The sequence below is a fragment of the Pseudomonas sp. NY15354 genome (assembly GCF_048068075.1).
GTDB lineage: Bacteria > Pseudomonadota > Gammaproteobacteria > Pseudomonadales > Pseudomonadaceae > Aquipseudomonas > Aquipseudomonas guariconensis_C.
This window is the reverse complement of the sequence record NZ_JBLUPV010000019.1, coordinates 54,862-96,096: the sequence shown is the minus strand read 5'-3', so window position 1 is coordinate 96,096 and position 41,235 is coordinate 54,862. Positions and strand designations below refer to the sequence as shown.

The 41,235-nt window shown below is 63.0% G+C and carries 37 protein-coding genes and 1 pseudogene (1 of these 38 only partly in view); 18 read left to right on the top strand and 20 right to left on the bottom strand.

The features are described 5' to 3' along the window. A partial coding sequence (locus tag ACNFCH_RS17975) for an acetyl-coenzyme A synthetase N-terminal domain-containing protein (RefSeq protein ID WP_416743232.1) occupies positions 1 to 150 on the bottom strand: 150 nt, incomplete at its 3' end. A gap of 416 nt (positions 151 to 566) precedes the next feature. On the opposite strand from ACNFCH_RS17975, the gene ACNFCH_RS17970 reads away from it, so the two are divergent. Further along, a complete protein-coding gene (locus ACNFCH_RS17970) occupies positions 567 to 824 on the top strand; it encodes a DUF2790 domain-containing protein (protein ID WP_043209383.1) in 258 nt (85 codons plus the stop codon). 96 nt (positions 825 to 920) lie between these two features. On the opposite strand, the gene ACNFCH_RS17965 is transcribed toward ACNFCH_RS17970, so the two are convergent. Then, positions 921 to 2,480, bottom strand: a complete 1,560-nt coding sequence (locus ACNFCH_RS17965) for a sigma-54-dependent transcriptional regulator (RefSeq protein ID WP_070093217.1) — start codon at positions 2,478 to 2,480, stop codon at positions 921 to 923. Between the two features lie 258 nt (positions 2,481 to 2,738). Between ACNFCH_RS17965 and phhA the strand changes: the two genes are divergently transcribed. The 5 genes from phhA to ACNFCH_RS17940 all read left to right on the top strand — a co-directional run bounded on the left by phhA (position 2,739) and on the right by ACNFCH_RS17940 (position 6,783). Further along, positions 2,739 to 3,527, top strand: a complete 789-nt coding sequence (gene phhA, locus ACNFCH_RS17960) for a phenylalanine 4-monooxygenase (protein WP_196164780.1) — start codon at positions 2,739 to 2,741, stop codon at positions 3,525 to 3,527. A 39-nt stretch (positions 3,528 to 3,566) separates the two neighbouring features. After that, the gene (locus ACNFCH_RS17955) at positions 3,567 to 3,923 is read left to right on the top strand and encodes a 4a-hydroxytetrahydrobiopterin dehydratase (protein ID WP_028691075.1); all 357 of its coding nucleotides are present in this window, start codon (positions 3,567 to 3,569) and stop codon (positions 3,921 to 3,923) included. After that, on the top strand, positions 3,920 to 5,116 hold the full coding sequence (locus ACNFCH_RS17950) for an amino acid aminotransferase (protein WP_337159940.1): 1,197 nt from the start codon (positions 3,920 to 3,922) through the stop codon (positions 5,114 to 5,116). Before ACNFCH_RS17955 ends, ACNFCH_RS17950 begins: the two co-directional genes overlap by 4 nt. A gap of 246 nt (positions 5,117 to 5,362) precedes the next feature. Then, entirely contained in the window at positions 5,363 to 5,491 is a 129-nt protein-coding gene (locus tag ACNFCH_RS17945; protein WP_256543836.1) for a hypothetical protein, read from the top strand. 101 nt (positions 5,492 to 5,592) lie between these two features. Next, positions 5,593 to 6,783, top strand: a complete 1,191-nt coding sequence (locus ACNFCH_RS17940; protein ID WP_337159939.1) for an MFS transporter — start codon at positions 5,593 to 5,595, stop codon at positions 6,781 to 6,783. Positions 6,784 to 6,910: 127 nt separating this feature from the next. Here ACNFCH_RS17940 and ACNFCH_RS17935 read toward each other — a convergent pair whose 3' ends face one another. Further along, positions 6,911 to 9,931 (bottom strand): FAD-binding and (Fe-S)-binding domain-containing protein, encoded by a 3,021-nt coding sequence (locus ACNFCH_RS17935; protein WP_416743231.1) that lies wholly within the window; start codon positions 9,929 to 9,931, stop codon positions 6,911 to 6,913. Between the two features lie 151 nt (positions 9,932 to 10,082). Between ACNFCH_RS17935 and ACNFCH_RS17930 the strand changes: the two genes are divergently transcribed. Next, positions 10,083 to 10,967, top strand: a complete 885-nt coding sequence (locus ACNFCH_RS17930; RefSeq protein WP_070093222.1) for a LysR substrate-binding domain-containing protein — start codon at positions 10,083 to 10,085, stop codon at positions 10,965 to 10,967. 7 nt (positions 10,968 to 10,974) lie between these two features. Here the strand turns inward: ACNFCH_RS17930 and ACNFCH_RS17925 are convergent, their stop codons facing one another. From ACNFCH_RS17925 to ACNFCH_RS17910, 4 genes and pseudogenes are all read right to left on the bottom strand, one after another. Beyond that, a complete protein-coding gene (locus ACNFCH_RS17925; protein ID WP_416743230.1) occupies positions 10,975 to 11,568 on the bottom strand; it encodes a tRNA-uridine aminocarboxypropyltransferase in 594 nt (197 codons plus the stop codon). A gap of 75 nt (positions 11,569 to 11,643) precedes the next feature. Further along, positions 11,644 to 12,672, bottom strand: coding sequence for a methyl-accepting chemotaxis protein (locus tag ACNFCH_RS17920; protein ID WP_375731005.1), 1,029 nt, complete (start codon positions 12,670 to 12,672; stop codon positions 11,644 to 11,646). A gap of 255 nt (positions 12,673 to 12,927) precedes the next feature. Beyond that, a pseudogene (locus tag ACNFCH_RS17915) lies at positions 12,928 to 13,203 on the bottom strand (PAS domain-containing protein); the annotation flags it as partial. Between the two features lie 142 nt (positions 13,204 to 13,345). Next, positions 13,346 to 14,239 carry a LysR family transcriptional regulator gene (locus ACNFCH_RS17910; RefSeq protein ID WP_196164775.1) on the bottom strand — a complete coding sequence of 298 codons (894 nt, stop codon included), beginning with the start codon at positions 14,237 to 14,239 and terminating at the stop codon, positions 13,346 to 13,348. Positions 14,240 to 14,464: 225 nt separating this feature from the next. Between ACNFCH_RS17910 and speB the strand changes: the two genes are divergently transcribed. Both speB and ACNFCH_RS17900 read left to right on the top strand, forming a co-directional pair. After that, positions 14,465 to 15,415, top strand: a complete 951-nt coding sequence (gene speB, locus ACNFCH_RS17905) for an agmatinase (RefSeq protein WP_043209365.1) — start codon at positions 14,465 to 14,467, stop codon at positions 15,413 to 15,415. A gap of 247 nt (positions 15,416 to 15,662) precedes the next feature. Further along, positions 15,663 to 17,042, top strand: coding sequence for a sodium:solute symporter (locus ACNFCH_RS17900; protein ID WP_337159935.1), 1,380 nt, complete (start codon positions 15,663 to 15,665; stop codon positions 17,040 to 17,042). Between the two features lie 88 nt (positions 17,043 to 17,130). Here ACNFCH_RS17900 and ACNFCH_RS17895 read toward each other — a convergent pair whose 3' ends face one another. After that, positions 17,131 to 17,259, bottom strand: a complete 129-nt coding sequence (locus ACNFCH_RS17895; RefSeq protein WP_256815133.1) for a PA1414 family protein — start codon at positions 17,257 to 17,259, stop codon at positions 17,131 to 17,133. 124 nt (positions 17,260 to 17,383) lie between these two features. Continuing rightward, the gene (gene ptrR, locus ACNFCH_RS17890; RefSeq protein WP_337159932.1) at positions 17,384 to 18,277 is read right to left on the bottom strand and encodes a putrescine utilization regulator PtrR; all 894 of its coding nucleotides are present in this window, start codon (positions 18,275 to 18,277) and stop codon (positions 17,384 to 17,386) included. A 105-nt stretch (positions 18,278 to 18,382) separates the two neighbouring features. Between ptrR and ACNFCH_RS17885 the strand changes: the two genes are divergently transcribed. Continuing rightward, positions 18,383 to 19,555, top strand: coding sequence for a YbfB/YjiJ family MFS transporter (locus tag ACNFCH_RS17885; protein ID WP_337159930.1), 1,173 nt, complete (start codon positions 18,383 to 18,385; stop codon positions 19,553 to 19,555). Positions 19,556 to 19,582: 27 nt separating this feature from the next. On the opposite strand, the gene ACNFCH_RS17880 is transcribed toward ACNFCH_RS17885, so the two are convergent. From ACNFCH_RS17880 to ACNFCH_RS17865, 4 genes are all read right to left on the bottom strand, one after another. Then, positions 19,583 to 20,509 (bottom strand): DMT family transporter, encoded by a 927-nt coding sequence (locus tag ACNFCH_RS17880; RefSeq protein WP_337159928.1) that lies wholly within the window; start codon positions 20,507 to 20,509, stop codon positions 19,583 to 19,585. Positions 20,510 to 20,615: 106 nt separating this feature from the next. Then, positions 20,616 to 21,008: a transcriptional regulator gene (locus tag ACNFCH_RS17875; protein WP_337159926.1), complete on the bottom strand. Its 393-nt coding sequence runs from the start codon at positions 21,006 to 21,008 to the stop codon at positions 20,616 to 20,618. 75 nt (positions 21,009 to 21,083) lie between these two features. Further along, positions 21,084 to 21,338 carry a BrnA antitoxin family protein gene (locus tag ACNFCH_RS17870; protein WP_337159924.1) on the bottom strand — a complete coding sequence of 85 codons (255 nt, stop codon included), beginning with the start codon at positions 21,336 to 21,338 and terminating at the stop codon, positions 21,084 to 21,086. Beyond that, complete coding sequence (locus ACNFCH_RS17865; RefSeq protein ID WP_337159922.1) at positions 21,316 to 21,594, bottom strand: BrnT family toxin; 279 nt, start codon at positions 21,592 to 21,594, stop codon at positions 21,316 to 21,318. The genes ACNFCH_RS17870 and ACNFCH_RS17865 overlap by 23 nt, the downstream gene beginning before the upstream one ends. A gap of 255 nt (positions 21,595 to 21,849) precedes the next feature. Here ACNFCH_RS17865 and ACNFCH_RS17860 point away from each other — a divergent pair, with 255 nt between their 5' ends. Further along, positions 21,850 to 22,122: a hypothetical protein gene (locus ACNFCH_RS17860; RefSeq protein ID WP_196164769.1), complete on the top strand. Its 273-nt coding sequence runs from the start codon at positions 21,850 to 21,852 to the stop codon at positions 22,120 to 22,122. Positions 22,123 to 22,252: 130 nt separating this feature from the next. On the opposite strand, the gene ACNFCH_RS17855 is transcribed toward ACNFCH_RS17860, so the two are convergent. Continuing rightward, a complete protein-coding gene (locus ACNFCH_RS17855) occupies positions 22,253 to 23,578 on the bottom strand; it encodes a DEAD/DEAH box helicase (RefSeq protein WP_337159918.1) in 1,326 nt (441 codons plus the stop codon). 144 nt (positions 23,579 to 23,722) lie between these two features. On the opposite strand from ACNFCH_RS17855, the gene ACNFCH_RS17850 reads away from it, so the two are divergent. Continuing rightward, a complete protein-coding gene (locus ACNFCH_RS17850) occupies positions 23,723 to 25,015 on the top strand; it encodes a mechanosensitive ion channel family protein (RefSeq protein ID WP_337159916.1) in 1,293 nt (430 codons plus the stop codon). 43 nt (positions 25,016 to 25,058) lie between these two features. On the opposite strand, the gene ACNFCH_RS17845 is transcribed toward ACNFCH_RS17850, so the two are convergent. The 3 genes from ACNFCH_RS17845 to ACNFCH_RS17835 form a co-directional block, all read right to left on the bottom strand. Then, on the bottom strand, positions 25,059 to 25,940 hold the full coding sequence (locus ACNFCH_RS17845; protein WP_337159914.1) for a carboxylate/amino acid/amine transporter: 882 nt from the start codon (positions 25,938 to 25,940) through the stop codon (positions 25,059 to 25,061). Between the two features lie 503 nt (positions 25,941 to 26,443). Continuing rightward, positions 26,444 to 27,043 (bottom strand): FMN-dependent NADH-azoreductase, encoded by a 600-nt coding sequence (locus ACNFCH_RS17840; protein ID WP_416743229.1) that lies wholly within the window; start codon positions 27,041 to 27,043, stop codon positions 26,444 to 26,446. 101 nt (positions 27,044 to 27,144) lie between these two features. Next, positions 27,145 to 27,471, bottom strand: coding sequence for a 3-phosphoglycerate kinase (locus ACNFCH_RS17835; RefSeq protein ID WP_337159907.1), 327 nt, complete (start codon positions 27,469 to 27,471; stop codon positions 27,145 to 27,147). 48 nt (positions 27,472 to 27,519) lie between these two features. On the opposite strand from ACNFCH_RS17835, the gene ACNFCH_RS17830 reads away from it, so the two are divergent. From ACNFCH_RS17830 to ACNFCH_RS17815, 4 genes are all read left to right on the top strand, one after another. Then, on the top strand, positions 27,520 to 28,443 hold the full coding sequence (locus ACNFCH_RS17830) for a LysR family transcriptional regulator (RefSeq protein ID WP_196164764.1): 924 nt from the start codon (positions 27,520 to 27,522) through the stop codon (positions 28,441 to 28,443). Positions 28,444 to 28,456: 13 nt separating this feature from the next. Beyond that, positions 28,457 to 29,269: an alpha/beta fold hydrolase gene (locus tag ACNFCH_RS17825; RefSeq protein ID WP_416743228.1), complete on the top strand. Its 813-nt coding sequence runs from the start codon at positions 28,457 to 28,459 to the stop codon at positions 29,267 to 29,269. Next, positions 29,263 to 29,820, top strand: coding sequence for a peptidylprolyl isomerase (locus ACNFCH_RS17820; RefSeq protein ID WP_196164762.1), 558 nt, complete (start codon positions 29,263 to 29,265; stop codon positions 29,818 to 29,820). The genes ACNFCH_RS17825 and ACNFCH_RS17820 overlap by 7 nt, the downstream gene beginning before the upstream one ends. 62 nt (positions 29,821 to 29,882) lie before the next feature. Continuing rightward, complete coding sequence (locus tag ACNFCH_RS17815) at positions 29,883 to 31,715, top strand: ABC transporter ATP-binding protein (RefSeq protein ID WP_416743227.1); 1,833 nt, start codon at positions 29,883 to 29,885, stop codon at positions 31,713 to 31,715. A gap of 62 nt (positions 31,716 to 31,777) precedes the next feature. On the opposite strand, the gene ACNFCH_RS17810 is transcribed toward ACNFCH_RS17815, so the two are convergent. After that, on the bottom strand, positions 31,778 to 32,905 hold the full coding sequence (locus ACNFCH_RS17810) for a GNAT family N-acetyltransferase (RefSeq protein WP_337159899.1): 1,128 nt from the start codon (positions 32,903 to 32,905) through the stop codon (positions 31,778 to 31,780). 253 nt (positions 32,906 to 33,158) lie between these two features. On the opposite strand from ACNFCH_RS17810, the gene ACNFCH_RS17805 reads away from it, so the two are divergent. Further along, positions 33,159 to 34,403 carry a putative porin gene (locus ACNFCH_RS17805; RefSeq protein WP_043209330.1) on the top strand — a complete coding sequence of 415 codons (1,245 nt, stop codon included), beginning with the start codon at positions 33,159 to 33,161 and terminating at the stop codon, positions 34,401 to 34,403. A gap of 201 nt (positions 34,404 to 34,604) precedes the next feature. Here ACNFCH_RS17805 and ACNFCH_RS17800 read toward each other — a convergent pair whose 3' ends face one another. Then, a complete protein-coding gene (locus ACNFCH_RS17800) occupies positions 34,605 to 35,726 on the bottom strand; it encodes a beta-ketoacyl-ACP synthase III (protein ID WP_416743226.1) in 1,122 nt (373 codons plus the stop codon). 218 nt (positions 35,727 to 35,944) lie between these two features. Further along, positions 35,945 to 39,850, bottom strand: coding sequence for an ATP-dependent RNA helicase HrpA (gene hrpA / locus ACNFCH_RS17795; RefSeq protein WP_416743225.1), 3,906 nt, complete (start codon positions 39,848 to 39,850; stop codon positions 35,945 to 35,947). Between the two features lie 508 nt (positions 39,851 to 40,358). Here hrpA and ACNFCH_RS17790 point away from each other — a divergent pair. Beyond that, positions 40,359 to 41,235, top strand: partial view of a glutamine synthetase family protein gene (locus ACNFCH_RS17790; protein WP_416743224.1) — the 5' portion only. Its footprint extends 488 nt past the window's final position; the window shows 877 of its 1,365 coding nt (coding positions 1-877); its start codon is at positions 40,359 to 40,361; its stop codon lies beyond the right edge, outside the window.

Here is a 41,235-nt window from a genome sequence, read left to right as displayed (position 1 = left end):
CTTGATCCAGTCCAGGCGCTGGGCCTGCTCGCGCCAGAAGCCGTCCGGGTTGATCACCGACTGCTGGTACATGGCCTTGTAGGTGGCCTCGTCGGTCAGGGTAGTGGCCGCAACCTCGGGACGAACGGGATACAGGGGAGCCGCACTCATCTGTTTTACCTCGGTGTAATAGTTGTTTTTGTATGGAATCGTTTGTAACTGTACCAGAGCGCGAAAAGCCATTCGACGTTGGTAGTAGCGAAACGCTGGAATCCCTACAAAAACTTACACAACCGCTCTAACCCCGCACTCACAGGGCTGCGACGAAAAAAACCGAGGCCACGATCCAGGGGATTGTTACAGATTCTGTCAAAAGGCAAAAAAACTTTATCAAAACGCCATCTGTTTCAATGCACTGCCCCGCCATAAAATTCATCTCGCCAACAACGGCAAGGCGATTAACTCAAGTTGCAGCCCCCACGAAGGCAAGTTGATCCCCCTCTAAATACGATAGTTAAAACTTGGCTGTACTCGCGGCGCCAAAAGCGCCGCGTGCCCCCTCACGACCTTAGACAGGTAAATTGAAAATGAAAGCGTTACTGGCATTGGTACTTGGCGGTCTTTGCAGCGCGGCGATGGCCGACGAAGTTGCAAAGGATGTCGAGCAGATTCCGGTTGAGCAGTACAGTTATTCGCAGCATCTGGACATCGCCCGCGTACTCTCCATGAGCGAAGTCCCGAACGTTTGCGAAGTGGTTCCAGCCCGCATGACCTATGAGGATTCCCAAGGTCAGAAGCATATTCTGGAGTACCGCGTGATGGGCAACGGCTGCTCCAACGGCTGATCCAGACCGTAACGCCTGCCGCGCCTCGAACATCCCGAGGCGCGCAGCGCCGAAAGTGACACCCAGCCACTTTCGGAGCACTTCACCTCTTTAACTTCATTCCGCCGATTTGTTGAGCGAATAGTCGCGCAACTTATTGGCTATTGTCGTATGGGAAACGCCCAGACGTTTACCCAACGCTCGACTACTGGAATATTCCGTCATCAAGGATTCCAGTACGGCCTTTTCAAATCGTCCGACAATTTGCGCAAGATCCCCTTCGAGCGAAAATTCACCCAACGGCTGCCGCGCCCCATAGTCCGGCAGGCGAATATGCTCCCCTTTCACGACTCCGCCCTCGCACAACGACACCGCCTGGAACAGCACGTTCTCCAACTGCCGCACGTTGCCGGGCCAGTGGTACTGGCTGAGCTTGTCCATCGCCGCTGGCGCCAGACGCGGCATGGGGCAACCGATCTGCCGGCTGGCCTGGTCGAGAAAATGCTGTACCAGCCCATCCAGGCCATCCATGCATTCGCGCAGCGGCGGGATGTGCAGCGACAGCACATTGAGCCGGTGATACAGGTCCTGGCGGAACTCGCCCCGGGCGCACAATTCGGAGAGATCGACCTGGGTGGCGCAAATGACCCGAACATCGAGATACACCTCCTCGTCACTGCCCACCCGGCGGAAGCAGCCATCCTGCAGGAACCGCAGCAGCTTGACCTGCAGGCGCGGGCTCATCTCTCCCACCCCGTCAAGGAACAACGTACCACCGGCAGTCAGCTCCAAAAGACCTAGCTTGCCCTCGGCTCGCGCCCCCTCGAAAGCACCGGGCCCGTAGCCGAACAACTCGGTCTCAGCCATCGACTCCGGCAGGCCTGCGCAATTGAGCGCCATCAGCGGTGCCTGGCCGCGCGGGCTGGCCAGGTGACAGGCACGCGCCAACAGCTCTTTGCCGGTGCCGGTTTCACCTTCGATCAGCAACGGCGCATCCAGCGGCGCCATGCGCCGTGCCTCGCGCACCACGGCGGCCATCACCCGAGAGCTCTGGAAGATACTGTCGAAGCCGCGCAACTCCTGCTTGCGTACATTGTAGATGCGCTCACCGATACGATCTGCCCGGTGCAGGGTCAGCACCGCGCCGGCCAAGGCCTCGCTGTCGTCGTGCTCTGATTGCAGCGGCGCGATGTCAGCGAGGAACACATCGCCCTTGACCTTGATGCGCAGGCCGTTGATCCGCGATTTGTTGGCCCGTACCAGCTCCGGCAGGTCGAAGTCCTCGACATAGCGCGCCAGCGGGAGCCCCGGCACCTCGTCGACCCGCACCCCCAGCAGTTGGGCGGCGCTGCGGTTGGCCGCGACGATGCTGCCACCCATGTCGATCGACAGCACCGGGAAGTCCAGCGCACCCAACAAGGCGTTGAGCTCCATGTGCCGGCGCTCGCTGGGCATCAGACCAACCCGCTTGACCCCGAATACCCCGGCGATCGATTCGAACTTGGGCCGCAGTGCCTGAAACTGCAGATTGATCAGGTTCGGGCAGTGCAAGTAGATGGCGTTGCCGTGATCGCCACCGACCTCCCCGCGCAACACGTTGATACCGTATTCCACCAGCAGGTTGAGGATGTCCCGCAGGATGCCGATGCGGTTCTGGCAATGCACTTTGATACGCATGAAAAAGCCCCGAGGCGCGCCAGATATTTCAGCGTCGCATGGAAAAGTCGTAAAGATAAGCTGACAAAAACCTAGGACAGGCCAGCTCGATGGCTGTGATTTTCCGGCATCCGGGCAATTTTGTAAAATTATCGTTACAGAAAGAGCGCATTGAATCGGCCCTCCAGCATCGCTCACCCCGTGCAAAGGCTCAGGTAAGGGGATATTCCTTAAGGCATGTCCTGCACATAACAAGAAAGCCCTCACCAGGAGAGCCACATGAAACAGACGCAATACGTGGCACGCGAGCCCGATGCGCATGGTTTTATCGACTACCCGCAACAGGAACATGCGGTGTGGAACACCCTGATCACCCGTCAGCTGAAAGTGATCGAAGGCCGCGCCTGCCAGGAATACCTCGACGGCATCGAGCAGCTCAAGCTGCCCCACGACCGCATCCCGCAGTTGGGCGAAATCAACAAAGTCCTGGGCGCCACCACCGGCTGGCAAGTTGCCCGCGTTCCGGCGTTGATCCCCTTCCAGACCTTCTTCGAACTGCTCGCCAGCAAGCGCTTCCCGGTAGCCACGTTCATCCGCACCCCGGAAGAGTTGGACTACTTGCAGGAGCCGGACATCTTCCATGAAATCTTCGGCCACTGCCCGCTGCTGACCAACCCCTGGTTCGCCGAGTTCACCCACACCTACGGCAAACTGGGCCTGGCGGCCACCAAGGAAGAACGCGTCTACCTGGCTCGCCTGTACTGGATGACCATCGAATTCGGCCTGATGGAGACCCCGCAAGGTCGCAAGATCTACGGCGGCGGCATCCTCTCCTCGCCCAAGGAAACCGTCTACAGCCTGTCCGGCGAGCCGGAGCACCAGGCGTTCGATCCGATCGAGGCCATGCGCACGCCGTATCGCATCGATATCCTGCAGCCTCTGTACTTTGTACTGCCCAACCTCAAGCGTCTATTCGACCTGGCCCACGAAGACATCATGGGCATGGTCCACCAGGCCATGAAGCTGGGCCTGCACGCACCCAAGTTTCCACCCAAGGCGGCTGCCTGAGCCGCCTTGTCGATAACAACTCAAATCGGAAAAACACCCATGAATGCCTTGAACCAAGCCCATTGCGAAGCCTGCCGCGCCGACGCACCGAAAGTCACCGACGAAGAACTGGCCGAGCTGATCCGTGAGATCCCGGACTGGAACATTGAAGTGCGCGACGGCCACATGGAGCTGGAGCGTGTCTTCCTGTTCAAGAACTTCAAGCACGCCCTGGCTTTCACCAACGCCATCGGTGAAATCGCCGAGGCCGAAGGCCACCACCCTGGCCTGCTGACCGAATGGGGCAAGGTCACCGTCACCTGGTGGAGCCACTCGATCAAAGGCCTGCACCGCAACGACTTCATCATGTGCGCGCGCACCGACGAAGTCGCCAAGACCGCCGAAGGGCGCAAGTGATGCATTTCGCGGCCATTGGCCGGGTCCCTGGCGACCCGATCCTCGGGCTGATGGAGGCCTACGCCCGCGACACCAACCCTGCCAAGTTCGACCTGGGCGTGGGCGTGTTCAAGGACGCCCAAGGCCTGACGCCGATTCCCAAGGCAGTCAAGCAGGCCGAGCAGCGCCTGGTGGAGCGGCAAGCCACCAAGAGCTATGTGGGCGGCCATGGCGATGCCGACTTCGGCCGCCTGGTCAGCGAGCTGGTCCTGGGCAGCGCCTCGCCGCTGCTCGCCAGCCAGCGTGCTGGCGCCACCCAGACCCCGGGCGGCACCGGCGCCCTGCGCCTGGCGGCGGAGTTCATCGCTCATTGCCTGCCGGGCCGTGGCATCTGGCTCAGCGATCCCACCTGGCCGATCCATGAGACCATCTTTGCCGGCGCCAGACTGAAGGTATCCCACTACCCTTACGTGGGCGCGGACAACCGCCTGGATGTGGCCGGCATGCTGGCGGCCCTGGAACAGGCCCCGGAAGGCGACGTGGTTCTGCTGCATGCGTGCTGCCACAACCCCACCGGTTTCGACCTGAGCCAGGACGACTGGCGCGCCGTGCTCGAGGTAGTGCGCAAGCGCAACCTGCTGCCGCTGATCGACTTTGCCTACCAAGGTTTCGGTGACGGCCTGGAGGAGGACGCCTGGGCGGTTCGCCTGTTCGCAGCCGAACTGCCGGAGCTGCTGATCACCAGCTCCTGCTCGAAGAACTTCGGCCTGTACCGCGATCGCACCGGCGCCCTGCTGGTCTGCAGCCATGACGCCGAGAAGCTGCTGGATGTGCGCAGTCAACTGGCGCTGTTGGCGCGCAACCTGTGGTCCACCCCTCCGGATCATGGCGCTGCGGTAGTCGCGCAGATCCTCGGCGATCCGGACCTCAAGGCCCTCTGGGTCGAAGAGGTGAACGCCATGCGCCAGCGCATCGCCGAACTGCGCGAGGGGCTGGTCAAGGCCTTGGTGCCCCATGGCCTGGCCGAGCGCTTCGCCCACATCGCCGCGCAACGCGGGATGTTCTCCTACACAGGGCTGAACCCGGAGCAGGTCCGCCTGTTGCGTGAGAAGCACAGCGTGTACATGGTCGGCACAGGCCGGGCAAACATCGCCGGGGCCGATGCCCTGCGACTGGAGCAACTGGCAGCGGCCATCGCCGACGTCTGCCGGTAAGTGCCTGTTCGCAGGTAAACCCGCTCTCACAGATACGACGCCACGCCCTAGGGCAGCAGCACATTTGTGGGGCGGGTTTACCCGCGAAGAAGCCTCCCCGATTGTCCGATAGCCGCCCGCATAACCACGCCGCAGGGCGGAAAAAACTCAAACTGTCATTCGGACTCCTGTATCCTGCCCCAGCTTTTCGAAGCCACACACGCGCCTGGCGCAGTCTTTTCACTCACACTTGCGAGGAACGACGAGATGCATGAAATCCCGAATCTTCCCTTCCCAAGCCTGAACCCCGAAGAGCAAACCGTTGCTGCCCACACCGAACCGACGCCTGCCGTCGAACAGGATGGCGACGATCAATCCAGCGCCGACCAGGAATAAATCGCGCATCCCCCCGACTGTGTGAAAACGGCTGACTCGCGGGAACTTGCCCGTCATCGCGTTTTCACACCGTCCAGAACCCCTACCTGCAAAAGGCCTCCATGCCCGACTCACCGCGCCCCCTTGCGGTCACTCTGCAAGTCGTCTCCATCGTCCTCTTTACCTTCATCGGCTACCTGAACATCGGCATTCCCCTGGCGGTGCTGCCAGGTTATGTGCACAACGACCTGGGCTTCAGCGCCATCGTCGCGGGGCTGGTGATCAGCGTGCAGTACTTGGCCACCCTGCTCAGTCGTCCTCGGGCCGGACGCATCATCGACAATCTCGGCAGCAAGAAGGCCGTGATGTACGGCCTGTTCGGCTGCGGCCTGAGCGGCGTATTGATGCTGGCCAGCAGCTTCTTCACCGACCAACCCTGGCTGAGCCTGGCCTGCTTGCTCATTGGCCGCCTGGTGCTGGGCAGTGCGGAAAGCCTCGTCGGCGCAGGCGCCATCGGCTGGGGCATCGGCCGGGTCGGTGCCGAGCACACGGCCAAGGTGATCTCCTGGAACGGCATCGCCAGCTATGGCGCCCTGGCGGTTGGAGCGCCGCTCGGGGTGCTGATGGTGAAAAGCCTGGGGCTGTGGAGCATGGGCGTGAGCATCATGCTGCTGGGGGGCATCGGCCTGCTACTGGCCTGGCCCAAGCGTGCCGCGCCGATCGTCGCTGGCGTGCGGCTACCGTTCCTGCGGGTTCTGGGCAAGGTATTCCCGCACGGCTCGGGGCTTGCCCTGGGCTCGATCGGATTTGGCACCATCGCCACCTTCATCACCCTCTACTACGCCAGTCGCGACTGGAACAATGCCGCGCTGTGCCTGAGCCTGTTCGGCGCCTGCTTCATCGGTGCCCGCTTGCTGTTCGGCAACCTGATCAATCGTATCGGTGGGTTTCGTGTGGCCATTGCCTGCCTGGCGGTGGAAGCCCTTGGCCTGTTGATGCTGTGGCAGGCGCCCAGCGCCGAGCTGGCCCTGGCCGGCGCGGCGTTGAGCGGGTTCGGATTCTCGCTGGTGTTTCCGGCACTCGGGGTGGAAGCCGTGAACCAGGTGTCGGCAGCCAACCGCGGCGCGGCAGTGGGGGCCTATTCGCTGTTCATCGACTTGTCACTGGGGATCACCGGGCCGCTGGTGGGCGCCGTGGCGGCGGGGTTCGGATTTGCCTCGATGTTCCTGTTCGCGGCGGCGGCAGCGGGGTGCGGGTTGACGCTGAGCCTGTATCTGTATCGCCAGGCACAGCGCTTGCGGCAAAACCTCTGAAAACCTGAAGCTCGCCACAGGCTTCTTCGCGGGTTAACCCGCACACAGGTACAGCACCGCCATCAAAGGCAGCGACGATCCCGTGGGCGGGTTTACCCGCGAAGAGGCCTGCACCGAATGACACACCTCAGCGCTGCGCGTACTGCAACACCACTTCCAACGGATGGCGCATCTGACGCTCGGTCATCCGCTTGACCTGGCTGCGGCACGAATACCCCGTGGCCAATGGCTCCCCTTCTTTGTCCAGCTTGGTCGCCCAGGACTGCTCGAAGATAGTCCGCGAGGTTTGCTGGTTGCGCGCCTCGTGACCATAGGTGCCAGACATGCCGCAGCAACCGGTGGCTTCGGTGACCAGTTTCAGGCCCAGCCGCGCGAACACCTGCTCCCACTGCCGGGTACTGGCTGGCACGTTGGTCTTCTCGGTGCAGTGGGCCATCAGGCGGAAGCTGCCAGCGTCGGCACCAGCCTGCTCAGGCAACACATCCATCAGCCATTCCTGGGGCAGCAGTACGTTCGGGCACCCGTCCAGCCCCTCGACCTTCTGGTACTCCTGGCGATACACCAGGGTCATGGCCGGATCCAGGCCTACCAGCGGCACGCCGCACTCGGCCAGGGCCTTAAGCTGGGTGGCATTGCGGATCGCCGCCTTGGCGAAGGCGCCCAGGAAGCCCTGCACGTGCAGCGGCTTGCCATTGGCGCTGTACGGCGCCAGGAACACCCGATGGCCCAGACGGTGCGCCAGCTCGATGAAGGCTGCCAACAATGGCGTCTCGAAGTAACGGGTGAAGGCATCCTGAACCAGCACAATGGAGCGCTCGCGTTGGGCCGGGGTCAGCTCACGCAGGGCCGGCACGCTCGCCACGCCGACGCGGCAGCGGGTCAGGGTCGACTGGAAGTTGAAGCGGCTGATCAACGGGCTGTCGACCATCCCGACTTTATCAGCCAGCAGCTTGCTCACCCATTTGGACCCCATCACGGCGTTGTACAGCCCAGGGGCATGAGCCAGATACGGAATGGTGAACTCCAGCGAGCCGATCAGGTAATCGCGCAGCGGGCGTTGGTAACGGCCGTGGTACAGCTCGAGGAAGCGCGAGCGGAAGTCCGGCACATTGACCTTGATCGGGCACTGCCCCGCGCAGGACTTGCACGCCAGGCAGCCCGCCATGGCGTCATAGACCTCGTGGGAGAAGTCCTCCTGCCCTTGCTGGCGAGCACGGGCATTGCGCAGGCGCGCCGGCAGGCCCTTGAGCCAGGACACCTTGCCACGGGCGGCGGCGAGCACATCGATATCCGACTCGCCCTGCAAGCGCAGCCACTCACGGATCAGCGACGCACGTCCCTTGGGCGAGTGCTGACGCTCGCGGGTGGCCTTCCACGATGGGCACATCGCGTCGTTGGGATCGTAGTTGTAGCAGGCGCCATTGCCGTTGCAATGCACGGCGCTGCCAAAGCTCTGCCAGACACGCTCGTCGATGGTGCGGTCCAGATCGCCGCGCAGGGTCACGCCATCGACCGGGGTCAGGCCTTCTGGGCTGTCTGGCGGCGTGCAGATCTTACCCGGGTTGAGCTGGTTGTGCGGGTCGAAAGCGCCCTTGAGGCGTTGCAGCGCCGGGTACAGCTCGCCGAAGTACTCCGGCACGTATTCAGAGCGCAGGCCCTTCCCGTGCTCACCCCACAGCAGGCCGCCGTAACGCTGGGTCAAGGCGGCGACGGCATCGGAGATCGGTTTGACCAGCGCGGCCTGGGCCGGATCTTTCATGTCCAGGGCCGGGCGCACGTGCAGCACGCCGGCATCGACGTGACCGAACATGCCGTAGGCCAGGCCATGGCTGTCGAGCAGCGCACGGAAATCGGCGATGTAGTCGGCCAGTTGCTCCGGTGGTACCGCGGTGTCCTCGACGAACGGCTGTGGGCGAACCTCTCCCTCGACGTTGCCCAGCAGGCCCACCGAGCGCTTGCGCATGGTGTAGACCTTGGTCACCGCCTCGGCGCCCTCGGCCAAGGTGTGGCCCAGGCGCTCGACGCTGGTATCGCTCTTGAGGTGAGAGATGAACGCCTCGACCCGAGCATTGACCTCGGCCGGCTCGTCACCGCAGAACTCGACCAGGTTGATGCCAAGGGTCGGACGCTCGGGGTCGGCCGGGAAGTATTCGGCGACGCTGTGCCAGACGATGTCCTGCATCGCCAGCATCAAGACCTTGGAATCGACGGTCTCGATCGACAACGGTTTGTGCGCCATCAGCGCGTTGGCATCGCGCAGGGCGTCCATGAAGCTGGTGTAACGCACGTTGACCAGCACCGCGTACTTCGGAATCGGCAGCACGTTGAGCTTGGCCTCGACCACATAGCCCAGCGAGCCCTCGGCGCCGCACAGCACGCTGTTGAGGTTGAAGCGGCCCTGCTCGTCGCGCAGGTGCGCCAGATCGTAGCCGGTCAGGCAGCGGTTGAGCTTGGGGAAGGTGCTTTCGATGAGCTCGCCCTGGGTCTGCTGGATGTCCCGGGCCATGCGGTACACCTCACCAATGCGGCCAGGCGCGGCACAGGCCTGCTCCAGTGCGGCATCGTCGATCGGCAGGCTGTGCAGGCGCTCCCCGCCGAGCAGGACGCTATGCAGCTCGAGCACGTGGTCGCGGGTCTTGCCGTAGGTGCAGCTGCCCTGCCCGCTGGCGTCGGTGTTGATCATGCCGCCGACGGTGGCGCGGTTGGAGGTGGACAGCTCCGGGGCGAAGAACAGCCCGTGGGGCTTGAGCGCTGCGTTGAGCTGGTCCTTGACCGTGCCGGCCTGGACCCGGACCCAACGCTCCTCGACGTTGATTTCCAGGATCTTGTTCATGTGCCGCGACAGGTCGACCACGATGCCATCGGTGAGCGACTGGCCATTGGTGCCGGTGCCGCCGCCGCGTGGTGTCAGCTTGATCTGGCGAAAGCGCGGGTCGGCCATCAGCGTGGCAACCCGCGCCACATCGTCGGCATCCATGGGGAACACCGCCGCCTGGGGCAGACGCTGGTAGATGGAGTTGTCGGTGGCCAGCACGGTACGGGTGCCGTAGTCGGCGCTGATCTGGCCACGAAAGCCACTGTTGCGCAGGGCTTCGAGGAATTCTGGGTAGTGGGCGGCAGGCGCACGGGTCGACAGCTGGGCGATCATCGAAGGATGGCCTCTTAATAGGGGCTAATTCACGGAAATCCTGTCACACCGGCATGAATGGACCATGCGAGGATGACGAATGTGCCAATGTTCCTGTAGTTTCCAGCCAACGGCAAACGGATATTCCTGCCGCTATCGATGAGTTTTGCGAATGAATTACCGCCACCTGACACCGTCGATGTCGTTGCTGCTGGCCTTCGAGGCCGCCGCGCGGCATGAAAGCTACACCCGCGCCGCCGCCGAACTGTCGCTGACCCAGAGCGCCGTCAGCCGACAGGTGCAGGCGTTGGAGCAACAGCTTGGCCTGACCCTGTTTCGCCGCGAGGGGCGCCAGGTCCAGCTGACCGACGTGGGCCGGCTGTACCAACGCGAGCTCAGCGAGGCCTTGGGACGTATCCGCAGCGCCACCTTGCAGGCCCTGGCCTACCAGTCGGGCGTCGGCACCTTGCGCTTGGCCACCTTGCCGACCTTCGGCTCCAAATGGCTGCTGCCGCGCCTGCATGCGTTCTACACCGCGCACCCAGGGATGCTGGTGCACATCCATTCACGGATCGAAGCGATCAACTTCGACACCAGCGAGATCGACGCGGCCATCGGTGTCGCCACCCATGACCTGCCTGGCCTGATCTGCCATCGACTGCACGCCGAGGAACTGGTGGTCATCCTGCCGCCTCCCGCTGCAGCCGATGCCCGCGGCTGGGACCCTGCACGCATCAGCGAACAAGTGCTGCTCAATGTCGCCAACAACCCCCACGCCTGGGGTGAATGGTTTTCCCACCACGGCTTGGCGCATCGCAGCATGCGCCTTGGGCCCAGCTTCGAGCTGACGTCGCATTTGATCCAGGCGGTGAGGGCCGGGATCGGGATCGGCCTGGTGCCCAGGATTCTGGTGGAAGACGAACTGGCCAGCGGCGAGCTGTTCAGTCCTGGTGACGCCTTTGCCAGCCAACGCAGCTATTACCTGATCTATCCCCCACGCAACGAGGCACTGCCTTCGTTGCGGGCGTTTCGGGGGTGGTTGCTGGAGCAGATCTGATCGCCGTCTAGCCGTGATTGCGCTCGAACGTCTCGCGCCCCATGGCCTTGATCTGCCCTTCGATCAAGGCATCGAAGGGCCTGCACAGCGCATCGAAGCGCCCTGCCCCCTCCAGCGCATTCAAGGCTTCGACCACCGCCTCGATGGTCGACAGGGCACCCGGCTGCGGCGCCTTGCGCAAGCGGTAGCGTGAAGGCAGCACCTGGCCCAAGGTCACCCGCGGCAACGCTTCGAGCAACGGGTTGAGGTAGAGCAGCTTGCGCGCCTTGCGCCAGGTGCCATCGGGGACGATCAACAGCAACGGCGTGTCGTCCCCGGTCGGATAAGCCGACAGCACCTGCGCCTGCTCCCCCGGAAACAACAGCACAGGCCGATACCCGGGCGTGGCGAGCAGCGCCTGCAGGTCATCGAACACCTCTGCGACCCGCAGCTCGGCGTTCACCAGGCCCAGGGCCGCCAGGCGCGCGGTGTTCAAGGCATGGGACACTTCACTGGGGTGCTGCAGCAGAACCACGCGGGTCCGACTGTCGAGGCTGGGAATCAACGGGCAAAGGCAGTGATCGAGCGGACGCTGGCAGCGTTCGCAGCGGGGTCTGGACATCGGCTTCTCCTTACCGGGCGCAGTGTGCCACAGCCACTCGGAAAAGCCCCACATCCATGTGGGAGAGGCGAATCTTCAGCGGTTGAAACGTTCTGCCAAGCTGTGCAGGTACTCGGCCATGCGTTCGAGGTCCTGGCTGATCTGGGCGCCCTGCTTGGCTTGTCCGGCACTCTCGTCGCACAAGTGGGCGATGCGTACGATCTGCTGGTTGATGTCCTCGGCAACATGGCTCTGCTGCTCCGAGGCTGTCGCCATTTGCTGGCTCATGCCCGTGATACGGCTGACCGCCTGGACAATACCGGACAACGCTTGCTGGACCGCCTCGACGCTGTGCACGCTGTCACGGGAGATCTGCTCGCCGCGATTGGCGGTGGTGACCGCCCGCTCGGCGCCTGAACGCAGCGACGCGATGATGTGATGGATTTCGTCGGTAGAGGCCCGGGTGCGCTGGGCCAAGGAGCGTACTTCATCGGCCACGACCGCGAACCCTCGCCCCTGTTCGCCGGCCCGCGCAGCCTCGATCGCCGCGTTGAGCGCCAGCAGGTTGGTCTGCTCGGCAATCGACGTGATCACGTCCACCACACTGCCGATCGACTGGGTCTGCTCGGCCAGGGCATTGACCGCCTGGCCGATGTCGTTGACCGCATCGCTCATGCTGCCCATGGCCTTGAGGCTCTGTTGCGCCAGCTCGCTGCCTTGCTGGGCCAGATGGTCGGCATCGCTGGCCGCGTGAGCGGTGCTCTGCACGTTGTGGGTGACCTGCTGGATGGTCGCGGCCATCTGCGCGATGGCGGTGGCCGACTGGTCGGTCTCGCTGCGCTGGCGATCGAGCATTTGCGCCTGGGCATCGGACAAACCGGCCGACTGCGCGGCCCGCGACTTGACCCCTACACCGGCATCGACCAGGCGGGTCAGGGCCGTCTGCAAGCGCGCTTCCTCACTGATGATGGCCAGATCCAGTTGCCCTTGCAGGCCGGGATTGTCGCTGTAGGTCAGGGCCACCAACGGGCTGGTGAAGGCCTTGGGGTGCTCGGCCAGGGTCCGGCGGATGGCCTGGTTCTGGCGGTGTTCGATCCAGTACCAGGCCCCCAGCATGCTGGCCATCAGCACGCCCAGCGCCGCGTACTGAGGCAACCAAAGATAGGCAGCCGCCGATGCGAGGCCCGCGCCGATCAGCGGCAGGCCATGTTGCAGTCCAGAGCCGATGCGTGCAGCCCAAGGCACTGCCGAACGCCCCCCGCGCAAACGCGCATAAAGCGCCTCGGCGCGGCGAATCTGATCACGGCTCGGGACCGAACGTACCGACTCGTAGCCGCTGATCCGGCCGTTCTCGTAAATGGCCGTGACGTAGGCGCTGACCCAATAGAAGTCACCATTCTTGGCGCGGTTCTTGACCACCCCCATCCAAGGTTTGCCCTGCTTGATGGTTTCCCACATGTGGCCGAAGACCGACGGAGGCATGTCGGGGTGGCGCACCAGATTGTGCGGCTGGCCCACCAGCTCGTCGTAGGTGAAACCGCTGATGGCCACGAATGCGTCATTGCAATAGGTGATGCGGCTGTTCAGGTCGGTGGTGGAGATCAGCCGCTGGTCGGACGGGAAGGTTCTTTCTTGCTCTGTGACGGGCAAATTCATGCGCATCTGGCAGTCCTTGCTTTGTTAGATGATGGGAAATTTCATCAAAGCAAATAGATATTTAGCAGAACGCCATCACTCCAGTCGCGTGCCTCGCGGGAAATTTACACAGCCTGACGCAATGTTCTAAAAGCGACGTTTTTTAACTGACATTCAGTTGCGACTTGAGCAGGTCGCGGAAGGTCTGGATCAAGGGTTCGCGGCTGCGCCCACGGCGGATGATCAAGGAAAACGGTGCCTGATACCCAAACGTGGCCGGCGACAGGACGCGCAGGTCGCCCTTGTCGACCCAGGCCTGGGCGTAATGCTCGGGCAGATAACCGATGTAGGCCCCGGAGAGGATCAGGATCAACTGCGCTTCCATGCTCTCCACTGTCGCCGCGCTGTGCTTGAAGCCGTGGCGCGCCAACTCCGCCTGGCTCCAGTAACCCCGCCCGACCATGCGTTGCTGGGTGATCACTTCTTCCGGCACCCGCCGCTCGCCGAACAACGGGTGCCGGCTGCTGCAGTACAGCCAGTGCTGCTCCCGGTACAACGGCTGGTACACCAGGCCGCTCATGCGTGAGGAAAAGGCGCCGATGGCCAGGTCCAGGCGATTGTCCTGTACCCCCAATTGCAGTTCATAGGGGCTGGAGACCGACAGGTGCAGGTGCACCGCCGGATGCTCTTGGCTGTATGCGCCGATGGCCTCGGCCAGCGGCAGGGCGCGGTCGCCCACGGTGGAGTCGATCACCCCCAGGTTGAGGGTACCGCGCAGCTCGCCCTTGAGCGCTGCGGCGTATTGCTCGAAACCATCGAGTTCAGCCAGCAGACGCAAGGTCTCCTGATGGAACAACTCGCCTTTGCTGGTCAGGCTGAAACCGCCACGGCCTCGGTGACACAGGACGATGCCCAAGGCGCTTTCCAACTGGCTCATGTAGGTGCTGATGGCCGACGTGGAGAGGTTCAGCTCACGCTGGGCATTGGCGAAGCCCTGGTGGCGCACCACGCTGATGAAGATACGCAGCAGTTTCAGGTCGGGCAGTGAAGAAGCCATGAAGCGACGGTTCCGCAGGGTGGAAATCACCAGAGTCTAACCCGCTGCGAACGGTTAGTTTAGAAAATCCTGAAGTAAGTATTTGTCTGTAGCGATTCCTCCCGTCCACTACCTTGCGCAGACTGGGCTCCAATGTCCCTGCCCGCCGGCGTCTGCTTGCCTGCCTGGCACGCTGCGGCACAGGTTCGAACAAACAGAACAATCGACCGACTGATGAGGCCCACCGTGGAAAAGATTCTCCACCAACCACTGGGCGGCAACGAAATGCCGCGTTTCGGCGGCATCGCCACCATGCTCCGTCTTCCCCACCTGCAAAGCGCCGAAGGCCTGGACGCCGCGTTCATTGGCGTACCGCTGGACATCGGCACCTCGCTGCGCTCGGGCACTCGCTTCGGTCCGCGTCAGATCCGCGCCGAGTCGGTGATGATCCGCCCGTACAACATGGCCACCGGCGCCGCTCCGTTCGACTCGCTGTCGGTCGCCGACATCGGTGACGTGGCGATCAACACCTTCAACCTGCTCGACGCCGTGCGCATCATCGAAGAAGCCTACGACGAGATCCTCGAGCACAACATCATTCCCCTGACTCTCGGTGGCGACCACACCATCACCCTGCCGATCCTGCGCGCGCTGCACAAAAAGCACGGCAAGATCGGCCTGGTGCATATCGACGCCCACGCCGACGTCAACGATCATATGTTCGGTGAGAAGATCGCCCACGGCACCACCTTCCGCCGCGCTGTGGAAGAAGGCCTGCTCGACTGCGACCGCGTCGTCCAGATCGGCCTGCGCGCCCAGGGCTACACCGCCGATGATTTCAACTGGAGCCGTCGCCAGGGCTTCCGCGTCGTGCAGGCCGAAGAGTGCTGGCACAAGTCGCTGGAGCCACTGATGGCCGAAGTGCGCGAGAAGGTCGGTGGCGGCCCGGTCTACCTGTCGTTCGACATCGACGGCATCGACCCGGCCTGGGCCCCAGGCACCGGTACTCCGGAGATCGGTGGCCTGACCACCATCCAGGCAATGGAGATCATCCGTGGCTGCCACGGCCTGGACCTGATCGGCTGCGACCTGGTCGAGGTCTCGCCGCCCTACGACACCACCGGCAACACCTCGCTGCTCGGCGCGAACCTGCTGTTCGAGATGCTCTGCGTGCTGCCGGGCGTGGTACGCCGCTGAGCGAGTAGTCACACACTTGTGTAGGTGCAGACTTGCCCTGCGATGACGATGGCATGACCGGCCATGCAGTCCACCGGACCGTGATCGCAGGACACACCACACCCACACAGGATGTGAACGCAATACCTGCGGCAGGAGCCATTAGGAAGGGCCATTGAGGCCCGCCAACACAAGACAAGACCGCCGGGCGCCATGAACCGCCCGGACAGTCGATCTCGCCATAATAAAGATAATCGGGAGACCCCCAATGGCCTTGGACATCTTCGTTGTACTGATCTATGCCGCTGGCATGCTTGGCCTCGGCTGGTATGGCATGCGCCGCGCGAAAACCCATGAAGACTACTTGGTGGCAGGGCGCAACCTCGGCCCTACCCTGTACATGGGCACCATGGCCACCACCGTGCTGGGCGGCGCGTCCACCGTCGGCACCGTGCGCCTGGGCTACGTCCACGGCATCTCTGGCTTCTGGCTGTGCGCCGCACTGGGCCTGGGGATCATCGCCCTGAACCTGTTCCTGGCAAAGCCGCTGCTGCGCCTGAAGATCTTCACCGTCACCCAGGTGCTGGAGCGCCGCTACAACCCGATGGCTCGCCAAGCCAGTGCAGCGATCATGCTCGCCTACGCCCTGATGATCGCGGTCACCTCGACCCTGGCCATGGGCACCGTGCTGCAGGTACTGCTGGATGTACCGTTCTGGATGGCACTGCTGTTTGGTGGTGGCGTGGTGGTGGTGTACTCGACCATCGGCGGCATGTGGTCGCTGACCCTGACCGACATCGTCCAGTTCGTCATCAAGACCGTGGGCCTGATGTTCATCCTGCTGCCGATCTGCCTGTACAAGGCCGGTGGCTGGGACACCCTGGTAGCCAAGCTGCCGGCGGCCAGCTTCAGCTGGACCACCATCGGCTGGGACACCATCATCACCTACTTCCTGATCTACTTCTTCGGCATCCTCATCGGCCAGGATATCTGGCAGCGGGTGTTCACCGCCCGCGACGAGAAGGTCTGCCAGCGCGCCGGTACCGTCGCCGGTGTCTACTGCGTGCTGTACGGCCTGGCCTGCGCCCTGATCGGTATGGCCGCCCACGTATTGCTGCCGGATCTGGTCAACCCGAACAACGCCTTTGCTGAAATGATCAAAGGTCAACTGCCCGAGGGTATCCGTGGCCTGCTGATGGCCGCCGCCCTGGCTGCGATGATGTCCACCGCCAGCGCAGGTCTGTTGGCTGCCTCGACCACCCTGACCGAAGACCTGCTGCCCAAGCTGCGTGGCGGCAAGCAGTCGAGTCTGGGCGTGAACCGGCTGTTCACCCTGATCACCGGCCTGGTGGTACTGGGCATCGCCCTGGCGGTGAACGATGTGATCAGCGCCCTGACCCTGGCCTACAACCTGCTGGTCGGCGGCATGCTGATCCCGCTGATTGGTGCGATCTTCTGGAAGCGCGCCACCACCGCCGGCGCCATCACCAGCATGTCGCTGGGCTTCGTCACCGCACTGTTCTTCATGTTCAAGGATGGTCTGGATGCCAACTCGCCGATCTACTACAGCCTGGCGATCGGCCTGGTGAGCTTCGTGGTGGTCAGCCTGCTGTCGCGCCGCTCTGTGGCAACCGTCAACCTGGCGTGATGTAAAGCAAACACTTGGCGCCCCGACAGGCGCCAGGCAAGGTAAAAAGAAAGGCCGCGGCATCGTGAGATGCGGCGGCCTTTTCGTTTCAGCGACGACGCGGTTGGCGCTTGCGCTGCTCTTCGTCGGTTGGGATCGGTACCGGCTGCAGCGGAGGTGGGAGCAAGCCCAGGGCGACGGCGAGGTCGTGGAGCCAGTTGTACATTCGCTTGTTCATAATGCCCCCTTCACGGGTCAGCCTCACGGCGATTCAGTCCTTCGATGTTCCATACAGATAATAGCCCGATGTCCTACATCGCGCATGCCTCTGTTCCTACAGATAGGGGCGAGTTTGACGCGGATCAAGCGGAAATGGCACTTGCCGACCGTCGGTCAATTGTTTCCCCTTGTTGCACATCGATCCACGCCTGAAGATTGGCCCCCAGCATGCCCTGGCGCCACATGAGCCAGGTGACCGCGTGATCGAACGGCGCCTGCAAACGGTGCGCCTGCACTTGATCGCGGCCAGGAAGGGTGTCGAGCATGGACTGGGCCATCAATGCCACCCCTGCACCGGCGATCACACAGGCCAGCATGCTCTGGTATGACTCGATCTCCATTACCCGCCCCATGGGCGTGTGGTCATGGGCATACCAGGCTTCCAGACGCATCCGGTAGGAGCACCCTTGGCGGAAGGTGAACACCGCACGCCCCGCGACGTCCCGCGCGTTGCGCACCGGCGGATGCTCCGGGCGGGTGATCAGCACCAACACCTCCTCGCACAACGGCACGCCATCGAGCCCGGCCAGGCTTAGCGGGCCGTCCACCAGAGCGGCATCGAGCCGATGGGCCAGCAATCCTTCCAGCAATTCGCCACTGGGTGCGGCCTGCACTTGCAGATTCACCGCAGGGTAGGCCTGGTGATAACGCGCCAGCAGTGGCGGCAGATGCGTCGCTGCGGTGCTGTACATGGTACCGAGCACGAAGTCACCGGCCGGCTGGCCACCTTGCACTGCAGCGATCGCCTCATCGCGCAAGGTCGATAGGCGATTGGCGTAGTCCAACAGGACTTTGCCCGCTGGGGACAGTTGCAGGCGCTGGCGCTCACGCACGAACAATTCCACCCCCAGTTGCTCCTCCAACTGACGCAATCGCGTCGACAGGTTCGATGGCACCCGGTGCAAGCGCTCGGCGGCACGCGTGACCGACCCCTCCTCGGCCACAGCCTGGAAGATGCGCAGTTGGCTGAACTCCATAATATTCTCCAAAACAGAATAACTTGATCATCATTATTCAATTTTATTGAAAGTCAATCTTTCCTAACCTGCCTCCATCACTTTCGTCTGGCAGGAGACGCCGCCATGTCACCCTTCGTACAACTGCTGGCCAGCGCCGTGGCCTTGATGATGGCCATGGGCATCGGCCGCTTCGCCCTCACCCCGCAGTTGCCGCGCCTGATTGCCGAAGGTCAGCTCGACCTGACCGCAGGCGGCCTGGTCGCGGCGGCCAACTACCTGGGTTACTTTCTTGGCGCGGTCGATGCCATGTTCGCCCGTCAGCCGGGCCAAGTTCGCCTGCGTCTACATGCCGGCCTCTGGGCGTGCGTATTGCTGACCCTCGCCTCCTGGGCGGCCGATGGCTTCTGGAGCCATGTGCTGCTGCGCTTTGGCACCGGCGTGGCCAGTGCCTGGGTACTGGTCATGATCACCAGCCTCAGCCAACAACTGGCCGCTGCACACGGCCGTCCTCGCCTCGGCGCCCTGGTGTTCGCCGGGCCTGGCGTGGGTATCGTCGTGACCGGTTTGCTGGCCCTGGGAGCACACCTGCTGGGCCTGGACTCCGCAGCCCTGTGGTTGATCTATGCGGTGGCTGCGTTGGCCATGCTGTTGGCCGTATTGCCCTGGCTACCGCAGCCACAGGCCACCAGTGTGCTGCCAAGTGCGACCGACAGCGCCGCTGCCCGCGCCACCGGGATCGGGCGGCTGGGCGTGATCTACGCCCTATACGGTATCGGCTATATCCTGCCCGCCACCTTTCTGTCGCAGATGGCCAGCCATCAGTTTCAAGGGCATTGGGCGGCGGATCTGTTCTGGCCGGCGTTCGGCCTCGCGGCAGCGTTGGGCGTAATGCTGGTCGGGCTACGCCGCCCCGGCCGGACGTCCGCCTGGCTGAGCGCGACCTTGTGGTTGCAAGGCCTGGGTGTGCTGGCGTGCTTGCTGGGCGATGGGCTGGGCCTGGCCTTGGGTGTCGTGCTGTGTGGTACGCCGTTCCTGGCCTGCATGCAGCTTGTGATGCAACGTTCGCGGGAGCTGGCGCCCCATGCGACCCAGCGTAATGCCGGCCTGTTGACCGCCTGTTTCGCCGTGGGCCAGCTCAGTGGCCCCCTGCTGGCAGCCGTGAGCAATCACTACTGGGGCGGGTTGCAGCCTGCCTTGTTGCTGGCCGCAGGCGGGCTGGGACTGGCCGGCCTCCTGGCGCTGACCGGCATTGGCGCTGTGCAAGTCAGCCCGGCCAGCGCCTGCGCCTCATCTTGAGGGCCCTTGTGAGGATGTAGGACTCGCTCAGCCCACCAGCCTGCGCAATTGCTGGCGCACCCACGGTTCCGCGCTGACCAGGATGACCCCACCCAGCACCATCAACGCGCCCAATACGAAGTTCAGGCTCAATGGCTCGCCCAACAACAGCACGCCAAAGGTCACGCCAAAGAGCGGTGTGATGAACGAAAACACGGCCAGGTTGGACGCCAGGTACTTGCGCAGCAACCAGAACCAGGTCAGGTAACTGACGAAGGACACCACGACGGCCTGGAACAGCACGCTACCCACAGCCAGGGGTGTGAATGTGACCCTGCCGATCTGGCCGCTGACTAGCGCAATCAGCAGCAACCCGACAAAGCCCACCAACAACTGGTAGAACAAGGTGAGATCGGCTGGGGCTTCCGACAGTCGCGACCCACGCACCACCACCGTGGTCGCGCCCCACGCCAGGCCCGCCAGCACGCCCAAGGCGTCACCGAGCAACATGCGTCCATCGAGTTGGCTCAGCGACATCCCGCCGGCGAACGCCGTGGCGATCCCGGCGAAGGCCAACAGGATGCCCAGCCATTGCAACAGCCGCAGGCGCTCGCTTGGCAATGTGAAGTGCAGCCCCAGGGCCGTGAACACCGGCGCGGTGTAGAGAAACACCGACATGTGCGCCGCCGACGTTAGCTTCAGGCCCTCGGCGATGAACAGGAACTCCAGGCCAAACAACCCACCGGCCAGCAAGCCTGCCCGCCAGGTGCTGCCCACCCTGGACCACCCGCCCCGCCAGCAGACCAGAAGCCCCACCAGCACCGCGGCGATGCCGGAACGCAGCGCAGCCTGCATCACCGGCGCGATGTCGCTGGCAGCCCATTTGATCATCACCTGTTGACTGCCCCAGATCAGGCACAGCCCCAGCATGACCTGCAACGCAAAAGCATCGGGGTTCTTGCGAGCCGCGCTCATAGGCGGCCCCCGTGGTCTATCGATGTCATGGGCGAGGTCCTGTCTCTGGCAAACGAGTACCGATTATCGGGTTTGCCGGGGTACCCATGCCAGTCTCAAAACGACCTCAAGCGATTTGCGCCTTGGTGGCGACCTGTTCGAAGGTCGCCTCGTCGAGCGCGTCGTCCTGTTCGTCCAGCACCTGACGCGGATGCTCGAACCCCGGGATACTGCTGTCGATCAGGCTGAGCAGCCGCGAACCCCGCTCGGTGAGAACGAAGTTCTCGCCATTGCCACCGTCCTCTTCCGGGCGACTTTCGATGTATCCGCGCTCGAAGAGAACTTTTTCGTACTCGCAGGCCCGCGTCTTCAGATGGTCCAGGTCACCCACCGGCTGACCGGCGGCGGCCAAGGCAGCCGCATGCTGCTCGGCATAGGGGCGTGGCGTGAAGCTGTGGCCCGCGCTGTTCTGCACTTCATGCAACAAGCGCTCGATCAGGTCCCAGTCGTAGGTGCTCATGAGGTGGCCTCCCGCTGTGAACGTGTGGGGTACACAGCATGGGACCGGTGGGGGTTGGTGGGTGTTCCAGATAAATCAGGGCTCCTGCCGATGGGCCTGCATGTATTGGCGAAGCAGCTGGTTGATACGTGTCTGATACCCCGAGCCTTGAGCCTTGAACCAAGCCAGAACGTCAGCATCCAGTCGGATGGTCACCGCTTGCTTGGGGGGAACATGCAGCTGGGCTTTGCGAAAGAAATCATCGCCCAGCTCTGGAATGTCCGTTGTATCGATGTCCTCATCCTTCTGCCGGACAACTCGATCCCAATCAGTTTTCGATGCTTTCGACATAGAGCCGCGCCTCTCGTCTGGTGGCTTTTCGTGCCGATATGACACGGATCACTTCACCTTGTCGTTCCGTGTGGACGACCACACCAACCAATCTGTTGAGCCACCCAACGCTGACCCACCGTTCCTCTCCGTAGTGCTCTCGATCATCGGATAAGGTCAACATAGGATGGCGGAACATGTCCGGAACATCGTTGAAGTCGATGCCATGTTTACGAATATTCAATTGGTTCTTGCGCTCGTCCCATTCAAATTGCATGGAACGACCTGTATTTACTTATGTACATACAAGGTACTCGCTCTAAGCGAACGAGACTAGAGGGGGAGGCCCATTGTCACAATGCCTCAAATGTTGGTTCGGAAGCAGGCTACGTGAAAGCCAGAACTGGCTTCATTTGCTCCTGACGAGCAGGGCTGGGCCACTGCCGATAATCAATGCCACCCATCCCATCTCGCTGAACTTCCAGATATCCCGCCTTTCAACCGCGTATACCCCTGCCGGGAGAGGAAACGGATGAAACACTTACTGCCCATCATGTGCGCGAATGCACTGCTCTGCGCCCTGCCCGCCTGGGCCTGCACACCGGAAGAAGCGACTCAGAAACGCGAGGAGCTGGCCGGGCTGGTCACCCAATTGACGGAGCAGAATCCGCAGAAGGCCAAGGAGATCAACGAAGAGTTGCAAGGGATGGACCTGGGCACGGCCAGCAAGGACCTGCCGGACAAGTGCCAGCTGATCGACAAGCGAATCCAGGAACTTAAAGCTGCGGAGAAAAAGGCAGACTAGTCGCTTTGGGGCGCGGCATGCCCTGTCGCGAGTAATCCCGCGCCCACAAAGATTGCGCCAATCCTGAGGATCACCTCAATCCTGTGGGAGCGGGTTCACCCGCGAAGGGCCCGCAAAGGTCCCGACGAGCTTACTCTGCCTTCGGCGCGCGCTTCTTCAGCGGGGCCATGCCATCGGCGCTGGCCAGTGGCGCCTTGGTCTTGGGCTTGGCGGCCGGTTTGCGCTTGGCGGTTGCGCCTTTCTTCTCGCCCGTCTTCTTCTCGACCTTTTTCTTCTTGGTACCCGCGGCCTTGCCCGAAGCCTTGACCTTCTTCGGCCCGCTGTAGGTACCCTTGACCTCCTTGATGACCCGGCGCTCGAACTGCTGCTTGAGGTAGCGCTCGATGCTCGACATCAGGTTCCAGTCGTTATGGCAGATCAGCGAGATCGCCAGACCCTCGGCGCCCGCCCGGCCGGTACGGCCGATGCGGTGCACATACTCATCGCCACTGCGCGGCATGTCGAAGTTGATCACCAAGTCCAGGCCGTCGATGTCCAGGCCACGCGCGGCCACGTCGGTCGCCACCAGCACCTTGGAACCGCCTTGCTTGAAGCGGTCGATCGCCAGTTTGCGGTCCTTCTGGTCCTTCTCGCCGTGCAACACGAAGGCCTTCACGTCCTTGGCCACCAGGTGACCGTAGATACGGTCGGCCAGGGCGCGGGTGTTGGTGAAGATGATCGCCTTCTGGTAAGTCTCGTTGGCCAGCAGCCATTGGACGATCTGCTCTTTGTGCTGGTCGTGGTCGGCAGTGATGATCTGCTGGCGGGTACCCTCGGACAGCTGCGAGACACTGTTGAGCATCAGATGCTCAGGGTCCTTGAGCACCTTGCCGATGATGTCACGCAAGGCCGCGCCACCGGTGGTGGCGGAGAACAGCAGGGTCTGCTCACGGTTTTCGCATTCTTTGCACAGGCGCTCCATGTCCTCGGCAAAGCCCATGTCGAGCATGCGGTCGGCCTCGTCCAGCACCAGCACCTGGACGTGGGAAAGGTCCAGGTTGCCGGCGTTGAGGTGCTCCAGCAGACGGCCTGGGGTACCGATCAACACGTCCGGGACCTTGCGCAGCAGCGCGGCCTGCTCCTTGAAGTCCTCGCCACCGGTGACCAGGCCCGACTTGACGTAGGTGAACTGGGAGAAACGCTGCACTTCCTTGAGGGTCTGCTGGGCCAGCTCGCGGGTCGGCAGCAGGATCAGCGCACGGATCTCGACGCGGCGCTCGCGCAGATCGACCAGGCGATTGAGCAACGGCAGCACGAAGGCGGCGGTCTTGCCGCTGCCGGTCTGCGCGGTCACCCGCAGGTCACGCCCTTGCAGGGCCAGGGGAATGGCCGCTGCCTGCACCGGGGTCGGCTCGACAAAGTTCAGCTCGGCCACAGCTTTGAGCAGGCGTTCGTGCAGGGCGAATTGGGAAAACACGGATGTACCTCGGGCAGTCGCTGGAAATTCAGTTGCATAGGGTAACGTTTTCCATCGCTGGCGCCGAATTTCTTTTGGCACCTTCATGCCGATCCGCGCTCTAATGGGCCTCGTTTTCGCAACACAGACCCTGCTATTACCCTCATGGATATACAACGACTCTGGAACGACGCCCTGGATCTCTGGGGCACCCTCGATCAACACCCCATGCTGCACGCGGCCCTGGGCCTGACGGTGCTGCTGTTGATTTCCCTGGTCATCGGCCGTCTGGCACGCTTTCTGATGCTACACGCCAGCCGCCTGCTGGCTCGGCAGCAGCCGCTCAAGTGGCTCGACGACCTGCGCCACAACAAGGTTTTCCACCGCCTGGCCCAGACCACCCCATCGCTGGTGATCCAGTTCGGCCTCAAGCTGGTACCGGAGCTGAGCGACACCGCCCAGCACTTCCTCGGCAACGTCGCCCTGGCCTTCACCCTGCTGTTCATGACCATGGCCATCTCCTGCCTGCTCGATGCCCTGTTGGACATCTACGCCCGCACCGAGCACGCCCGCACCCGCTCGATCAAGGGCTATGTGCAATTGGCCAAGATGATGCTGTGGATCTTCGCTTCCATCGTCATCGTCGCCACCCTCATCGACCGCTCGCCGCTCTTGCTCCTGTCCGGCCTGGGCGCCATGTCGGCAGTGCTGCTGTTGGTATACAAGGACACCCTGCTGTCATTCGTCGCCAGCGTGCAGCTGACGAGCAACGATATGTTGCATGTGGGTGACTGGATCGAGATGCCCCAGGTGGGCGCCGATGGCGACGTGGTGGACATCACCCTGCACACGGTCAAGGTACAGAACTTCGACAAGACCATCGTCTCCATTCCCACCTGGCGCTTGATGAGCGAGTCGTTCCGCAACTGGCGTGGCATGCAGCAATCGGGCGGTCGCCGCATCAAGCGCAGCCTGTTCATCGATGCCGCGGGCGTGCGTTTCCTTACCGCCGAAGAAGAGCAACGCCTGGGTCAGGTCCGCCTGCTGGGCGATTACCTGGCGCAAAAACGCCAAGAGCTGAGCTCCTGGAACGAGTCGCTGGGGCCGGTGGCCGCGCTGTCGGCCAATCGTCGCCAGTTGACCAACCTCGGCACCTTCCGCGCCTTCGCCCTGGCCTACCTGCAGAATCATCCCGACGTGCAGCAAGGCATGACCTGCATGGTCCGCCAGATGCAGGCCACCGCAGAGGGCGTGCCCCTGGAAATCTACTGCTTTACCCGCACCACGGCCTGGGGCGAGTACGAGCGGATCCAGGGCGATATCTTCGACTACCTGCTGGCCGTGTTGCCGGAGTTCGGCCTGAGCCTCTACCAACAGCCAAGCGGCAACGATATGCGTGTGGGCCTTGCCGGTCGCGCTCAATCAGCACAGCGGCTGAGTGAACTCACCGAAGCCTGAGGGACATGGAACGGGGCCGCATTGCGGCCCCATCCCCAGGCTGTCAGCCTGATGCCGCCTGCCCCGGCGTTGCCGGGCGCTGCATGCCCAGCCGACTCATCCAGACGGATGCCAGGATCACCGCCCCCCCAATGAACAGCCGCCCAAGCGGCTCGTCCTGATTCCAGATCAGCAAATTGAGCAGCAAGCCCACCGGCACGTGCAGGTTGTTCATCACCGCCAGCGTGCCCCCACTGACCAGGCACGCCCCCTTGTTCCACCAGTACAGCCCCAAGGCCGTCGGGAACAGCCCCAAGAACAGCAACACCAGCCACTGCACATCGGTGCTCGGCAAATGCTGGGCGTTGCCGAACAACACGAAGGCGGGCAGCACGACGATCAACGCCCCCAGGTAGAAATAGCCAAAGCGCCGGTAGTGCGGCAAATCGCTGGGATGTCGGGCGATCAGGTGACGGTACAGCACCTGGCCTGCGGCATAGGTGAAGTTGGCCAGTTGCAGTAGCAAGAAACCCACGAAGAACTCACCACTGATGCTGTCGAAGCGGATCACGGCGGCGCCGGCCACCGCCACCAGGGCGGCCAACAGAGCCCAGGCGTTGAACCGGCGGTTCAGGGCATCTTCGATCAAGGTCACGTGCAATGGCGTGAGGATGGTGAACAGCAGCACTTCCGGCACTGTCAGCACGCGGAAGCTCAGGTACAGGCAGACATAGGTGATGCCGTACTGCAGCGCCCCGATCAACAACATCGCACGCATGAAACGCGGCTCCACCTGGCGCCAACGGGTCAGCGGCAGGAACACCAGCAGCGCCAGCACCACCCGCGCCAGCACCGCGAAGTAGCTGTCCACGTTGCCGGCCAGGTAGACCCCGATCAGGTTGAAGGAGAACGCCTGGATCAGCGCGACGATTATCAGGTAGCCCATGGTTGCCTCTCATGAATCAAGGCGGCGACCTTAGCCGGTTGGCCTACCGGAGTTCAACCATGCGGGCTGTAGGGGCAGCGCCAGGCCATTCGCGGGTAAACCCGCTCCCACAATAATGGTGGTGATCCCCAGGATTGGAGTGATCCACAGGTTTGGTGTGTTCCTGATGATTGATGTGATCCTCAGGGCTAGTGGTGATCCTTGTGGGAGATTCTATGGTGCTGGACAAGCTCAAATTGCCTTTGGTTGGTATTCCTTGATACTTCTGAACCGTGCCAATAAGGCCCTGGCTCCGACCGGGATTGCTTTGCTCTTAAGACTTACGCAATCCCTGTGGGAGCGGGTTTACCCGCGAATGGGCCAGCACAAGCACTACAAGACAGTGACTTTCACTCGTCCGGTGCTGCCTCGGATGACAAGGTAAAAAAAGCCCGGCCATCACAGGGCCGGGCGGATACACCCAAAGGAGCGACAGGTGTCAGGGGTTGGGAATGCGTTGCGTATCAGGCCACCGCGGCCAGCTTGGCCTTGGCCTGGTTCAGGCCCTTCTCGTGGAAGTCACTGCTCATGTTCAGGCCTTCGGCGTGGATGAAGTCCACGTCATGGATGCCGATGAAGGCCATGACCTGGCGCAAGTACGGTTCCTGGTGGTCGGTGGTGGCACCAGCATGGATGCCGCCACGGGCGGTGAGCACAATGGCGCGCTTGCCGGTCAGCAGGCCCTGCGGGCCGGTCGGGGTGTACTTGAAGGTGATACCGGCGCGCAGTACATGGTCCAGCCAGGCCTTGAGGGTGCTGGGGATGGTGAAGTTGTACATCGGCGCTGCCATGACCAGCACGTCGGCGGCCAGCAGTTCGTCAGTCAGTTCGTTGGAGCGGGCCAGGGCGTCCAGTTCGGCCGGCGAGCGCTGCTCCTGCGGCTTCATCCAGCCACCGAGCAGATCGGCGTCCAGATGCGGGACAGGTGTGACCGCCAGGTCGCGTACGCTGATCTCGTCGCGTGGATGAGCGGCCTGCCATTGCTGGATGAAGTCGCGGGTCAGTTGACGAGAAACGGAATCTTGCTGGCGGGCGCTGCTTTCGATGATCAGTACGCGGGACATGGAAGCCTCCATCGGCAAACAAGGGGATGCGATTCGATGGAGGTGAGATTAAAACTTGACCTATCGATAAAAAAGCGTAAAAAGTGGGTGCAATCTATCGATTAATCAGTTGATTCAGCCTTGCAGCTCAATGCGATGCGCAGCTTGATGATCTCTCGGTTGAAGGTGGCCGTGACATCCCGGCTCTTGCCCGCCGGCACGTTCACCCGTCGAACCCGCGGCGCTTCGGGCCCATTGCGAAAGGTCACCTTGCAGGCGGCCGGGACCTGCCCATAGTTATTCAGGGTGATCGCGCCGATACTGCGCGCAGTGTCGTAGGTGGTGTAGTCGAGCTTGACCCCGTCCAGGTCCTTCTCCACGTCGATGGGGTAATACGCCATTGCCCCAAGGGGCAGGCACATCAGCAATGCCGCACAACATTTCTTCATAGGGCGCTCTCCTTGACAGAGCGCAGCTTAGGACAACAGGAGCCGAAGATGAAAGCGCCACGCGTAACCCTGGATCAGTGGCGAACTCTCCAGGCAGTGGTCGATCATGGCGGGTTCGCCCAAGCCGCCGAGGCCCTGCACCGCTCGCAATCGTCGGTGAGCTACACGGTCGCGCGCATGCAGGAGCAACTGGGCGTGCCCTTGCTGCGCATCGATGGCCGCAAGGCGGTACTGACCGAGGCCGGCAACGTACTGCTGCGCCGCTCGCGCCATCTGGTCAAGCAGGCCAGTCAGCTCGAGGACCTCGCTCACCATATGGAACAAGGCTGGGAAGCCGAGGTGCGCGTGGTGGTCGATGCCGCCTACCCCAGCGCCCGCTTGGTTCGCGCCCTGAGCGCCTTCATGCCGCAGAGCCGGGGTTGCCGCGTGCGTCTGCGCGAGGAGGTGCTGTCGGGCGTCGAGGAAGTGCTGCACGAGGGAATCGCGGACCTGGCCATCAGCAGCTACAGCATTGGTGGTTACCTGGGCGCCGAACTCAGCTCGGTGGAGTTTATCGCCGTTGCCCATCCCGACCACAGCCTGCATCGCCTGGGCCGGGAAATCACCTTCCAGGACCTGGAAAGCCAGTTGCAGGTGGTGATCCGCGACTCCGGTCGCGCCCAGCCGCGGGATGTCGGCTGGCTCGGCGCCGAGCAGCGCTGGACGGTCGGCAGCCTGGGTACCGCCGCCACCTTCGTCAGCAGCGGCCTGGGCTTTGCCTGGCTGCCGCGGCACATGATCGAGCGCGAGCTTAAAGACGGCGTGCTCAAGCCCTTGCCGCTGGACCAGGGTGGCAGCCGCCATCCGCTGTTCTACCTTTATTCGAACAAGGACAAGACCTTGGGTCCGGCCACGCAGATCCTCATCGAGCTGCTGCGCAACTTCGACACAGCGCCATTGGACGTGCCCTTCGCAGCCCCCCCACAAGCCTGAGAGGACCGCGCCCATGGCCTATTTCGAACACGAAGGATGCACGCTGCATTACGAGGAATACGGCCAGGGCGAACCCCTGGTACTGCTGCACGGCCTGGGCTCCAGCTGCCAAGACTGGGAGATGCAGGTCCCGGAACTGAGCCAGCACTACCGGGTGATTCTCTTGGACATCCGTGGCCACGGCCGCTCCGACAAGCCTCGCGACGGTTACCAGATCGCCACTTTCAGTGCCGACCTGCTGGCACTGCTGGAGCACCTGCACACCGGCCCCGTGCACTTCGTCGGCCTGTCCATGGGGGGCATGGTGGGTTTTCAGTTTGCCGTCGACCACCCCACCTGGCTGCGCAGCCTGTGTATCGTCAACAGCGCGCCCGAGGTCAGGCGCAACTCCGTCGCCCACTGGATCTGGTGGATCAAGCGCTGGAGCCTGGCCCGGATCCTGAGCGTCGAAACCGTCGGCAAAGGCCTGGCCGAACGCCTGTTTCCCAAGCCTGAACAAACCGATCTGCGCCATAAAATGGCCCAGCGCTGGGCACGCAACGACAAGCGCGCCTACCTCAAAAGCTTCGATGCCATCGTCGACTGGGGCGTGCAGGAACGCATCGGGCAGATCCAGTGTCCCACGCTGGTGATCGCCGCCGACCATGATTACACCCCGATACAACTGAAGGAGCGCTATGTCGCCCTGATGCCCCAGGCAACACTGGCGGTCATCGAGGATTCCCGGCACGCTACGCCCCTGGACCAACCCGAGGTCTTCAACCAGACCCTGCTGCGCTTTCTCGCAGCCGCCTCCACCCCTCAAGGATCTTTGAGCCCATGCTGAAAAAACTCCTGCTCACCGCCTGTTCGGTCGCCTTCGCCACCAGCGTCATGGCCTCCGACAAGACCCCTCATGTCCTGCTGGACACCAGCTTCGGCCAGGTCGAAATCGAGCTCAATGCCGAGAAGGCGCCGATCAGCACGAAGAACTTCCTCGAGTACGTCGACAGCGGCTTCTACAACAACACCATCTTCCACCGCGTGATCCCGGGCTTCATGGCCCAGGGCGGCGGCTTCACCGACCGGATGGTGCAAAAGCCGACCCGTGACCCGATCCGCAACGAAGCCAGCAATGGCCTGGCCAACACCCGCGGCACCCTCGCCATGGCCCGCACCTCGGACCCGAACTCGGCCACCAGCCAGTTCTTCATCAACGTGGCCGACAACGATTTCCTCAATCCAGGCCGTGACCGTGGCTACGCCGTGTTCGGCAAAGTGACCAAAGGCATGGAAGTGGTCGATCAGATCGTCAATTCGCCTACCACCATCAAGCAAGGCATGCGTGACGTGCCGGCGGACCCTGTGTACATCAAGTCCGCCAAACGCATCGACTGACCGAAGGTCTCACAAGGACGTGAAACCGCCTGAGGGTCGGATGGAACAGGAGTGTGCCCATCATGCTGTACCGCCGTTTCGAGCAACTGATCGACATCTTCCGCGAGGCGCCCAGCGAGGCGCCACCCGGCAAGGTATGGCCGTTCTACCTCTATTACCTGCGTCAGGTCTGGCCCAGCTTTCTCGCCCTGCTGGTCGTCGGGCTGGTAGCGGCCCTGATCGAAGTGGCCATGTTCAGTTACCTGAGCCGGATCATCGACCTGGCCCAGGCCACGCCAGGCAATGAGTTCTTCAGCCTGCACGGGGGCGAACTCATCTGGATGCTGGTGGTGGTCCTGGTCCTGCGCCCCGTGTTCTTCGGCCTGCACGACCTGCTGGTGCACCAGACCATCAGTCCAGGCATGACCAGCCTGATCCGTTGGCAGAACCACACCTACGTGCTCAAGCAGAGCCTGAATTTCTTCCAGAGCGACTTCGCCGGGCGGATTGCCCAGCGCATCATGCAGACCGGCAACTCCCTGCGCGACTCCGCCGTCCAGGCCGTGGATGCCCTGTGGCACGTGCTGATCTATGCGATCAGCTCGCTGGTGCTGTTCGCCGAAGCCGATTGGCGCCTGATGCTGCCGTTGCTGACCTGGATCATCTGCTACATCGCCGCGCTCTACTACTTCGTCCCCCGGGTCAAAGAGCGTTCGGTGATTTCCTCCGATGCCCGCTCCAAGCTGATGGGGCGGATCGTCGACGGCTACACCAACATCGCGACCCTCAAACTGTTCGCCCATACCGACTACGAGCAACAGTATGCCCGTGAAGCGATCAGCGAACAGACCGAGAAAACCCAACTGGCCGCACGGGTCGTCACCAGCATGGACGTGGTCATCACCGGCCTGAACGGGCTTTTGGTGGTGGGTACCACGGGCCTTGCCCTGTGGCTGTGGAGCCAGTCGTCGATCACTGTCGGCGCCATTGCCTTGGCCACAGGCCTGGTGATCCGCATCATCAACATGTCCGGCTGGATCATGTGGGTGGTCAACGGCATCTTCGAGAACATCGGCATGGTCCAGGACGGCCTGCAGACCATCGCCCAGCCGGTCAGCGTCACCGACAAGCCCAATGCACCGGCGCTCAAGGTCAGCCGTGGCGCGGTGCATTTCGATGACGTGAGCTTCCACTATGGCAAGGGCAGCAAGGTCATCGAAGGGCTGAGCCTGGACATCCGCCCCGGTGAGAAGATCGGCCTGATCGGCCCGTCCGGGGCCGGGAAATCCACCCTGGTCAATCTGCTGCTGCGCCTGTACGACGTACAAGGCGGGCGTATCACCATCGATGGCCAGGACATCGCCGAGGTCAACCAGGCCAGCCTGCGCGCGCAGATCGGCATGATCACCCAAGACACCTCGCTGCTGCACCGCTCGATCCGCGACAATCTGCTCTATGGCCGTCCGGACGCCAGCGAAGCGCAGGTTTGGGAGGCCGTGCGCCGGGCGCGGGCCGATGAGTTCATCCCACAGCTCTCCGACGCCCAGGGGCGCACCGGCTTCGATGCCCATGTCGGCGAACGTGGGGTCAAGCTCTCGGGCGGCCAGCGGCAACGGATCGCCATTGCCCGGGTACTGCTCAAGAACGCCCCCATCCTGATCATGGACGAGGCCACCTCGGCGCTGGACTCAGAGGTCGAGACCGCGATCCAGGAAAGTCTGGAAACCCTCATGCAGGGCAAGACGGTGATCGCCATCGCCCACCGCCTGTCCACCATCGCCCGCATGGACCGCCTGGTGGTGCTGGACAAAGGGCATATCGTCGAGAGCGGCACCCATGCCGAATTGCTGGCCCAGCGGGGCTTGTACGCACGGCTCTGGCATCATCAGACCGGCGGGTTCGTTGGCGTGGATTGATCGGAAGGTCTGAGCCTGTTCGCGGGTAAATCCGCGAATGGGCCACGTCGGGCGCCACTGATTCAATCCTTGCGGTAAGGCAACATTCCCCGCGCCTCTTCGGCATAGGCCTTCACCCCCGCGCGCTCCTGCTCGAGAAAATCCTCCACCGCTCGGCGTAACCCTGGATGCAGCAGGTAATGCCAGGAGTGGGTCAGCACTGGCTCGAACCCACGGATCAGTTTGTGCTCCCCCTGGGCTCCGGCATCGAACCGCTGCATCCCTTCGCGGATGGCGAAGTCCATGCCCTGGTAGAAACAGGTCTCGAAATGCAGCCGGTCGAACTCATCCAGGCACCCCCAGTAACGGCCGAAGAGGCTGTCGCCACCGACCAGGCTCAAGGCCATGGCCACGTCACGCCCTTGCTGGCGCGCGATGACCACACGCACGGCTTCAGGCATGCGCTCGGCCAGCAGGCTGAAGAAGTCACGGGTCAGGTAGGGCGTGCGGCGGCGCACCGCGTAGGTGTTGGCATAGCACAGGTAGACGAAGTCCCACTGCACTTGGCTTAGCTCATCGCCACGGTACCAGTGGAAGTCGATCCCCTGCCCCGCCACTTGCTCACGCTCCTTGCGCATCTGCTTGCGCTTGCGTGAACTGAGGGTATCGAGAAAATCCTGGAAGTCCCGATAGCCATGATTGTGCCAATGAAACTGGCAGCCCAAACGCTCCATCCAGCCCGGCATATGGGCGATCTGCTCATCCAGCGCACTGTCGGTGAAGTTGATATGAGCGCCTGACAGCTCGCCCTTGACCAGGTACTCAGGGATGGCCTGGAGCAACAGCAGGCCATCGGCGCAGTCTGCCGCCAGCAAGCGCGGGCCGCTCACGGGGCTGAAAGGCACCGCACCGAGCAGCTTGGGGTAATAGGGAATGCGTGCACGCTCGCAGGCATCGGCCCACCCTTGGTCGAACACGTACTCCCCGAACGAATGCCATTTGCGATATGCCGGCAAGACCGCGCGTACCTGTCCTTCACGCTCCAGCACCAAATGTTCGGCGGCCCAGCCCGTGGCCGGTGCAACGCTGCCGCTGTCTTCCAGGGCGCTCAGAAAGGCATGGCGCAGGAAGGGCTGGCCGTCAGGCACCAGGGCATCCCAGGTCGTCGCTGGCAGATCATGCAAATGAGCAAGGCTGTACAGGCTGGTCACGATTTCGACTCGCTGCAAAGAGATGGCCAGTATCCCGGAAGTGGGGCCCAGCACTCAAATGAAGGGGCGTTTGGATCCCACGCACTTAACCGCAGTGCCACTAAATAGACATTATTCTGTCATTCCCCCTCGCAATACTTGCGCCTGTTTTTCGGAACCCCGGCGACCTGTCTATTCAGGCCTTTTCCGATGACATGCCAACTTGGGGGCGGGCGCTAAAGCCTCCCCACTTTTTTCCAACAGGGAGAACCTTATGCGTCTTGTTTCTACACTTACCGGAGTCAGCCTCACCGGCATGATGCTGGCACTGAGTGCTCCGGCCAGTGCTGCAGTCGACGCCAAGCTGCTCGAAATGCTCCGCGCCAACGGCTCGATCAACCAGGCGCAGTACAACGAACTGCAGGCCGATCTGGCCAAGGAAACCAAGGAAAAGGCAGAGCAGAAAGCCCAGTCCGAGCGCCTGAGCTCCTTCGAACAGAAAGTCGCCTGGGCAGCCAAGACCCAGATCAAGGGCGACGTGCGGCTGCGCTACGAAGACGTCAACGTCGACGACCCCAACCGCAAGAGCCCCAACCAGGACCGCGAGCGCGTCCGTGCCCGTGTCGGCTTCTACAGCGAGATCAACCCGCAGGTCGACGCCGGTGTGCGCGTGGCCACCGGCAGCAGCGCCGATGCCCGCTCCACCAACCAGAGCCTGGACAACTACTTCGAGAAAAAATCGCTGTGGGTCGACCTGGCCTACCTCGACTGGCACCCCACTGCCGTGCCGAACTTGCACTTGATCGGCGGCAAGATGATGCAGCCTTGGGTGAGCATGGGCGACATCATCTGGGACAGCGACATCAACCCCGAAGGCGTGGCCGTCACCTACAAGACCGACCTCGGCGCTGCCGAGCTGTTCGGCAGCGCCGGTCACTACAACCTCAAGGACAACGTCGATGGCGAAGGCGTGCAGTTCAAGCACGACGCGCAGCTCTACCACGGTCAGTTGGGCGCCCGCTTCAATGCCGCCGACACCGTCAAGGTCACCGTGGGTACCAGCATCTACGGCTACGACAACGATAAGGACGCCGCCCCGCTGCAGGCCTTCGGCAACACCACCAACGAGTTCAACCTGGTGGAAGGCTTTGGCCAGGTCGACTTCACAGGCTTTGCCATCCCCCTGTCCGCCTACGGCCAGTACGTGAAGAACACCGAAAGCACCGATGGCGAAGACAAGGCCTGGCTGGCCGGTCTGAAGACCAAGCTCGGTGCCTGGAGCCTGGACTACAACTACCGCGACGTGCAGCGTAACGCAGTGGTCAGCGCCTTCACCGACTCCGACTTCGGTGCAGGCTACACCGGTTCCCGTGGTCACAAGTTCAAGGTCGGTTACGAAATCGACAAGAACTTCTCGCTGGGCGCGGCCTACCTGATGGCCAAGACCGACCTGTCCCAGCTGCCGAACAGCGATGCCGACGTCGACACCCTGCAGGTCGACCTGGAGGCCAAGTTCTAAGCGCAAGCTCCCTTGCGTTGCTCAGGCGGGAAGTGCCGACCCCATCCGGCGCTTCCCGCCTTTTTTTCGCCTGCCAGAAATGCATCGGCCCCCTCGCGGGACAAGCCCGCTCCCACAGGTACAGTGCCGCCCTTGAAGGGCAGCGCCGCGCTGCTGGGAGCGGGTTTACCCGCGAAGAGGCCTACACGGTTGCTGCGAGAATCAACGCTTACGCAGGATCACACTACCGATCGAATAACCCGCGCCAAACGAGCTCAGCACACCCAGCGCCCCCTTGGGCAGATCATCCTGGTACAGGTGGAACGCAATCACCGAACCCGCCGAACTGGTGTTGGCGTAACGGTCCAGAATCACCGGTGCGTCCTCTTCGGCCACATCACGGCCGACCAGCTTCTTGACGATCAGGTGGTTCATGCTCAGGTTCGCCTGGTGCAGCCAGAAGCGCTTGACGTCGGTGGGCTGCAAGCCGTTCTCGCCCAGGTGCTGGCCGATCAGCTCGGCGACCATCGGGCACACCTCGCGGAACACCTTCCGGCCTTCTTGGACGAACAGTTTGTCCGGCGCACCGATGCCCTCCTCCGCCGCGCGGTTGAGGAAGCCAAAGTTGTTGCGGATGTTGTTGGAGAACTGGGTCAGCAGCTTGGTGCTGACAATGTCGAACTGGTGCGCGGAGGTGGCCTGGTCGGCGCGCTCGATGAGCACCGCAGTGGCTGCGTCACCGAAGATGAAGTGGCTGTCGCGGTCGCGGAAATTCAGGTGGCCGGTGCAGATCTCCGGGTTGACCATCAACACCGCACGCGCCTGACCCAGTTGCACGCTGTTGGCGGCGGTCTGGATGCCGAAGGTGGCCGAGGAGCAGGCCACGTTCATGTCGAAGGCAAAGCCCTGGATGCCCAGCGCCTGCTGCACTTCGATGGAGATGGCCGGGTATGGGCGCTGCAGATTGGAACAAGCGACGATCACGCCGTCGACATCGGCCGCTGTGCGACCTGCCCGCTCCAGGGCCTGACGGGCAGCTGCCACGGCCATCTCGCAGAGGATCGATGGCTCGTCGTTGGAGCGCTCCGGCAGGCGCGGCTTCATGCGCTGCGGATCGAGGATGCCGGCCTTGTCCATGACGAAGCGACTCTTGATACCGGAAGCCTTCTCGATGAAGGCCGCATCCGACAGCGGCGCGGCTTCGATATCGCCACGCTCGATGGCGGCTGCGTTGTCTTGATTGAACTGCTGGGCCCAGGTGTTGAAGGAAGCCACCAGTTCTTCGTTGGAAATGCTCTGGGCCGGGGTGTACAGGCCGGTGCCGCTGATCACGACGTTATGCACGGTCGTTCCTCTGGTCAAAGGCCATCACCACACGGCGCTGGCCGAAAAAGGGCAACATAATGGCACTTTAGTGCCAATTTGTAGGCGAGGGTTGCTCCCTCGATCACAGGCAAACCCGCACCCACGCAGTACAGCGCTGAACCTGTGGGGGCGGTTGCGTCCCGCAATGGGCCGCACAGCGGCCCAAATTCCCACAAGTTTGCCACATCTCCCGGGGTTTAGGCTTCCACCTGCCCCCACTGTTTGCTCAATCGTTTGTCGGAAACTGGCACTTTGGTCCCCAACTGCTGGGCGAACAACGACACCCGGTATTCCTCCAGCCACCAGCGGTAAACGGTCAGTTGCTCGTCACGCTTGCCCTCTTGAGCATGCTTGTCGGCCCGGGCTTTGTATTGCGCCCACAGATTGGCCAGCTCGCCACTCCAGACACGGTCCTTCTGCACCTGGGCGCCAAGTTTCTCCAGGCGAAGTTCCACCGCCTTGAGGTAGCGCGGCAACTCCTTGAACCACACTGCCGGCGTTTCACGGACAAAGCCCGGATAGACCAGGTTGGCCAGCTGCTGCTTGATGTCGTTCAGCGCCACCGCCTGGCTCAGGTCGATCTTGCCCTTGAAGCGCTTTTGCAGGCCGTGCCACAGCTTGAGCACTTCCAGGGTCTGGCGAGCCAGGCGCTCGGCATGCTCGGCCCAACTGCCACGCTTGCGCTCGGCAAGCCCTGCCAGGGCTGCGCCGTCCCGTGGCAGCGACGCCTCGCCTTCGAGGATGCAACTGTCCAGGCTGGCCAGCAGAATGTCCTCCACCAAGGCCTCGACACGTCCCAACTCGCGGTATAGCAAGCCCAGCTCGGTCAGCCCCGGCAACTTGCCCCGCAGAAACTTGGCTGGCTCGGCCAGCTGTTGCAGCAACAGTCGCTGCAAGGCACGGCGATGCTGGAACTCGGCCTCGGCCTGAGTCGAGAAGCGCCCCTCACGCACGGCACCGGCTTCCTCCACCAGCGCCGGGTAGACCGTCAACGACAGGCCAGCGATCTTCTGCTGGGCCGTTTGCGCCACTTGAGAGAACGCCTTGGCCTGCACCGGCTGCTCGGCCTTGTCGTTGCGCGGCATGGCCAATGCCGCCTGACTCGCGGCAGCGAACCGCGCCGTCAGCTCGGCCAGGTCACGGCCTTCGCCGAGGAACTTGCCCTGGCCATCGACCACCTCGATGTTCATGCGCAGGTGGCCCTCGACCAGACCGGCAGCTTCCGTCCAGGCCTCATCGGACACCCGGGCGCCCGTCATGCGCAGCAACTCCTGACCCAACGACTGGGGCAAGGCCCCCTCACCGAAGGTCATGCGCGCCAGGGCGGCCTTGACGAAGTCCGGCACCGGGACGAAGTTCTTGCGCAGGGCCTTCGGCAGGTTGCGCACCAGGGCCACGCACTTGGCCTCCAGCAACCCTGGCACCAGCCATTCCAGGCGCTCGCCCGGCAGGTTCGGCAGCAGCGGTGCCGGCACCCGCACAGTGACGCCATCTCGCGGGTGGCCTGGCTCGAAGTGATAGGTCAGCGGCAGGCGCAGCGCGCCGATTTGAAGGCTGTCCGGATACTGCGCGGCGGTGACTTCACTGGCCTCCCGGGCCAGCACGTCCTCTTCGCGCATGATCAGCAGGTTTGGGTCTTTCTGACTGTTGATCCGGTACCAGCTGTCGAAGGTCGCGGTCTGGTGGATCTCTGCCGGCAGCCGCGCTTCATAGAAGGCGTACAGCGTTTCTTCGTCCGCCAGGATGTCGCGTCGACGGGCCTTGGCCTCCAGCTCGTCGAGCTGCTCGAGCAGGCGCTTGTTGGCCGCCAGGCACTTGGCCCGCGACTGGATCTCGCCCCCGACCAGGCCCTCGCGGATGAACAGCTCGCGCGAAACCACCGGATCGATCGGGCCGAAATGCACCGGTCGGCGACCGACCAGGATCAACCCGTAGAGGGTGATCTGCTCGTAGGCCACCACCTGGCCACGCTTTTTCTCCCAGTGCGGCTCGAAGTGGTTCTTCTTGACCAAGTGCGTGGCCAGCGGCTCGATCCAGTCCGGCTCGATCTTGGCCACCATGCGCGCGTAGAGCTTGGTGGTCTCCACCAGTTCGGCGGCCATGACCCAGTGCGGGCGCTTGCGGCCAATGCCCGAGGACGGGTGAATCCAGAAGCGCCGCTGGCGCGCGCCCTGGTAGTCGCCCTCTTCGGTCTTGTGGCCGATCTGGCTGAGCAGGCCGCTGAGAATGGCCTTGTGCATGCGCGGGAAATCCGCCGGTTCCTTGTTGATCGCCAGTTGCAGATCGCGGCAGATCAGCGCCAGCTGGCGATGGGCATCACGCCACTCGCGCAGGCGCAGGTAGTTGAGGAAATGCTTGCGGCACCAGTTGCGCAGCGGGTTGGCGGTCAGCGCCTGGCGCTGCTCCTCGAACCCACGCCACAGGTTGACCAAGGCGGCGAAGTCGGAGTCGGGGTCCTTCCACAGGGCGTGGGCCTGGTCGGCAGCCTGCTGGCGCTCCGGTGGGCGTTCGCGCGGATCCTGCACCGAGAGGGCGCTGGCGACGATGAGCACTTCCTGCAGGCTGCCTTGGCGAGCCCCCTCGAGCAACATGCGCCCCAGGCGCGGGTCGATCGGCAAGCGCGCCAGCTGGCGGCCCAGAGGCGTCAGTTGGTTCTCGCGGTTGACCGCCGAGAGCTCCTGCAACAGGTTGAAACCATCGCTGATGGCCTTGCCATCTGGCGGCTCGATGAACGGAAACGCATCGATCGCCCCCAGGCGCAGGTGCAGCATCTGCAGGATCACCGCGGCCAGGTTGGTCCGCAGGATCTCCGGATCGGTGAAGGCGGGACGTGCGTTGAAGTCCTCTTCGCTGTACAGACGCACGCAGATGCCCGGCTCGACCCGGCCGCATCGGCCCTTGCGCTGGTTGGCGCTGGCCTGGGAGACCGCCTCGATCGGCAGGCGCTGGACCTTGGCGCGGTAGCTGTAGCGGCTGATACGCGCGGTGCCGCTGTCGATCACGTAGCGGATGCCCGGCACGGTCAGGGAGGTTTCGGCAACGTTGGTGGCCAGCACCACCCGGCGCCCGGTATGGGGCTGGAAGATCTTCTGCTGCTCGGCCGGCGTCAGGCGCGCATACAACGGCAGGATCTCGGTGTGGCGCAACTGGGCCTTGCGCAGGATCTCGGCGGCATCGCGGATCTCCCGCTCGCCCGGCAAGAACACCAGCACATCGCCTGGGCCCTTGCCTTCGCTGCGCTCGTGATGGGCCAGCTCGTCGAGGGTGGCGAGGATCGCCTGGTCGACGGTCAGATCGTCCTCGACCCGGTTGCCTTCCTCGTCCTGTTCGCTGGTCAGCGGGCGATACCAAGTTTCCACCGGGAAGGTACGACCGGACACCTCGATGATCGGGGCGCCATCGAAATGCTGGGAGAACCGCTCTAGGTCGATGGTCGCCGAGGTGATGATCAGTTTCAGATCCGGGCGTCGGTGCAGCAGGGTCTTGAGGTAGCCGAGCAAAAAGTCGATGTTCAGGCTGCGCTCGTGGGCTTCGTCGACGATGATCGTGTCGTAGCGTTCGAGGAAACGATCGTGCTGGGTCTCGGCCAGCAGGATACCGTCAGTCATCAGCTTGACCAGGGTGCCCGCATCGCTCTGGTCCTCGAAACGCACCTGGTAGCCCACCAGAGCGCCCAGCGGTGTGCCAATCTCCTCGGCCACCCGTGCCGCGACGCTGCGTGCGGCGATCCGTCGGGGCTGGGTATGGGCGATCAGGCCATGTTGGCCGCGACCCATTTCAAGGCAGATCTTCGGCAACTGGGTGGTCTTGCCCGAACCGGTCTCGCCGGCAATCACCAGAACCTGGTGCTCGGCCAGGGCTTTCTTGATCTCATCACGCTTGGCAGCGATCGGCAGACTGTCGTCGTAGCGGATGCGCGGCACGCTGTGCTGACGCGCGACAACCTGGGCACAGGACGCCTGGACCCGTTCCACCCATTGGGCAAGCTTGGCCTCGTCGGGGCGCTTGCGCAGCTCGTGCAGTTGCCGCCGCAGCCGATGGCGGTCGGCGATCATGGCGTGGTCGAGGTTCTTCAGCAGTTGATCGATGGCGTGGTCTGTCATGGGGCTTTTTGATGATGCAGGTGAGCCTGCTTTTTCATGATCGGCATTCGGAAAGTCGGGCGATTGTCGCAGATTTGCCGGTTCTCTGCTGCCTATGCCGGCCTCTTCGCGGGCAAACCCAAACATAAGGGCTTGAATGCTGAGCGGTACCTGGAAAGCGGGTTTGCCGCGAAGAGGCCGGCATCAATGTTTAGCCAATCACGGAATGAAGGTTGCCATTCACTGCTTTAATCAACCTTACGCCCCATGTGAGTATCCACCGATGACCTGCCCACCGAGCAATGCGCGCCCCACCCTTCCCAAGGCCCGGGCCCGCGCCGGCGAAAACCCGCTGGTACATGTCATCCTCGCCTTCTGGGCCCTGTGGCACTGCCGCCACGCTCGCCCACCGGATACTTCGTTCGCGTCTCACTGATCCAGCTTCGGCCATCCCCGGCCGACATCAATCAGCCCGACTCGCCGCCCACCTGCGGCCGGTCCTGTGCGCCTGCGGGCGCGAGCGAACACCATGCACTTTGCACACCCCGAGCAAGCCCGCCGTTTTTTGGCCGACAACCCCGATATCGAACTGTTCGAGCTGTTCATCCTCGATGCCAACGGCGTGCCCCGCGGCAAGCTGCTTCACCGCGACGAACTGCTTGCCGTTTATGAAAGCGGTCGCCCGCTGCCCAGCACCATCCTGGGCCTGACCTTGAATGGCGACGATGTGGAAAACTCAGGCCTGGTCTGGGATGTCGGCGACATCGACTGCCGCGCCTACCCCCTGGAAGACAGCCTGGTGCGCCTGCCCTGGCGGCGCGTGCCGACCGCAGCCGTGCAAGTCAGCATGCACCCCAGCCAAGGGCTGCCCGCCAGCGTCGCCGATCCGCGCCATGTACTGATTCGCACACTCGATGCGCTCAAGGCCGACGGCTATCACCCAGTGATGGCCTGCGAACTGGAGTTCTACCTGCTCGACCAGCAGCGCGATGCCCAAGGCCGTCCGCAACCGGCACTGGACAACGACGGTGGCCGCCCCCGCACGACCCAGGTCTATGGCCTGCGCGAGCTGGAGCAGATCGAGCCGTTTCTCGCCGACCTTTATGCCGCCTGCAAGGCCCAGGGCATTCCGGCACGCACGGCCATCTCCGAATATGCGCCGGGCCAGGTGGAAATCACCCTGGAACACGGCGATGCGCTACAGGCCATGGACCAGGCCGTGCGCTACAAGCGCCTGGTCAAGGGCATCGCCCATGCCCACGGCATGCAGGCCTGCTTCATGGCCAAACCCTTCGCCCACCTGGCCGGCACCGGCATGCACATGCACTTGAGCCTGGCCGATGCCGAAGGCCGCAACCTGTTCGCCAGCGATGACCCCGCCGGCACCCCGCTGCTGCGTCAGGCGG

Excerpts from the sequence above, each read along its gene's own strand:
- ACNFCH_RS17970 (WP_043209383.1), top strand. The coding sequence starts at position 567 with ATGAAAGCGTTACTGGCATTGGTACTTGGCGGTCTTTGCAGCGCGGCG.
- ACNFCH_RS17965 (WP_070093217.1), bottom strand. The coding sequence starts at position 2,480 with ATGCGTATCAAAGTGCATTGCCAGAACCGCATCGGCATCCTGCGGGAC.
- phhA (WP_196164780.1), top strand. The coding sequence starts at position 2,739 with ATGAAACAGACGCAATACGTGGCACGCGAGCCCGATGCGCATGGTTTT.
- ACNFCH_RS17955 (WP_028691075.1), top strand. The coding sequence starts at position 3,567 with ATGAATGCCTTGAACCAAGCCCATTGCGAAGCCTGCCGCGCCGACGCA.
- ACNFCH_RS17945 (WP_256543836.1), top strand. The coding sequence starts at position 5,363 with ATGCATGAAATCCCGAATCTTCCCTTCCCAAGCCTGAACCCCGAAGAG.
- ACNFCH_RS17940 (WP_337159939.1), top strand. The coding sequence starts at position 5,593 with ATGCCCGACTCACCGCGCCCCCTTGCGGTCACTCTGCAAGTCGTCTCC.
- ACNFCH_RS17935 (WP_416743231.1), bottom strand. The coding sequence starts at position 9,931 with ATGATCGCCCAGCTGTCGACCCGTGCGCCTGCCGCCCACTACCCAGAA.
- ACNFCH_RS17930 (WP_070093222.1), top strand. The coding sequence starts at position 10,083 with ATGAATTACCGCCACCTGACACCGTCGATGTCGTTGCTGCTGGCCTTC.
- ACNFCH_RS17925 (WP_416743230.1), bottom strand. The coding sequence starts at position 11,568 with ATGTCCAGACCCCGCTGCGAACGCTGCCAGCGTCCGCTCGATCACTGC.
- ACNFCH_RS17920 (WP_375731005.1), bottom strand. The coding sequence starts at position 12,672 with ATGGCCAGCATGCTGGGGGCCTGGTACTGGATCGAACACCGCCAGAAC.
- ACNFCH_RS17910 (WP_196164775.1), bottom strand. The coding sequence starts at position 14,239 with ATGGCTTCTTCACTGCCCGACCTGAAACTGCTGCGTATCTTCATCAGC.
- ACNFCH_RS17900 (WP_337159935.1), top strand. The coding sequence starts at position 15,663 with ATGGCCTTGGACATCTTCGTTGTACTGATCTATGCCGCTGGCATGCTT.
- ACNFCH_RS17895 (WP_256815133.1), bottom strand. The coding sequence starts at position 17,259 with ATGAACAAGCGAATGTACAACTGGCTCCACGACCTCGCCGTCGCCCTG.
- ptrR (WP_337159932.1), bottom strand. The coding sequence starts at position 18,277 with ATGGAGTTCAGCCAACTGCGCATCTTCCAGGCTGTGGCCGAGGAGGGG.
- ACNFCH_RS17885 (WP_337159930.1), top strand. The coding sequence starts at position 18,383 with ATGTCACCCTTCGTACAACTGCTGGCCAGCGCCGTGGCCTTGATGATG.
- ACNFCH_RS17880 (WP_337159928.1), bottom strand. The coding sequence starts at position 20,509 with ATGAGCGCGGCTCGCAAGAACCCCGATGCTTTTGCGTTGCAGGTCATG.
- ACNFCH_RS17875 (WP_337159926.1), bottom strand. The coding sequence starts at position 21,008 with ATGAGCACCTACGACTGGGACCTGATCGAGCGCTTGTTGCATGAAGTG.
- ACNFCH_RS17870 (WP_337159924.1), bottom strand. The coding sequence starts at position 21,338 with ATGTCGAAAGCATCGAAAACTGATTGGGATCGAGTTGTCCGGCAGAAG.
- ACNFCH_RS17865 (WP_337159922.1), bottom strand. The coding sequence starts at position 21,594 with ATGCAATTTGAATGGGACGAGCGCAAGAACCAATTGAATATTCGTAAA.
- ACNFCH_RS17860 (WP_196164769.1), top strand. The coding sequence starts at position 21,850 with ATGAAACACTTACTGCCCATCATGTGCGCGAATGCACTGCTCTGCGCC.
- ACNFCH_RS17850 (WP_337159916.1), top strand. The coding sequence starts at position 23,723 with ATGGATATACAACGACTCTGGAACGACGCCCTGGATCTCTGGGGCACC.
- ACNFCH_RS17845 (WP_337159914.1), bottom strand. The coding sequence starts at position 25,940 with ATGGGCTACCTGATAATCGTCGCGCTGATCCAGGCGTTCTCCTTCAAC.
- ACNFCH_RS17840 (WP_416743229.1), bottom strand. The coding sequence starts at position 27,043 with ATGTCCCGCGTACTGATCATCGAAAGCAGCGCCCGCCAGCAAGATTCC.
- ACNFCH_RS17835 (WP_337159907.1), bottom strand. The coding sequence starts at position 27,471 with ATGAAGAAATGTTGTGCGGCATTGCTGATGTGCCTGCCCCTTGGGGCA.
- ACNFCH_RS17830 (WP_196164764.1), top strand. The coding sequence starts at position 27,520 with ATGAAAGCGCCACGCGTAACCCTGGATCAGTGGCGAACTCTCCAGGCA.
- ACNFCH_RS17825 (WP_416743228.1), top strand. The coding sequence starts at position 28,457 with ATGGCCTATTTCGAACACGAAGGATGCACGCTGCATTACGAGGAATAC.
- ACNFCH_RS17820 (WP_196164762.1), top strand. The coding sequence starts at position 29,263 with ATGCTGAAAAAACTCCTGCTCACCGCCTGTTCGGTCGCCTTCGCCACC.
- ACNFCH_RS17815 (WP_416743227.1), top strand. The coding sequence starts at position 29,883 with ATGCTGTACCGCCGTTTCGAGCAACTGATCGACATCTTCCGCGAGGCG.
- ACNFCH_RS17805 (WP_043209330.1), top strand. The coding sequence starts at position 33,159 with ATGCGTCTTGTTTCTACACTTACCGGAGTCAGCCTCACCGGCATGATG.
- hrpA (WP_416743225.1), bottom strand. The coding sequence starts at position 39,850 with ATGACAGACCACGCCATCGATCAACTGCTGAAGAACCTCGACCACGCC.